Here is a 57,671-nt window from a genome sequence, read left to right as displayed (position 1 = left end):
AAGCTTCGGCAAGTCGGCCAGCGTGGCGACGCCTTCCTGGGTGCGCAGCGTTAGGCAGGCCGCGCGTATAACGTCGTCGGTACGCGGGCCCCAGAACGCCGAGTAGACCCGGCGGAAGACCGATACGAGGTTGTCGACGGCGAGGTCGGTTTCGCCGCCGTCGAGCGGGTTCAGGCAGGGCGGCCGGGTCTTGCTGTCCGCGTCGAAGATCACTACGCGGTCGGCGACCGAGCGGGGCAGGCGGGACAGGACATCGGTGACGAGGTCGCCCTTGGGGTCGATCAGCACGATTCCCCGACCGGCTTCGGCGTCGGCGAGGATCATGTTGCCCAGCAGGGTGGATTTGCCGGAGCCCGTGGCGCCCATGACGTGCACGTGGTGGCGGCCATCCGGGACCCAAAGCGCGACCGCACGTTCGTGGCCCGCGTCCGTGACACCGAGAGGAACAGCGTCCGGGCCTGGCGCGGCTACGCCGGGCGGTGGCGCGACCGCGCGAGCTCCGGCGCGCTGGATGCCGGCGATGCTCGCATCGGTCGGCAAGTGCCCGATCGCGGCAAGCTCCGGCACCGACAACAGGTCTCCCGTGCCGAGGCGATGAGAGTTGATCACGTGTCCAGGCCGCCGGATGCGGCGACGGGTGTAGTGGTTGTGCTCGGTGTAGGAAGCGAATGACGCCGCGAGTGCGTGTGCCCGGCCACGTGCGATGTCACGCGCCTCGCGGAGCTGAGCGTCGCCGGTGTCCGCGGGCAGCAAGGTGGCCACGGCGTACCGGACCACGGTCTCGAACTGTGAACCTCGCTGCTTGGTGACGATGGCGCGGTTCTGGGCGCTGAACTCAAGTGATGTCTGCGGGTTGCTGTGCAGCGCTCCCGCAGCTGTGCGGCCGGTCGTGCGACGTGACTTCGTTGTGGCGCCAGGGGTAATGAAATCCAGCAGCCGACCGACGAGGCGGGTCGAGCCTCCGTCGTGGACTCGGCCAGCGGCACGGCGAGCCCGCTGGACCCGGCGACCGGTGACCGGCCGGGCCAGGATCTGCACGCACGCGTATTCGTACCGCCCGAGCCCGACCGGTGCGCCGAGGAGCGCTCGAAGTGGGTCGGCGTCGAAGGTGTCGCGGATCGGCAGCGCTTCAGGTCTGGCGAGCCGCAGTTCACCACCGACCACCAGTCGGCGCTGGCCGTCGCTGGGAACGGGAAGCGGCGGGGTCGCCGCGGTCACGCGGGTGTGTGCGCCCGGCCACGCCGCCTCGACCGCACGTTCCACGAGGCCGGGCGGGATGACGCCCGGCACCCACAGCCGGATCGCGACACCGGTTTCCGAGAACAAGTACTCGAACGCCAGGTGCGGCTGTCCGCTGAACATCCGGCGCCAGCCCGGACGCAGCAGGCCGACGAGATTCGACCACAGCGCTGTTCCGCCTGCGCGATCAACGACCGGTGGTACGACCACGGTGATTTCGCGCGCGTCGGCGACCAGCAGTTCGTGACGGCGACGAGCCCACCACCTGCGTCCGGCGATGAACGCGACGAGGGCGGTAACGAGCAGCGAGGCCCCGAGCAGCCCCCAGTCCAGCGCGAGGCCGAGCATCCGGTTGAAGATCGCGCGCACCGTGCCGGCGGGATCGACCAGGTAGTCGTTGATCATGACTCGTCACCGAACCCGAGATCGACGAACCCGGTTGAGTCGTCCGCTTCGGCTGTGTCGGCGTAGGCGGCCAGCTCGGCGGGGCTGCTGGTGACGAGGTAGTGCTCGGTCGAGGAGGCGATGCTCTGGAACGCGACTCGTTGCGTACCCGCGGATAGCAGACCTTGGCCGCGATCCGCCGACAGGAGAAACGCGCGTTCACCGGCAGACAGGTTGAAGGCCCGCGTGACTTCGTCGATCGCTTGCGGTGCTTGCCGCAGCAGGATCTGCGTCGCGGCGTTAGCGACCACCGCAAGCCCGAGCTGGGTGCTGAGCAGATCGCCCTCGTCCTGAGTGATGATCTTGAGCCCGGCCCAGTGCCGGCGCGAGGCCTTGGCCATGCGGAGCAGGAACTCCGCGCCGGAACGCTCGCGCATCAGCAGCCATGCCTCATCCACGACAACGAGGCGCTGCCTGCGAATCGCGGGATTGGACACCCGCCGCCACAAGGCGTCGAGCACCAGCAGCGTGCCGATCGCCTTCAGCTCATCAGGAAGGTCCCGGAGGCTGAACACGGTGAGATGGCCTTCAGGTGCGACACTGCTGGGCCCGTCGAACAGCTGCTTGAACGAACCGTCGACGAACGGGTGCAACCTCGCCGCAAGCTCTGCCGCGGCCTTGTCCCCGGTCTCACCGGCTTGCGCGAGCTCGTCGCGCAACGAGACGAGCGTTGGTGACGGCCGGATCCATGTTCGGGTGTCCGCCGTGATGCCCGCGTTCTCGTAGGTCGCCGCGATCGCCTGGTCCAGAGCAGCGCGCTCGGTGGCCTTCAGCTCGGCGCCGAGGAGCACGGCGATGACGGTGTGCAGGAACAGCGATCGGCGGACGAGTGCGTCCTTCGGTGCTGTGCGGCGACCGTCCGCGCGGGTCTGGATGGGGAGGTCGAACGGGTTCAGCCGCACACCGGCGGCACCGAGGTGAACATAGGTTCCGCCGACCGCGGCAGCGAGCCGCGCGTACTCGTCCTCCGGATCGATGACGGCGATCTCGACGCCGCGGTACAGGCTGCGCAGCAACTCGAGCTTGACCAGGTAGGACTTGCCGGCGCCGCTGCGGCCGAGCACGACCGAGTTGTGGTTGTGCATCCCCGCGCCGAACTGGTCCCAGTGCACCAGGCCTTGGGAGCCGATGTTGTAGCCATAGAGCACGCCTGCCGGTGCTGCCGCGCTGGAGGGATCAGGCGCAGGCAGGTCCGGGCTGGTGAACGGGAACGCCGCCGCCAGCGCCGTCGTGTCGAATGTGCGACGCAGGCCGATCAGGTCCAGGCCCATCGGCAGCGTGGAGACCCAGCCCTGCAGGCTTCGGTAGGTCGTGTGCTTCGCGTCCAGCAACAGGCTCGCGCACAACGACCGCACCGCCGCGACCTCGTCGGCCAAGGACTTCTCCGACGCGGCGTGGATCGTCAAGTACAACCCGACCCGGAACAACTTCCCCTCACCACGCGCCACCCGCGAGGACAAGTCGTAAGCGTCTTCCGTCGCGGCCTCGACGTGCGGATCGGACAACCGACCGTGCTCAGCGGTATGCCTGCGTCCGGACTCCAACCGCGCCAGCTGTTTCTTCAACCGGGACGCGGCGGTAGCGGCGTCGATCGGTTCGACGTGCAGCGACACGTCCAGGCGGCCTGGATAGGTGAGCAACGGCGTGAGCCACCCGGCGTGCACCTCGCGCGGGAACCCGACCACGGCGAAGCTGGCGACCCACTCCCCGCCGACCTCGAGATGCCTCGGCGCAACCGACAGTGCGTCCGGGGTGAACGCCGTAGCTGATTGCTGGTGGCGTACCGCGCGGACGCCCATCACGACTGCCCTCGCACGTCGTCATCGAACTCGTCGTCGTAGTCCCAGCCGTTGTCCGCGTTGCTGTCGAACGGGCCGTAGTCGACGTCCGAGTTCGAGGTGGTGATGACTTCGTCTGCTGCGGCGAGCCCTGCGGACGGCGGCAGCAAGCTGTCGGGATTGCAGGCCGAAGCGAGTACTGCGGTGGCCTGGCTGGCGTCCAGTGGTGTCACCGCGATCCCGGCGGGAGCGAGGAGTTCGATCGCTTCGCCGAGGCGACACACCAAGCGTGCTTCGGCTGCTCGTCGCTCCCCCGTTGTCGTTCGTCGCGCTGCCCGTTTGCGGCGCTTGCCCGCGAGCATGCTGAACACACTCGGTCCACCGAGTCCATCCGGCGGTGCGGCGGTCGCGATCGGCTCGCGGACCACGAGCAACACCTGCCGGCGCAGCAGCTCGGTTTGCGTGCCGAGCTGCGCGAGGTAGTCGGCGTGCTCGAGCGCCGCGGCTTCCAGCGCGGGATGAGGAAGACCTCCAGCACGGTCGCGTAGCTCGGCGATTTGGGCGGAGAGGTCGAGGCGGTCGGTGCGCACCAGCACCTGGACCGGCGCGGTCAGCGAGTGCAGGTACCGGCCGAACGACGCGACCAGCGCGTCCTGCTCGTTCGGCGTCCGCAGTGCGAAGTTCACGGTGGAGGCGACCGCCACAACCGCGAGACCGTCAACGCCGAGATCCACCACGCCGGCCTCGGTGACACCTTCCGCGGGCAACTGGAGCGTCGACGGAGACACGGCCTCATCCCCGTCGCCGAGCCAGGCCGGTGCAGGCAGCACGCCGTCAGGCGCGGTGACGCGATGCCGTGGCGCGAGGCGTTGACGGAGCGCGGCGAGCAGCAGCTTGTCCATCGGCACGCCGTCGCGCTTGCCCAAGGCGATGGTCGCTGAGGCTACGGCGAACGGAACCGCGACGGTGAGGAAGAGCGGCGGCGGCAGGAATGGGCTCGTGCCCACCCAGGTCAGGTAGAGCACTGCTGCTGCACCGGCGAGGAGGGCCAGCTGGCGTGCGGTCAGCGGGCCGAGCACACGGTCGTGCATGTCGACATTGGCCGGGATGCGAACGGGTGCGGTCATGGCCGGGTACCTCCCGGTTTCGGGCGGGGCGGTTTCGGCAGGTCCAGCGGTAGCCGGAGCTGCCGCTTGCTGCGCCACGCGAGGCGGTCTTCAGGCACAGGCGCGGGTGACGCGGGCTTGGGCGGCGCGGTCTTGGCGACGCCGTCCAAGGGCAGTGAGTACTGGCCGTCGCGCGATGGCCGGTTGCCCTTGTAGGGATCGAACGGCAGCTCGAGCTGCCGACCGGACCGGCGTGCCGTCCTTGGCGTAGAACGTGCCGTGGCACCGGTCGGGCGCGGTGCTCGGTTGACGTTCAGCGGGAGGCGGTACTGCCCGTCGCGTCCGAGGACGGGCCGGTTCTCCGGCCATCCGTGCTCGAACGGCAACGTCAACTGTCTCTTTGGCCGCACCGCGGTTGTCGGTTCGGCGGCATCGTGTTTGGGTTTCGCCTTCGCCTTGCGCAGCCCGCCCAAGGGCAACATGTACTGGCCGTCACCCGTGACGCGCGTGTTCGCGTACGGGTCGGTGGGACCGCTCTGCCCGCCGCCACGACGGCCGTGTCCGCTGTGGGCGGCGATCGCGGCGGTTGCGGTCGCGCCCTTCAGGAGACCGAAGGTCTTGTACATCAGGAAGCCGCGGATCAGCGAGCCGAGGAACGTCCGCCCGCCACCACCGATCTGAATGTGGTGCATGACCCAGCCCGGAATCTTGACCAGCACCCACAGCAGTGCGCCAGTGACGATCAGGTTGATGAGACCGCTCGGGGTGGGGCCGAAGATCGTGAAGCCGCCTTCGGCGAAGAACACACGCAACGCCGCGATGAGGGCCAGCGACTGTCCGACTTGGATTCCCAGCACCCCGAAGAACGCCCGCCACCACCAGCGCGCAATGCCGTCGATCTGCTCAAGCCCGTGGCAGATGAGGAACAGCGGAGCACCGGCCAACAGGATGACCGTCACTGCCACCCGCATCACGTATGTACCCACCAACGAGATGAGCAGCACGACAAGACCGAGCGAGATCAGCGTCCCGAAAAGACCGGCGCTGGTGATCGAGCTCATCACAGTCTGCGTCAACAGAACGCTGAGGGTCTTCGCCGTGCTGCTGGGATCGAGTCCCATGCCGAGCAGGCCGGTGGACAGCGCGTTGGCGAACTCGATGGCCTTGCCCGCCAGCAACAGCGACAGGTTCGCCGCGAGGAATCCAACCGCGACGCGCGGCGCAACCTGCCGCATCGTCGTACGCGTCTGCAGCGTCTCGTAGGCCATCAGCACGATCCCGGCCACCATGACCAGCAGCGCGTACGACGCAACGGCGATGCCGCGCGAGGACTCCCACAGCTCGCCCACTCGCGGCAGCTGTTCCAGCGTCGGCGTGGCAAGCAGCGTCTCGCCCACCAGCTTCAGCAACGAGTTGAGCGCGCCGACCACCAACGCCCAGATGAAGCTGTTGATGCCGTCGGCCACACACGCGCCGATATCGGTGATGCCGCACTCGCCACCCGATGGACTAGGCGGAGGAGGCGGTGTCGGCGGCTCGGCTGCCGCAACGCCACGACCCATCAGAGTGAGGAACGTGGCCAGCAGAAGTACGACGGTTCGACGCCACGTCGGACCGCGCAAGAGGCTCGTCGTGGACATGGCCTACGCCCCCACGATGCCCTTGAGCACGGCGACGAGCAGCGGCGCGAGCGCGGCCAGGGCGTAGCCCCACCCGGCTGCTTTGAAGGCCTCTTTGGACTTCTCCTGCTCGCTGGGATCGCCGCCACCAAAGACGCGGCGTACTCCGCCGATGGTCGCCGCGACCGTCGCGAGGCCGGCGAGGATGCCCATCAACCAGTTACGGATGTTGTTCAGGACTTGGTCGACGCTCTCGGCGATCGCCATTACTGATGTGCCGGCGTACGCCGTTGCCGCTGAGGCCAACAACGCCACCAAGACCAGCTCGGCGACCAGCAACACCGACCGGCGAACACGCCGGCGGCTAGCGGCAGCGCTCCGATGTGTGAAGTCGTTTTCGGTGAGGCGAGAGCGAACGGGGATTCGTGTCAGGCGCATCGCGACACTCCCGGAGTTGAGTCCGAAGTGCACTGAGGCAGCTCGGACGAGGCGTGCGCGGGAGCTGCTTTCCTCCCGCAGCACTGAACTCCGCGAATCCGCCGCCGCGGGGACACTCCGCTGTGGACTTTCACCGCCGACGCCGACTTCTCGGCGGCGTCGGTGATGACGACCGAGTCGGCGACGTAGTCGGCGATATCCGGATCGCTGCCGTTGTCCGCAACCGTGCTGGCGTCGTCGCGCAGGTAGGCGACGAGTCGTAGCTCGGCTCGTTGGCGCGCCTTCTTCGTGGCCTCGTACGACAAGCCGCGTTCGACTGCGGCATCCGCAAGAGCGACGCCTTCCAGGCGCGTCGAACCGATCAGTCCTGCCTCGACGGCGGTGATCGCGCCCTCGGCGACAGCGCGAGCGAGAACGAAGTCGGGGTGGCCCCACGGGGGCGGCGGAAGGGTCGAGCGGAACCCGTGTCCTGATGGCACCGGCGCGTCGAGTGCTTCGCGTACCGCGGCGTGCCCGGCGCGGTACGCCGCCCAGCGCAGCCGCAGCATGATGCGGGGCTTGCGCAGATCCACCACGGCGAGCTCGGCGACGAACCCGGCCAGCACCGCCGCGTGGATGTCACTGGGGTCGTCGGCGAACTTCGCGGACAACGTCGACGCGGTGGCTATCAACGCCGGCAGCGCCACCCCAACACAACCGACCGTCCACGTCGCGCCGTCGGTGCGGGCGCGCAGAACCAGATGTGCCCACACCTCGTCGCGCAACTTCTGCGAACAGCCGCGGCGCAGCAGTCGCTTGCGCACCTCATCGAGAGGGACCTGTCGCGGCGGAAGGCCAGGGAACATCCGGCCGTCGAGCGATACCGGATGCGGCCCGGTGACCAGCCACTCGAAGGCCGATCGCGCGGCGTCCAAGGGCATGCCATCGCGCCCGAAACCAGAGCGCGCAGTCCTGCGGTACGTAGTCATGAGATTACTCCTGAACGAGCCGAAAGATTGACCCGCTCAGGACGCCACAACAGGTGGCACCAACCTCTTACCGCAAAGGCGCCGCACTACTACCAAGCAATTACCGACGACCTACGAAGGTCAAGAGGCAGGCCAGCTGCCAGCGCAGACGACAGGCAGAAGGAGGCCGCCCACCTGCCCGGTAATAGGTCGGTGGCACCTCGGTAAGAACCCATGCCCCTAACCCAAGAAGACACCAGAAAATCCACGAAGAGGAATCCAGAATCCGCGCTCACGTGTCCCCGAGGTGACATTATTTCGGAGTTCAGGGGTGTCATCAGCGCTTCGCAATCGCGGCGCACCCAGTCTGTGAAGGGGACACCCGTGACCGAGTCCGACACGTCCGGCGACCGCGCTCGCCGCGGTCATGCCGATCGCACCCGCCCTGGCCCAGCAGGACCTCGCGGTCGCCGCAACGAGGATCGTCGACCGTGGCCGACCGCCCCGAATGTCAGCCGCATCAGTCCAGCGAAACCCGCCGCGGGAACCACGCGGACACGGCCTCGAGGCTCCACCTCGACTCCGACGCCGGCAACCGTGTGGACCTCTGGGTCAACCGCGATCGACCTCGATGCCACGTGGCCGCCGGAGATCGTCGAGAAGATCGTGTCGTCATTCAGCTCCGCAGGAGACAAGGTCGCGCTCTTGCCGTGGTCCGCTCTCAGTGGCACCCGCTCGCTGCTCGGTGTTGTCGGTGACGACGGCGTCGTTCGGCACTCACCTGACGCGGATCCAGACCCTGGATTGGACGACGCCCAGCACGTCCTCGAACGTCTCGGCCGCGCGGTGCACGTCGGCTCGCACGACGCGCTGGAGCGCGCTGATCTCGTCATCGCAAGCGTGCATCCGATCCGCATCGGCGACGGCTCCAGCGATCTCGTCGCGCTAACCGCGGCACACGTGCTGCGCTCCGGCGGCATCCTCGTCGTTCTCACGCACTGCGACTGGACAACCGGAGAACTGAACGACCCGACAGGACAGGTCGTGGCCTCCGCGCAGAACGCCGACCTGCTCTACCTACAGCACGTCGTCGCCGTCCACGTGCCAGTGCGCGACGGGCGCTTCCAGCTCAGCGACGAGCACCTCGCAGGCTGTTCGTCCGGTGACGAGGCGGCCCGAGGACGACACCGTGCGCAGGTGCGCGGCCTGCCGCAACCACACCTGCGCATCCATTCCGACGTCCTGGTCTTCGCCCAGCCGCACAACCGCCAACACACCCAGCTGGACACCACCGACACGAGCGGAGACCTCCGATGAGCAAGCCCATGAAGAGCCTCTCTGCCACCAACCCGACTCGTGTGGACAAAGCTGTGGACGGCCCGACGGACGGCACGCCGCCACCCGTCACCGCCACCGACTCCGCGCCCCCGATCGAGGTGTCGGTGTGGACGACCGCGCAGGCCTCACCGGCGTCCCAGCGCAAGAACACCTACGTCCCCGAGTCGACTGCCCATCCCGCGAAGATGCTGCCCGAGGTCGTGCGGCACGCCGTCGCCCACTACACGCAACCGGGCGACCTCGTGCTGGACCCGATGTGCGGCATCGGGTCCACGCTCGTCGAAGCCGTGCGCCTGGGCCGCCGCGCCGTCGGCGTCGAGTACGAACCGCACTGGGTCGACGTCGCTCGAGCGAACCTCAACCTCGCCCGCGAACACGGCCACCACTCCGAAGCCGAGGTCGTCCACGGCGACGCGCGCCAGCTCATCACGCTGCTGCCGGACAAGTACGTAGGACAGGCCGCGCTCGTGGTGACGTCCCCGCCCTACGGACCGTCGACACACGGTCAGGTCGCGGTCGCACCCGGCAAAGGCGTGCAGAAGTACCACCACCTCTACGGCAACACCCTCGACCGCGGAAACCTCGCCAACATCGGCCACCACCGCCTGCTCACCGGCTTCACCCGCATCCTCGCCGCGCTACGCACCTTCCTGCGCCCCGGCGGACACATCGCCATCACCATCCGCCCCTGGCGCGAACACTCCGAACTCATCGACCTGCCCTCGCAGATCCTCACCTGCGCCCGCACCGCCGGCCTCATCCCCGTCGAACGCAACGTCGCACTCCTCGCCCGCGCCGCCGACACCGACCTCGTCGCGCGCGGCAGCTTCTTCCAACGCGACTTCATCCGCAAACAGCGCGAGGCCGGACTCCCGCTACACCTGATCGCCCACGAAGACGTCCTCGTGTTCCGCAGCGCGCTCACCCGCGGAGTCGCCCGCACACACCAGCTCGGCGACGAACTCGGCAACGACGAACAAGCCTGGAACCGGGCGGCATGAGCACCAGCCCCGTGCTCGGATCGCTCTGCACGGGCTACGGCGGACTCGACCTCGGCGTGCTGGCCGCACTCGGCGGCGGCCGCATCGCCTGGTGCGCCGACCCCGACCCGCACGTGCAACAGATCCTCGCCGCGCGCATGCCCGACGTGCCGAACCTCGGCGACTTGCGCGCCATCAACTGGGCCGCAGTAGAGCCCGTCGACGTACTCGTCGCCGGATTCCCGTGCCAGGACATCTCCGCCGCCGGCAGACGCGTCGGCATCGAGAAGGGCGAGCGCAGTGGCTTGTGGACCGACATAGTGGCGGGCCTTCGCGTACTACGACCCGCGCTGTTCATCGTGGAGAACGTCGCCGCGCTTCGCTGGCGCAACGGAGGACTCCACCGTGTACTCGGCGACCTGGCCGAAGCAGGGTATGACGCGCTCTGGCGTAGCGTCCGCGCCTCCGACATCGGCGCCCCGCACCGACGCGAACGCGTGTTCCTGCTCGCCTGGCCATGCACACCGCGTGCCACGGATGTTGCCGACGCCGCAAGCACGCGACGGCGACAACCGTGGCGCCGCCGATCCAACCCGTCGGCGAGCGCTTGGACACCAAGTCAGCTTGCACGATGCGGTGACCGCTGCCGCGAGGCTGCTGCCCACGCCGACCGCGATCAACCCGAACGACGCCGAGGACCCCAGCCACTGGCTCGTCCGACGCGAGAAGCATCGAGCACGCAGGATCAACGGCAACGGGATGGGCATGCCGTTGTCCATCGCGGTGCGGCTGCTACCGACGCCAACAGCGTCGGACGCGAAGGCCTCCACACACTGCACCCACGACGGCGGACCGTCCCTGTCCGACCAGTGCCGCCTGATGGAGACCAACTCGACATTCCTGCCGACACCTCGAGCGACCGATGGAACCAAGGGTTGCCCAGCACAACGCGGTTCCAAAGGCGACCTGATGCTGCCCTCGGCGATCATCCAGTTGCTGTCTCACAACGACGCGAACCGGACCTCGCAGAAGGCCAATCCGGGACCATGAACTGGGGCGACTACGCCCCAGCTGTACGGCACTGGGAACACCTGCTCGGCAGATCCGCACCGCATCCCACCCAACGGGGACACCACGGCAGCCCTGTGCTCGCGCCGACGTTCGTCGAACATCTCATGGGTCTCCCGCTAGGCTGGGTCACCTCTATCCCGCTCCCACGCACGGCACAACTCCGTGCATTGGGCAACGGCGTTGTGCCACAACAAGCCGCCTACGCGGTCTCGCTGCTACTCGACGACCTTTCGGCTCTGCTCTACACCGATCCCATGTGCAAGTCCTCCGGGGAGGTCGCGGCAGTGTGACGGCGCGTCGCGGTTCGATTCGCTTGCACCCGGAGTAGTGTGGATCGCCCCGAATCAGTAATGGTCTTGAGCGATCCTGCCAGCCGCCAAGAAATTGGGGAGGACGGATCCCCGACCGGGAACGATGTTCGTCCAGTTTCAAGGAGGTGTCTGACGACTACGCTCGAGGAGCTACGGCCCGACCTTGTCGCGATCTACCTTAGAACCGCCAGGGCTGTTATACAGCGTCTGGCACGGGCCAGCGCACCGCTCACCTTCGACGTTCGCCGCACAGTGATCGAACGCGCGAGTCCAACTGAGTGGGGAGGAACACTCCTCACCGAGGCTGCGAATGCGCTCTCGTTTTGGCATCCGTCATTGCCCGAACCCCCGTGGCTCAATGATGAAGAGGTCACTGCGATTCGAGACTGCTCAGCGCAGCTCGTCGAGCTTGATCACGCCAAGCTGCCGTTCTGGGCACCCATACCGGCGTCCGAGGGCTACCTCGTTAGGCTCGGCGGCGCGCCCTCGTTCGGGGATGACCCGACAGGCTGGGTCATGCGATCCATCGTTGTGCCTGCATTGCATCACCATCTAGCGATGTTGCCGAGCGTTGCGCACGCCGATGAGACGTCAGCCCTTGTGTTCGCCGACGAGGTGCTACAGGTCGCGACTGCCAACGACTTGCGGTACATCATCAGTGTGCCCCTCAGCGGCGTCTACGTAGACGGCGCTGATGCACTCAGCGTTGGCGAGGTCAAGGTGCGGTCTCTCTCGCCGTATGAGCAGGGCGCAATCTTCGACGAACGTGGTGGTGTCACATCGATGATGACCCACTTCAACGAGATCCCTTACACCGTCTTGGAACTGCACCTCTCGGGACCACGCCACGAACAGGGCGTGTGGCGCCATGATCGGGTGTCGCCTTTGACTACCGCGTTGCAGTTGCTTGGTCATCAAGTCAGAGGTCGCTTCGCCGTTGAGCGCGCCAGCCCGCCTTGGGTTTTCGATGGTCGTCCACACCAGCCACTGATACTGCCGCAGCGATCTCGTGGGGCCAGCGAGGCGACATATCTTACCGCCGAGGATCTCTCGGCCATCGTCACAACAGCCAAGCGGCTAGAGCGTTATCACATCAGCGAGCCCACGTCGGCGCGTGATCTAGCAGTACACCGCTTCGTTACAGGGCTGGCACGCGACAGCTACGCCGATGGAGTGCTCGACTTCACGATCGCATTGGAAGCCCTGCTACTGCCTTACGATGAGAATGCCCGACGAGGCGATCTGGGCTACCGCTTCCGCGTACACGGCGCCCACTATCTGTCCGAACATGCCGACGATCGACACACTCTGGCCAAGCAGTTGAGCAGCATCTACGAGATGCGCAGCCGGCTCGTGCACGGCGCAAAGTACCCCGACAAGACCCAGATTATGGCCGCACACGCGCTGGCCTACGACTTCGCTCGCCGGGGACTCCTGCGTGCAGTCAGGGAAGACTTCCCCACCGCAGCGATGTTCAACGAGATGGTCTTGAGTTGATCTCAGAAGCACGTGCCGCAACGAGCAACTTTCGAGCTTTGACGCAGCACCAGCAGAGCCTTGGCGCGCAGTCTGGAGGGGCCTCGGTATGAGGAATGACTGGGAAGATGCAGGTGTCGCAAGGCTCAAGCGAACCGATGTCGTCGTACGCGGCCTGAAGTGGGAGCCGCCCATCCCGACGCAGAACCCCTCGGCACTGCCTCTATCCAAGCTCAGCCCAGAAGGTTTCGAGTCCCTCGTGGCGGAGATCATCAGCCGGCGGGACAACCTCGGTGTTCAGTTTTACGGTCGTTCTGGGCAGAAGCAGTACGGCTTGGACGTTGTCGAGCGGGAGCGGTCCGGCACGCACTGCCTGTACCAAGTCAAGCGGCACAAAAGGATCACGCCAGCCAAACTCCTCTCGATCGTCGACAAGTACGCGGGCCCACCCAGATCCGGTCACTCGCAAGCCCCGAGACTGTTCGATCCGCGACGGTTTGTCGTGGTGATCTCCGCGTCAACCGAGACCGACACCAAGATCGTCGACGCGGTGGCGGCTGTCCAAACCGCATATGCGGCCGACCTCGAAATCGAGGTGTGGGGCGCAGAAGCCCTCGGTCGGAAGCTTCGAGACGCGCCGCACCTCGTATATGCCGTGTTCGGTGGGCACTGGGCTGAAGCGTGGTGTGGGTTCACGCCGGGCCCAAAAGCGACCTCGGCTCCTGCTTCACTCGGTTTGATCGACGATCCAGTCGAGGTGCTTGGCCTCGACTCGGCAGAGCGCGATGCCGAGCTCGCGGAGCACAGCTCGGACCCGCCCGCCGCGGCCGTCCTCTACGGATCGATCGCGCGAAGCCTTGATGACAACCGCTTTCCCGGCCATGCCGTGGTGATGCGCCGGCGACAAGCACGAGCGCTGCAGGCTGGAGGTGATCGGGACGCGGCCTTCGCAGTCCGCTTCGATCTAGCCGTGCAACAAGCGCTTGGCAGCGAAGCTTCCGTGTATCGCCCGGAGCACTACGAGCTCGCCAGCATGGAGTCTGATCTCACGCCTGAGCAGAGGTCGAAACTGTCTCTGGTCGAGAGCATTGCGGGATGGAGCGATGTCGGGACCAACCTCGCGACGGCTGTTCCAGCGCTTGAGCCACTCGTCCACGAGCGTCATCCCCACGCTGCCGTGCTGTGTTGTCGGGTGATCGAGCAGTCGCTCACAGACGGTCTGTTCGACTTCCTGCCTCCTCGCTCGTCGGTCACAGACGTTGTCGACAGCACCTCGGAACTGCTCGCGCAGCTGCGTGATCTTGCTGCCGAAGTCGAAACCCGGGACGTCGTTCTCCGGGCCCGGCTTCGCTGCGCAATCGCCGACGCACGGATGACTTTGGACGCTAACCAACTCGATCTCGCCGAGGCGTACAACGACCTGATCGATGAAGCGTCGGCCGGCCGATTCCGCCACGCTCAAGGACTCGTGACATCTCGGGCGGCGTACGCGCATGCGGTTCGAGGGTTTGCCTCCAGAGCGATCAACCTCTGGCGACAGTCCATCATGGCGAGTTCCGAACACGGCTACCACGGCGATGTGAGGCTAGCGGCGCGTTCAGCGCGCTACGTCGCGTGGGACTGCGGTGACATCGATCCCCGAAACTGGGACGTGTTGGCAATCGTGCAGGCACTTCCTGACCAGACCCGCTTGCTGGGCGAGCACCTCGATCCTGCTCTTCTCGCTTATGCAACCGCGCACTCCAAAAAGGTCGTTGACGCGTTCGGCTCGGCACGGCACTACCTGTTCGACGCTCGGGTGGGTGGGCATCTGCAGGAGCACCAGCTGGCGCTCAAACTTTTCGGTGATGTGCTCGAGGCAGCGCAAGAACCAGCAGAAGCTGTGTGGTGCTACGTCGCCGCCGGAGAGGCGAAGAAGGCAGTCTCGCTAGCCCGAACACTTCCTTCTGCGACTGACGTCAGCATGTGGTTGCGGTCGCCGCAGCGACACAACCGGACGGCCGCGATCCAGGTGACGACCGCGCAGGTTCGAGTCATCCGCGACGACGACGTCGAACCAACGATTGAAATCTTGTTTGAGAACATCAGGGGACCATGGAAGACCAGGCATGCCAGCCCAACACCGCAAATCAAGGCCGTCGAAGCCGTCGCTGCCTTCGGGGCGAGGATCCCCGAATCGGCTGTCGACAGAATCCTGGACATCGCAGGCCCGATGGTCGCAGGCGATCTCAAACAACCTTTCGAGCTGTGCGATCTGCTCGTTAACACCTACTACGCCGTATCTTCGCGCCGCGACGACCTGTGCGAGGCCATCACGCCCCTACTCCGCAGAGCGGAACCACCACACAACCTGTGGGACCTGGTGACGATGCTTCCGGCTGAAACGTGCGGCCCGTTGCTGCCCGTCATCACCGCCATGGCCGAAGAAGGCAATCAATTCGCACTCCGCGCCCTCGCCGCCTGGTCGCCTGAAGCGTCAGCCGTCCAACTCCTGGCGAGACGCGTATGCGCAGTGTTGCTGCGAAAGCCGCACGGGCGCGAACGCACCACTACCGTCATCGGCACACAAGAAGCCGAAGCAGTCCAACTGCTCGTACATCTCCTCAACCTCCCAGCTCCGATCGAGTTCTCCCCCAACGTTTGCACGGGGCACGAGCCGGTTCTCATCGGACGGACCTACTTCACGCGGTCGACCATCTCGGACGACGCGCCCTCGAGCCAGCCGACGATCCCCCCGTCCGACGTACCCGACGAGGCCGCTTCGATCGCCACTGGCCCGCTACAGGACCTCTCGGTCGCGGTCGCGTGGAAACTCCTCCTGCTGGCCGAAGATCACCACGACGCTGCGAGTTCCCGCGCCAAAGTTGTCACAGCGCTTCGCCGACTGATCCCGCGACTTCCACGGTCGACCGCGGCGGATCTCGCTCCTCGGCTCTTCGCGCTGTACGAAGGTCCGCGACTGTCTGCGTCTGATCTCGTGGAGATCGACTCGGACAATCCGCTGAGCCGCGCGAGATTTCCCATGGGTGCCGACAAGCTGGCTCCGCGTGCGCTGACCGCTGCCGCAGAGGCGTTCGCCAGCGGACGCGTCCCAACGACGGCCGCTAGCGAGGCCGAACGGGAGTTCGCCGACCGAATCTCGGCCGCAGCCGCCCAGCTTCTCCTCGACGATCAACTCGCCCCGCTGGGCGCTCTCACGATCCGTGCAGTCGCTGGAGCGTCGAGTACCTTCGCACATCGCGCCTCCAGCCTTCTGCTCCACGGCAACGACGAAGTCCGTGCGATCGGCGTAGGCAGCGCACAGGTGTCAGCACATGAACTCAAGCCCTTCGTGGCCGACCCATCCCCTACCGTCAGGGCAGCGGTCGCACTGCGTGCCGGAGAACTTCCTGCCTGCCTACGCGCGATGCTGGCGGAAGACAACGATCTCGTCGTACGCAGACGCCTGAAATCAAGCACTTCCCCGTAAAGCGACTGCAAGCAGTGCCCTCACCCGGCTACCGGCCGCCGAACGTTCCACAGATGTTCGGCGGCAAGCAGTCCCAGTGCTTGACGCTCAAGTTCCAGAGCCGAGGCGCGATCCGCTGTGCACGCCCAACTCACATACAGATCAGCCGCGTCGATGGCCGATCGAGCCCAACTCCTTGCGGTGCTCCGCTTGCCCGCTTCGACATCCGCGAGCCGATCACGTATCCAACCAGGGTGACGAACCGCCCGATTGAAGGCAGCCTCACCCAAGCCACTCACTGCAGCCTTACCGCTCGTGTAAACGGCGAGACGTCCTCGTAGTCCCCGACCCCGGCGCTCTCCAGCCATCCCCACGTACACAACCGGACCGGTCCCAGTGCGAGCCAAGTAGACACCGGGACACGTAGGCGCAACAGCAACAGCAACAGCATCAGCGAACGCGAGCCATTCAGACCAGCTAGCAAGTGAGGCGATCTCCACAGCCATCCCCTAACGGTTCCACGCTCCGATCAACAAGACGAACGAGCAATGGTCGGTCTCGAGCCGCTCGGCGCACTGCCGATCGCAGACCGAGCAGCGCGTGAAGCAACGGGAGGACTCAGATGCACAAAGCGTTCTCATAGGCTTCACCTGATCGGGTCGGTGACCGCGCGGGTCCGCCGGCACGGGACGACAGTGCACGTATGTCGGATACAGATCATCGTGACACGTCAGGCGTCGATGCCAAGCCGCAGCGTGCGAGACGACAAGCCGACCGACGCCCCCTGACGTTCATCCCTCCAGCTGAGCTGCCGGAACTCACACCCGCCGTCGCCCGCATCCTTCTCGACATGCTGATCGACGCGACCAAAGACAAGGACTGGCAGAGCCACATACGTTCTGCGGACCGGCGGCCCTCGGCGGAGTGAGTCAGCCTGGCTCCGAGAGATAGTCATCTCGCCGGTCGGCGCCCTATGGCCAAAGTGATGGCGGCCACGAGGCTCGTCATGACTGGAGCTCATGAACGCCATCGCACCGGAGTGAGGAGCACTCGTGCCGTTCGAACCCAACACGATCATCGCGTCGGCTGCAGCAGGCGGGATCGCTGGATTGATCCTCGCGTCGTGGCGAGTCGACAGAGAGGAGAAAGCAAAGCGGCGCGTGCTCGCACAAGACCGAGTCGAGGAGGCCGCTGGCGAAATGCTGGCCGAAGCGGTGGCATACCAAGCAGGACTCGGGCCAGGCCGACCAGATGCTTCCTTGTGGATGAGCGACTACATCTGGGCGTCCAAGGTCCTGGTGGCTGCGCGAGGATTGGGACGGATCCGACGCTGGATGCTCGATCGTCGCCTCAAGACGCTGGTCGGTCCGGTCGCCTTCAATCTCGCGCTGGCCAAACCTGCCAACGAGAACGGCGACAACGTCATGGGCAACGCCCTTACCGCCATGATCAAGGCGCACCGGGCCGATGAGTACGCGGACGGCGTGCCGATGGGCTTCCTCGACGTCGCCCTGCGTCAGCCGGAGGGCTCCAAGGAAGTGAGCAAAGTGATCAGGCTCTTGCGCCGCGTCTCACGCACCACATTGCTCTGGTTCTAGCTAGACATCAACCGCGCAGGTGTACGAGACCGGAGTCCACCGGCCGTGACTCACTCGCGTAACAGTTATCTCGTCGCCGACGATGCTCCGGGCACGCAGAACCCACGATGCGGGTCTTCGTCGGCAGGAGGCGTCGGTGGATCTTCCCAAGTTCGAGGGTTGGCTCGCTCATGGATGGGGTTTGCGGGTCCGCACCGCGCAGGAGCTGTTCGAAGTCATCGGCCGCATCGCCTTGCTCTCCCCGGACAGAACCTACGCATGGAGGGGACAGAACAACGCGTCATGGGACCTCAGCTCGTCGCTGATTCGCGAGATCGAGGCCAGAGGTATGGAGGCCACTGAAGCCCGCGTTCGCGAGCGCGAGCAGGAAATTCTCGTCGAGGCGCGTCGATGGGGACTGGGTCGCGACCTCGGTCCGTCCGCGACCGACCTGCACATGCTGGCGATACTGCAGCACCACGGTGTTCCGACGCGGCTGGTCGACGTGACGGCGAACCCGATGACCGCCATGTGGTTCGCGGCTGAAGAGCAGAGGCCAGACAGCAAGGGCCAGGTCGGTCGATGCGATGGTGTGGTGTTCGCGATCGATGTTACGGAGACGGAGTGGTACGAGAGCTTCCAGTACGTGACAAACACCTACGCTCAGTTGGCGCGGCCCCTTGAGGGCGCCTATGAACTGGCGCTCGACAAGTCCGCGGCAGCCAGCCGCATGTTTCGGGTGTTCTCCGCGCTCCCGGACGAGCGCATGAAGGCGCAGGAAGGATTCTTCATCGGCTCAGCTGTCCCCGAGCATCACGAAGCAGTCGGAATCCGAGGGCTGAACCCCATCGGACCACGGCCGGCGGCGGGACTCCTGGAGATGCTGCGCTCGAGTGAGGCAAGCCCAGAGACGCTTTCCTTTTGCGCGATCGTGATCCCCGCAGACGTCAAGGACGAGCTCAGAGGGCCGCTGAAGCACACATACAACCGACGCCGACGTGTGTTGTTTCCAGACGTCGATGGATTCCGCGAAGGGCTCGTCCGGGGACAGCTTGACTAGGTCGCCTTAGCCGACCGCCGTGATGTCCCCGAGGCACCGAATTTTGAGAGTTCAGAGGCGGGAGGGATCTGCGCTCGCGTGTTCAGACACGTGCGGATACCGCCGAGATGCTCAGTATGGGCGGTCGGCAATGGCCTCATAAACAGAACCGACTGCCTGGCTTGACCAACTTCGACTGAGGAGCCACACCCCAGCTAAGGGCCTGCCGTCGGCCAGTACTTTTCCCGAATCTGGCCGACGTCAGAGTTGCACAATGGAACTGACTGGCTGCACTGAACTGCCACTGGCTGCCGAGCGCGCCCAGGTCGTCGCCGATGAGCTGACGGCGTGGGTGCTCACATAAGCCATGAGTAACCACGGAACCCGTTCGATGGAGTTGGTGGCGGGCACGGCCGATGACCGGCAGGAATCGGGCTGGATTCCTTCATTGCGTGGCCCATCGACTAACCGTATTGGAGCAGTGAAAGGTGAATGCATAACTCGAATGGCCCCATAGAATTGACACATGCAGCCACTCGAACCTTTGTTCGCACCACCGGTTTGTCAGGTACGTGCCTACAGTCGATCGCGAGACGGCTGGCTTGTGCCCGAACGAAGGGATGCCGCGTCCGTGTCAGGCGCACGAGCGGAGTGGTGTCCGTACCCACCTGGAGACAGGAGCGATCGCGTTGACCGACCCGCCAGAGCTGACCTTGGACGATCTCGCCGGCGAGGCCGCGGTGCTGCGGGTCTACCGCCAGGTCTTCGCCGTGCTGGCCCGCGAGGCGGGGGCGATGGTCCTGGATCTCACTACGATCGACGTCGACGATTCGATCTTGGAAGCCTTCGCCGAGGCTGGCAGCGAGGGACTGACGGCGGAGCAGGCTGTCGCCGAGTGCCGGCAGTGGGATGGTCCGGTGGTGAGGCGGCGGTTCGACGTGTTACGCGAGTACGGCGCGATCAGCCGGATCAACGACCGGCCGAACGAACGCTTCCACCGGGCCGCGTTCGCGCCTTACGTGATGCTGTTGTTCTTGCGGCGCATGGCCGAGCAGGGCGGCCAGTCGGAACTGCATCAGCTCCTGACCTTGGAGCAGTTGAACGTTAAGAGCGCCAACGCGACGGCGGCCGACGGCGCGGCCTCCGTGCGACGGTTGACCAAGGTGTTCCGCTTGTTGGGCAATGAACTGGCAATCCTCGCCGCGGGCAGCACCGCTGAGGCACTCGGCGACAACGCCCAGCTCCTCTGGGGCAACGAGTCGCTGATCAGCCAGGCGAAAGACGTCCACGCCGTGGTGCTGAGCAAATGGACCGAGCTCGATCGCGACTGCGCGGCACTCCGGGTCGCACTCGCTGCCTACGCGGACGCGATCGACGCGGCTGCGGGCCGCCTGATCGCGCAAGCCGGCACCACACGAGCGTTGGGCCTTCTCCCGGTGGAGGCGTGGGTCACCTTCGGTCGCGAGTCGAGCCCGGAAGTGCTCGCGGCGGTGCTCGACCGGTTCGTCTTCGACGCCCCCGCGCCGTGGTTCTCACCTCACGCGCTGATCGAGGCTGTGGAATCAGGACGACAGATCAACACGACGAGGCTTCCGCCTCCCCGTTCGGACGACGTCGAGCCGGAACCCGAGGCCGAGGCCGGTGTCGCCGATGACGTCGAGGAACTCAGGGCCATCGCGGAACGGTTGCTCTCGGACTCGGACTCGGTGAGCGTTGTCGACGTGCTCGACGACGCCGGTGACTGGTTGGCAGCACGTCGCGTGCTCGCCGAACTCACCGCCATCCACCACCACCCTGATCTGGACTACGAACTCGTGTGGGAAGACGGCCTCCGTGTCGAGGTCACCGCCAGTCCGTCCTGGACGTCGCACGGACGCTTCCAGCGCGGTCACCGGGCGAACGGAGACGCGGGGTGACCGAGGCCGAAACGGCACTGTGGTGGGCGCGCGTCCGCGCCTCAGGCCCGCAGCGCGTGGCACCAAGCAGTGCCTTCCCCTCAGGAATGCTGCGGTTGGTCGAGCCCGACGTCACGGCGGTGTGGCTGCTGGCCGCGGTTCCCGAGACCGCGAGACCCAGCGTCGCGGAGGAGTTGGGACTGCCGGTGCTCGCCGTGGAACATCCCAACGACACCGCGCGCGTGCTTGCCGCGTGCCTGCGCTGCTGCTGGGCGGACCCGACCGGGCCGATGTGGCCAGGAAGGCCCGCGTCGAAGGACGAGGTGGCAGCCGTGCTCGGGGCGATCATCAACCGGACTGAGGCCGCCTCGAACACAGCCTTGCTCGGGGCGATCCGGCGTCTGGCAGGCGCCGCCTGGCTGCTGTGGGACGAGCCGGGCCAGACGGTACGGCTCGGTCCGCGGGTCGCGGCATGGGGATCAGCGGACCTCAGCGCCCTGCGCGAGCTGTGGCGCATGATGCCCTCTTCCGCCGACATCGGCTGCGGCGACGTGGAAGGGTCGTGATGACCAGCGCGAACGCGGCGCACCCGGTGTTCGAGCCGATCCTCGCCGAGTTGAGCGAACAACACCGCGACGAAGTCCTGGCCGCGTTCGCGGCGGTGGAACACAGCACCCAGCCGGTACCCGAGGTGCAGATGACGGCGTTGCGAGATGCCACGCTGCGCCGGAACCTCCAGCGCTTGTTGCACCAGGTGGGGCGGACGCTGGTCCCGGTGGGCGACGCGCGGTGGACATCGGGTTACCGCGACGACGTGGCGGCCGAACTGACCGCTGCGGGCTGGAACGCCCTCCCCGTAATCGATCGGGCCGTGCTCGTGCTGGTGTTGATCCACTCGATCGCGATTCCCCGTAGCGAGGGAAAGCTGTCCGGCGACTCCTGGATCTCCGCGCGACCGACTCCCGCCAATGAATTGCTCCGCTACGCGCAGCCGGGAATAGGGGACGTTCGTGCCGCTTTGCGGAGGTTGCGTGCGGCTGGACTCGTGCAGCTCGCGCCGACCCGTGGCCGAGCTGCTGCGGACGGGCCCGCCTACCTGCCCGGTTCCCAGCTCCACCGGCTGACACCTGTGGCACGTCGAGTGTTGCAGCAAGAGCTCATTCTGGCCGCCGCGCCGCAGAGTCCGCTGGCGGCCGCGATTCGAGCACGCCGCGCACATCCCCGAGGAGAACTGTGAGCACAGCCCGAACCTGGTCTGCGGGCGGTGATGCCGGCCCGTTCGACGTCGTCGGCAACCGGGTGTTAGTCGGCGTCCAGGTGGTCGACATCTCCCGGCTGTCCACGCACCCGGTGCCGATGATCAGCCAAGGCCTGGTCACGGTCGCGGGTCAGGGCCCGAAGGACTCCAACGGCGCCGGGAAGTCCTCCCTGATCGCCGCGGTGAGCCTGTTGAACGCCGACGAGCAATGGCGGCTGGCCAGCGGCGCGTCCGCAGCGGCGGAGCTGCTGTTCACGGCCGAGCTCGCGGCGCAGGAATCCCGCTGGTCCAGCGTCGACCGCGGGTATGTGATCGGTGTGTTCGCCGATCCTCGGGCCGACACGGTCGCCGAACTGTCAGCCAGCGCCCTGACCGTGTGGCTGCGGATCAACCGCAAGGCATCACACGTGCATCTGCGCTGGCACAACGGGCTCCACGTCCCGTACGGGGCGACCGAGTCCGAACGTGCCGCGGGAGCCGACATCTTGTGGGACGCACTCCCGACCAGCAACGGACGTACCGACTTCCACGCGAACCGGCTCGCTTCCGTCCTGTACGGCGGCCACGTGCGGTGCGTGTCGTTCCTGTCGACCTCGGTGCGTTCCAGTCCGGCGGCCAATCTGCTCGCCCAACCTCTCAACGACCTGGACCCGCGGAAGATCTTCGACGCCATCGCCACTCTGACCGGGCTGGACCGCGAACTCGATCAGGAGCAGGCCCTCCGGTCAACCGAGCACAAACACCGCACCGACGTTCGCGACGCGACGGACGATCTCGACCGCTGGGAACTCGACATGGCGGTGGTCGAGACCGGCATCACCCGGCGCGTCGAAGCTCGCCACCTGCTGGGCGATGCGGCCGAATCGTGGAAAGCCCGGTGCGCGCGACTGTTGCTCGACGGGATCGTCCGCACCGACGAGATCCGGCTCGATCTCAAGAACCTGGACGTCCGCGCCGCAGAACTGCAGGCCGAGTTGTCAACTGTGGAAGACGACCTCGCCAAGTTGAACGATGACGAGGAGCTCGACCGCACCTTTCGCGACGCCGAACGACGCTGGAAGAAACTGAACGAACGCGACAAACAGCTGGACACCGATCATCAGGTCGTCGCCCGGCGTGTAGAGGAACTGGCTGAGGAACATCGGCAGCTTTCGGACAAAGCTCGCGGTGCCGACGGACGCAGCGTCGAGACTGCGCAGACCGAGGAGGCCGATGCTCTCACGGGGGTGGAACAGGCGCTCGGCGCCAAGGGAGTCGCCGAAAAAGCCGAGGAACGAGCGCGCGAGCGGCTCGCCGCCGCGGAATCCGGTGAGGACGTCGCCGCAGAGGAGTTGCAGGCGCTGCGTGAGGAGGACATCCCCGCCGCCCCGTTGCTGGACGTCGTCCAGCTCAACCCCGGCCAGCGACGCGACTGGGAACCCCGCCTCGTGCCCTACCGCGGCGCGATCGTGATTCCACGCGGGCACGCTGGCGAAGCCCAGGCGAAACTCGCGGGGCGGTCAGGGACTGCGACGCTCGTCATCGCCGACCCCCCATCAACGCACGCGCCCACCCACAGCACCAGCCTGCCCGCGAGTGCCGACCCGAGGTTCGACCTCACCACGTTCCTGACCGCGATCCTCGGCCGGGCGGGCGCCCAGCCCGCGGAGATCGACGTGGCCGCTGGGGTGCTCGTCGTGGGCGAGTTCGCAGAGCCGCTCACCGGCCGCGCCGCGCGCATCGCCGCGGCCCGCGCCGACCATCGTGAGAAAGCCGATCTCCTCACCAAGGCCGAGAAGATCCTCGCTACGGCACGGCACGCGCTGTTACGAGCCAAGACTCGTACCGAAGCGGCCGCAGCCGCTGAGAAGGTGGATGCGACCGCGTTGAAGATGTTCGAACTGCGAACGGCCAACCAGGGACGGGAACAACAGCGCACTGCGCTGAAGCCCGTGCTGGACACAGCGCATAAGGCCTACGCCGACGTACTGGGCGCGAGGCAAGCACGCGAGGAGCGAATCGAGAACCTGCGCGGCACCGAAAGTCGCCTGATGCGTGAGCTGACCGATCAGGACGAAACCAAGACGAAGCTCACCGATGAGCGACTGGCGTTGGATCTGCCCGGCCGCGAGGCGGCCTGGGGAGACTCACCCGAGTCCGCCAACCGGTTCCTGCTGGCTCTGGGCACCGAGCTGCACACCCGCACGACCGCTTGGTGGAACGAGGAATCGCAGCACCAGGTCAACGAGGTCGTGCGGAGGTGCTTCCCCGACGGCACACCGCACGACGAAATGCCCGCCGAGATCCGGGAACTGCTCATCGAGCAACGCTGGCAACGCGGCGGTCTGGACGTTCGAATCCCCCTGGTCCCCGACCTCATCCGCGCGCTGCGCACCCATCTGAGGCTCACCGAACGGCATGACCTCTACGAGCAAAGGCAGATCGCCTCTCAACGTGCGCAACGCACCAGCGACCTGGAGGCGGCTCGGAAGGGCTTGGGCGAGGCCGAGCAGACCTCGCAAGCACACCGGGCGTCGCTCGCCCTGGGAATCAAGGCGAGGCTCAAGAAGGTCAGCGATGAGTTCGACCGCCTCGACCAACGCTACGGCGGGTACGGGGCGGGCCTCGACTACCCGGAACCCGAGCCACCCGCGGATTCCGATCGGCCGTGGCAGTGGACCGTCACGCCCAAGTGGCGGCGCGCCGAAGGGCAACGGATGTCTGGCTACAACCTTCGCAGCAACACCGCTCAGATGGACGAGAAGGCCGTCAAACTGGTGTGCGCCGCTGCGCTCGCCGGAGGAGGAAGCCGTCCCTTGCTGCTCGTCCTCGACGAGCTCGGCCGCAACCTCGGCAAGCAGCATCGCCGCGAGGCGGTCGCGCTATTCGAACAGATCGGCAAGGACCGCGACATCACCGTGATCGGCGCGCTGCAGGACGACATGGAGCGCTACGCCATCGAGGCGTCCGGGCTCTACGTCAAACTCCGCCGCCGTTCCGACAGCATGGCCTACAACGAGGCACCTGTCATCGTTGGAGACGAGGCCAACCGCGCCCGCGTCGAGCTGCTTCGTGATTGGTTGACCTCCTACCGCCCTGCGGACGACGGGTCCGATGAGGACACCCCGGAGGAGGGCACAGCGTGATCGAACCATCTCACCCAGCAGGGGAATTCCCGATGCCCGGCCATCCTGGCGTGCCCGAAGGACTCCGTGCCTATGCTCAGCCGACGAACGCCGACGGCACCTTCGGCCGCGACCGCGCCGGCCGCCCCAAAGTCCGGCGGGTGTACCTGCGCGCGCACCCGCCCACTCCCCCACAACGGCCAGACGGTCTCGTCAACGACGCCGACTGGAACTGGGCCACCACAGCGCCGCGCCGATGGAAGACCATCACGACCAAGTTCGGTGATCGGGCTGATCACGTGGCACTCGCCTTGGCCCGAGCCGGGTGCGTCGGTCTGGAGCACGACTACGTGGCGGGCACGATCCGCCATCCACCCCTGGGCTGGGCCCCTCACTCTGAGCTGCACGCTGCCGGGCGAGAACACAAGAGCCGACGCGGCGAACGGCGGTCGACCCAGGACGCGGAGTCGCTCCGTCTGGTCGGCGAGCTCACGCACCATCCCGCCGCCAAGCCGCTGCTGACCATCCTCTGTGGACACCGTGATGGGCCGTACCGGGACCACGTCATCGAGGTGGCCCGCTCGCTGCTCGCCGACGACGTCTCGACCGAGCTGGGCGCGACCGCGCCGTGGGCCGCTGTGCGGTGGCTCGGGCGCGGCGCGAAGTCCGACTACGACAGGGACCAAGAACCTCTCGCCGAAGGTGGTCAGGGTGCGGTCTACAGCGGCGTGCACAAACACACCCGTATCCCCGTTGCACTGAAGCGACTCCGCTACGGCGATGAAGACGCCCTGCACCGCATGCGCCGTGAGATCTCCATCGGACGCCTCTACGGGGAGCATCCGAACGTCATGCCGGTCCTGGACTCAGACCCAGGCGGCCGGTGGTTCGTCATGCCGCTCGCGGAGGGCAGTGCCGTGGGCCACGTGGACCGCCTACGGCGGGAAGCAAGAGCCCTCCGGGACCTCGTCACTGCGGTCTGCGAGGGACTGCGCCGCCCACACGCCGACGACAGGATCCATCGCGACATCAAGCCGGCCAACGTCCTGCTGCTCAACGGCAGGTGGGTCGTGGCGGACTGGGGGCTGGGGCGGCAGCCCCGGGGCGAAACCAGCGCACCGGGCCGCACCAGGACCGGTACCGGCTTCGGCTCCGAGGGATTCGCCGCGCCGGAGTTGGCTTCCGGAAACCCCCACCACGTGACGGCCGCCGCCGACATCTACAGCATCGGCCGACTCATCGCGGCCATCCTGACCGGAGAACGACCGGAGCAGAACCTCCCACTGCTGCCCACCAGTGGGCCGTGGACAGGCGTGGTGGCGGAGGCGACCCAGCACAGGCCGGCCGACCGGCCACAGGACGTGGACGAGTTCCTCCGTCTGATCGGGGACGTCCCGTGACCTTTTCGTTCCGACACCACCACACCCAGAAGTTCTGGTCCGCATCAGCCGAAAGGATCATGTCGTCGATGACGCGTATCGCGCTCGAACCGTATTTCCTGCACCAGGACCAGGTTCAGTCACTTCTCGGCGAGCAGCGGACGGAGTCAGCACGGGCGCGGGCTGCCCGCAGGAGCGATCCCGAAGCGGCATTCCCCTACGTGCTCGCCGCAGAACTTGGCGAGGCGCTCGCCCCGCTAGGAGTCGGCGAACTGGCGAGGTGCGTCCTCGAACAGGACCTGCGCGAGGGACAGGTCGTGGGCGCTGAACTGGAGTTCACGTTCCAGCGAGACCGCGACCGCGACGCTCCCGGCTTCAAGCCGGCCAGCTTCACCGCGGTGCTCGAGCCGGGCGAGCCGGTGCACGTCACCGGGACGTTCAACGCGGCGAGAGTCGCCAGTGCGTCCGCGCCCGGCGGCCTCGCCGGCCGCCGGCGGGTCTATCTGATCGGGACGGTCACCGGTCTCGGCGCGCAGAGGGTCGAGCTCAGGCCGGTCTTCATCGGAGTCAGGTCGTTCGTCGAAGACGACCCCGCCGCGGGAGGACGGGCACCGGGAGCTCGGATCTACCCCAGCGACATCGGCCAGTTCAGTGGAGTCGACTTCGCGTCCCCCTTCGCCGCGGCCGAAAGTGAAGCGGTGCTGCGGGTGTCGGAGGACACAGTGAAACACGCCTTCGCGAGGGTGATCGGCGAGTCATACGTTCCGAAGGACTGGGGTGGCGAGCGCTCCGACCTCTACACGTCACGGGTGTTCGCCCATGGGCGCCAGATGTCGGCCGCGTGGCTGTTCAAGGGTCCGGGCCACCCTCGTGCCATGGACGTCAAGGCCCTGGGCAAGAACGGAGACCAGATCGACCGGCTGTTCACCGAGCCCGCAGAACTGCTCGTCCTTCAGCACTGCCATCAGATCAAGCCCAGCGTGGTCGGCATGATGGACGCCTACGCCCACGACGTCCGGCGCCCCCGTTCCTACATGATCATTGACGGAGCCGACACCGGACGCATCCTGAGATCGCTGGGGTTGCTCCCGGCAGATCCGCACCTCCAGGGTGACTGAACCGGAGCCCAACAGCACTGACATCGGTCACGGTTGCTTCGGCCGGAGACTGTCGTGGTCGGCCAGAACCTCACCACCTGTGGCCGACCACGGCGTCGCGATGTCAAGGGCTCGGCGCACGACGAGCCCGGCGGCTCAGGACCTCAGTCCCGAAGCCAGGTCATCCGCCATCAGTTCGTCGCGTTCTTCCGGCGACAACCACCTAGCGCTGCTGCCCCTGGGCGACTTCTCGACCATGAGGATGTTCTCGAAGTCGTCCGCCACGTCTCGCATGTGGCTGATCACCGCCACCAAGCGGCCATCGCCCGCGTTGCGATGCAACTCTCCCAGCGCCTGATGGAGCGCGTTCGTGTCGAGAGTCCCGAACCCCTCGTCCAAGAACAGCGCTTCGACGCGACCTGCGCCTCGCGACGTGACCTCCACAAGTGCCAACGCGAGCGCCAGGCTGGCCAGAAAAGTCTCGCCGCCGGACAGCGTCTTGACGTCGCGGACCTGCCCGGTGGTCGTGTCGACGATCTTGAACTTCGGAGCGAAGCCGAACCGGCCGTCCGTCATGGACTCGAAGATCTGGCTTGCCGTGCCGAGCAAGGTTCCTTGCCGGCGCTGCACGACGCTGTCGACGAACTTCCCGTCCGCGAGCAGCTTCACGAGCTCGTGGAGCCCCTCCACCAACGGACGTGCCGCAGCGAGCCGGGCGTCGAGCTCCTGGCAGACGGGAAGAGCCCGTTCCGCCTCCCTGCGCTCGCGTCTGGCGGTCTCGACCTCGACGTTCGTACTGCGGACGAGCACCTCGAGGTGATCCTCATCAGAGGCCTCGACGCCCGCGTACGCGAACGCGATCTGATGCCGCAGCTCCGTGACCTCGGCCTGGCAGGCGTCCGCCTGCTTGAGGCACGCTTCGAGAGCGGACGCGACCGCCACCACCGTGTCAGCGGCCCACGCCGCGTCGTCCGCGAGAGCGGGCTCCGAGCCGCGTCCGGGAATCCCCTCGCGGTCCAACGCAGTCAGCACCACCGAGGCGCGCTCCACTAGCACGCTCAACTCCTCGACCAAGGCCGCTCTCTGTTTCTCGATCTGCTCGTCACGCCGCTGGCGGAGTTTCTCCGCGTTCTTGCGCGATGCCCCGGCGGCGGTCTCCGCTCGCTCCTGCCGGTCTCGGAGGTGGCCGAGTGCGATCTCCTGAGTCTGGGCTCTCTCGACAGCCGCCTGGATGGCCGCCGGGGTGATCTCCGCCTCGCGGTAGAACGGAAGCTTCCGGAGGTTGTCCTCGATCGCCTTCCACCTCGAATCCAGACTGCGGACGGCGCTCCTCTCGTTCTGTGCCCGTTGACTGATCAAGGGCTTGGCCGTGTCGATGCTGGCGCGGAGATCATCGTGTTCCTTGCGCACCTCGCTCAACGCGGTCGCCGTGGCCTCAGCGAGCGTGCAGGCGGCACCCGCTGCAGTGATGACGGCGGCGAGCAGGACGTCGTCGGCGACCTCCAGGTCAACCGCCCCCATGCGGGCCCTTGCTTCGCCGAGAGCGTCCTCACGCGCGACAGTGGCGAGTCGAGCCGCCTCGACCTCCCGCTCGAGCTCACCCTCCGCCTTGTGTAACAACTCTTGTGCTTTCTGCACCGCCTTGTCCGTGATGACGCGCGCCTTCTTCGCGTCGTCCACGGACTTCTCAGCGGCGGAGATGTCGGCACCGAGCGGCGGCTGGTAGGTCTCGGGCAGGCTGCGGGCGCACACCGGGCAGTCGTCACCGGCGCTCACCCCAGCAGCCGCGTGAGCGACCGCGTCGGCCTGGTAGGCCGCACGCAGGTGGTCCTGGGCGGCTTCCAGAGCCTCCGTCGCTCCCTGATGTGCTTCGCCAAGCACGAGTGCGCGGTCTGCCAGCTGCTTGACCTTCTCGCGCCTGGTGTTCACACCTCCGTCCGCCGTGTCGGCGAGCTTGGCGGAGGTTCGCGCCTTGTCGAGCAGCAACCGGCACTCGGTGACTTCGGCCGTCGCGGTGCTCGACTCGCCAGCCGCGAGCTCGGCTGCCTTCCGCGCCGTCTCCGTCTTCTCCGCGAGCACCGGGAGTCGTCGCTCACTCGACTCCAGCTCGGCGAGCGACTCCGCGATGGCGGCGCTTTCGGCTGCGAGGCGGCCCCGTTCTTCGTGCCAAGCCGGAACCTGCTCTGCCGTTGCGGCGAGAACGGTCAAGGCGGAAGCCGTCGAGGCCACACCGATCCCGTGTTCCTCCGCGGCCTCCAGCTCGTCCTTCAGCTGTTGTACCTCGGCCTCGTGCTGGTCGAGCTCCTGCCGCAGCGCGACCTCGTCCTCGGCGAAGCGCGTGTCCGCGATGACCAGGCCAGCGAACTCGTCCTGCAGACCGGCGCGGGACTTGTCCCCCAACCGCTTTCCGATGCGACGAAGCTCCTTCTCCCGGCGCCCCGCTTCCTCTGCCTGCACTCGTGCTTCGCCGACACGGTTCTGAACGGCTTCCAGACGTTCGAGCACCTTGGAGGACTGGGTGAAGCGACGTGATGCGTCAGCCATGCCGGCTGCGGGGTCGGCGGGAAGCTCTCGACGCCGGAGCTCGGTCTCGTGCAGAGGCCGTGTGAGCCGTTCGATCATCGCCTTGGCACGCTTGCGCATCTCCGAGAGCGAGTCGAGGTCCAGCACGCTCTTCAGCAGTGCGTTGCGCTCTGAATCGCTGCTCTGCAGGAGTTCCTGGAACTTTCCCTGCGGCAGCATCACCGCCCGGAGGAAGGTCTTGGAGTCGAGCCCGATCAGAGCGGTGATCCGCTCAGTGACCTTCCTCGACCCGTCGACCTCCTCCCCTGTGTCGAGGCACTCGAGGTGGTGGGGCGGCGTCACACCGCGGGAAGCAGCTGCGCGAGTGACCTTCCACGTCTCGTTCTTGACGCGAAACGTGAACTCGACGCGCATCAGGCCGTCACCGCTGGACGCGATCAGAGGGCCACCACCGCCGCCCTGGACGGGCCACGTGCACACGCCGTAGAGAGCGAAGCAGATGGCTTCCAGCAACGAGGACTTGCCTGCGCCAGTGTCCCCGATGATCGCCATCAGATCGACGCCGGTGAAGTCGATCACCTGCTCCCCGCGGTACGAGCGCAGGCCGAACACCTTCAGCTCGACGGGCCTCACGCGACGTCCTCCTCGTCCACCTCTGTGGTCAGCGGCTTGGCGAGCAACTCCTCGACCTGAGCCACCGCGGGAATCGTCATGTCGTCCGTCTCCCCGAGGTCCAGGAGCGAGGCGAACAACGGCGGCATGTTCTCTGCGGCGGTCCCGGACGTTCCGTTCTCCTCTAGGTACTCGACGAAGAGGTCCTGAAGGGATGGTTCGGCGCCGGGTTCCCGTTCCCTTTCCACCACCTGCAACCGGCGGTCGTCCGGGTTCTCGGCGATGTCCAGGATCGTGGCGTTCGGGAGGAGCGCGTACACCTGCTCGGACAACGTCGGGTCCGGCTTCGGTGTCGTCACCTCCAGGCGGCACAACTGGTCCGTGATCGTCGGTGCGACTGCCCGAAGCTCGTCCATCGTGCCCGTGAAGCGCCACAGACGGCGTCCGGCGGTCAACGGAACGAGCCGGATCTCCGCGTCTGCCCCAGGCACCAAGTCGACGATCACGACGCTCTTCTGTTCGCCCAGCTCACCGAAGTCCAGCTCGAGCGGGGATCCCGCGTACCGGCCGACCACTCCGGCACCGGGAAGCCTCTGGGGTTTGTGGATGTCCCCGAACGCCGCGTACCCGACCTTCGGGATGTCGCCTGCCTCGGTCGCGTAGCGGTCACGCACGTGCGGAGACGCCGAGTGGCGGGCGAGATCCGCCCCGCTGAGGTACTGGTGGCCCGCGAACGCGGTGACGTGGCGTTGCGGATCCAGGTCGCGGAACAACTCTTCCGCAAGCACCAGCTGCATCGCGCTGACCCGTTCCGCGTACCGCTTGCGGAGGTCGTTCGCGTCCTCGTAGGCGTGCATGATCCTGTTGGGGTGCACGTACGGCAGCACCGCGAGCCTCAACTCGACCCCGTCTGCGCCGGCGAAGTTCAGGATGCCGCCGTCGGCCGCCGGGGCCGGCCGGTCAACGAACCGGATGCGACTATCCGGGCCGAGCCAGCTCGCGATGAAGCGGAACAGGTCGGGCGAGTCGTGGTTGCCGCAGATCACCACCACGGGGGCGATCTGCGCGAGCTCGCGCAGCACCTCGCTCGCCTTCACCATGTCCTTGTAGGACGGTCGTGGATGGTCGAACAGGTCGCCGGAGTGGATGATCACGTCCGGTGCTTCGTTCTTCGCGATGGCAACGATCTCGGCGAGAACCGCGACGTGGTCGGCGAACCGCGGCTCCTTGTCGGTGATCCGGCCGAGGTGCCAGTCGGAGGTGTGGAGGATTCTCATCGTCTCTCTCAGGCCGCCGGATTCCGGTGGCGTCGCAGGTGTTCGAGCATGGAGTGGTTGGCGGCCCAGCCGTCGGGGAACTTCGCCGGCACGTCGATGTGCATGGGCTCGCTCGTGGGGTGTGCGTCGAGGAGCTCCTGAATCCCGGCCCTGGCGACGACGATGCAGGCGTGGCGGTGCCGGGAGGTCAACACGCAGAGCCGGCCGGACTCGAGGTGGAACGCCGTGGCGTCCCTCCGCCCGGACAGCGGGTGCAGCACGATGACGACGTCGAACTCGGCGCCCTGCAAGCGGTTCGCCGTGTCGACCGTGATGTCGGCGCCGCCGCGGGCGGTGAGCTCGCGCTCGATCGCGGCGACCTGGTCTCGGTGTGCGGCGCCGATCGCGATGCGGTTCGCCGTCACCGGCTGCTCGACCTGATCGGGCGCCGAGGTCACGACGGTGCCGCGTTCGAGCAGCCTCAGCGCGATGGTCACGATCGCCTCGACGGCGTCCGCGTCGGTGCGCATCGTGTGCTGGCGTGGAAGTTCGTGCAATGCCCAGCCGGTCGTCGCGGCCATCTCGAGCGTGTCGTCGACCGCACCGCGACGGAGCGGGCGGGTGGTGAAACCCATCTGACGTTGTCCGGGTCCTGTTCCGGCGTCGAACGGCGTGAACGGGTAGAACGCCGTCGACACGACCGGCGCCGCCTCCGCCGACAACCTCCAGGACACCGGGAGCTGGTGGACGGGCAACTCCGGGTTGCTGCGCTGCATCGCCGCCACCGCGCTCTGCATCGGATCCCACGGCAGGCCTGCCCAGCGGTCGAGCTCCATGGTGGAGAAGGGGTCCAGCTGCCCGGGATCGCCGACGAAGAGAGCCTCGTCGAACAGCCTCGCGACCTGGAGAAGGGCGTCCGACCTCATCTGGTAGGCCTCGTCGATGATCGCCCTCTGCCAACTGACATCTTTGACGTAGGACCACTTCTTCGCCGTGGCGATGGTGATCTGCGGCCGTCCCAGCTCGTCGAGCTTGCGGCTGTGGGCAACGTTGGGATGTGCGATCCGGCGGTCCGGCACGTAGTCGGTGCCGTCCAACCGGCCGATCGTCACGCCGGGCGCGTGTCGGGCCATCCGGTCGATCAGGTCGTCGACCTGCGCGTTGGTCTGAGCGACCACCATCACGGTCTCACCGTCGGCCGCCATTTCGGTACTCGCGCGGACGACCAGGGTCGACTTTCCCGCGCCGGGAGGTGAGTCGACCACGACTCCGCGGTGGTCGGTCTCGCGGAAATCGTGCAATGCGGCGGCCACGACTCGGTCCGCCGCGGCGGAAGGGTCCACTGTGGTCACGACCAGTCCTCCTGCACGTCCTCGTTCGTCACCCGCACCGGCACCGGCGGCCCGCCATGGGTCCACGGCGTCTCCTCGAGGCTCGGGAAGTCCCCATCTCGCTTGAACTCGTCGCTCAACGCGCTGTAACAGACTTCCTCGCCCTCCGCCGGCAGACTCCGGGGAGGAGGTGGCTCCTTCGTCTTGTTCCCCATCCCACCCGCGAGCTCCAAGGAGATGATCAGGGCGCCGGCGTCCTGCTCCACCTCCAGGATCTCGGCCTTCTGACGTTCCCGGCGTGGGTCGAGGAGCGTTCCGGAGACGAGCGACACGGGGTCGTCGGTCCGCACCTTGATCAGCGGTCGCCGCGCCTTCCCCGCGAAGCGGTCCACCTCGACCTCGACGACGGTGCCGACGAAGGCGTTGCCGGCGAGGCGGTGCTCGGCCATGACCAGTGGGTCATCGAACGCCCGCTGTGCCTCGTAGTTGGCCTGCGTCCGTTCCAGCCGACTCAGCCTCCTGGCCGCAGCCACCGCGCCGTCACGCTTCGGCTGAGGAGGACTGCCGTCGTTGAGACGGGCGTAGAAGGTCTGGTTCGACCGGACGTCACGCACCCATCTCCTGACCACCCGCTCGCCCGGCGGCAGCTGCCTCATCAGGTCGATCGCCTGCCACACGAGGTCCCACGTCGGTGCGAGCTGCCCTCGCAACGCGGACTCGAGCCGTTCCCTGGCGGTGCGGAGCGCGACCGGAGTGCTCGCGGCGTCGTAGGCCGCCATCGCCGGTGCCAGCACCTCCCGGTCGAAGGTCGGGTCGGTCGCGGGCCCCGCGGGCGGATGGGTCACCGGGTCCTCGGCCGCGAGCGCGGCCGCCCGGCCGTTCATACCGTCCGGCGGCCGCAGCCACGCCATCAAGGCGGGGAGGTGCGCGTCCTCCACCGCGCTCTGCCCGGTGGCCCAGTGCTGAGCCAGCACAGTCGTCGCCTCCAGCAGCATCGACTGGCCCGGGTACTCCGCCTCGTGGACGAACTGCGTGAGCCACCGGCCGAGCCGCGGCACCGTTTCCTCGACGGGGTACGGGCCGTCCACCGAGCGGTACCGGGTCGAACGGCCGAACAGCTTCAGGAACGCGGTCGACCTCGGGTTGGGCACCCACAGCTGTGGTCCGTCCACCGGCCTGGTGGACTCGTGCACCCGTTCCTGGACGACCGATGGGAACCTCGCGATGTAGCCCTGGAACAGCTGCCCCAGGCGGTGTGCGAACCCGAACCGCTGGTCGCGGTCACGCGGCTGGTGGACGACGAGCAGGCGAGGGCGCTCACGCTCGTCTCCGACCAGCGCGGCCAGTGGTGCGTTCGCCTCACCGGCGAGCGCCAACTGCACGCACACGAACGGCCGGTCGGCGACGTGGACGTGCCGCACTGTGGTGATGGGCTGTGCACAACCGGATTCCACCGCGTGCGCCCGCGCCAAGGCGGTCAACGTGGTCATGCGGTCTCTCCCAGGCATCGGGTGCGGAGGCGGTGAGCGGTGCGGAGCACGCGCGCGGCCTCTTCCTCGTGGACGGACGGCGGCCGCGTGCCCGCGGCCAGGGACAGCGCTTCGGAGACGAACTCGATCCCTCCGAGCTGTTCCTGGACGGACCGGCCCAGCGCCTCGGTCCGCCCCTGGGACTCCTCACGGCACCGCAACGACATCTCGCACGCCGAGAGGCACTCGGGTGCGTAACGGGGTTCGAGGTGCTTCAGCGCCTCGTCCAACTCGCCGACCGGACGCGTCGGTGCGCCCGTGCTGTCCGGCCGCAGTTCCAGCGTCAGTCCGGGCGGGAGCACCCCCAGGATCGAGTCGAGGTCCTCGAGACGGTCGAGCTGGCGCCGAAGCGTGGTGAGCTGCTTGCGCACGTCGATCAGGGCTGCGGTCGGCGTGTTTGAGAAGTCCTTCGGGCACACCAGGACCACGTCGTGCGAGACGATCTCCGGGTCGTGACCGAGGCCGGCGACGAAGTCGCGCATCGCCATGACGTAGACCGCCGACTGGATCGCGGCGGCTGCCACCTTCCCGGGTTCCGCGCACCGGTCGATCACCGGGAACGACTTGATCTCCACGATGTGGAAGCGGCCTGCGATCTGAAACGCGATCAGGTCGGGCTCGAGGTACACGGCCCGTCCACCAATGTCCAAGCGCAGCAAGGGATGGGCGAACAACGTGCCGGAGTCCTCAGCGGACCGCGCGGCGTCGCGCAGCAGCTGGACCGAACGGCGGTGACGGGTGTCGAGCGACTCACGCCCGGCGACGTTGTCCAGGGCGTGGTAAGCGACCTCGGGCAACGACAGGCCGAGCATCTCCCGCAGCAGCCGGATCAGTTCTGCGGCGCCGTTGGCCTTGACGATGGACTCGAACACGTTGCCGCGAGCGAGTGCGAACGGGGAATCGCCGAAGGGCGCGGGGTCACCCAGGAACTCGGCAAGGGCTTTCTTGTCGACGCCGGCGGCATCGAGGACTCGCCTGCGCGCACAGCCGGGGTTGCTGGTCAGCGCTGCGATCGTCCTGGCGTTGTGCTTCGTCGGCTCGGCCGGCCCCCGAATGCCGTCCAAGCGCGAATTCGGTTCAGTCACCGTGCTTCTTTCTCGGGGTGCTCCGTGAGGAGGGTGGTTCAGGAGTCGGTCGCGGTACGACGTACGACCTTCAAGCTGGAGCCGAACAGCTGATGGGTCTCATCGAGCTGGGTCCGGGCTCGCTCGGCCGCGTCCTCGCGATGCGCGAGATCGGCGTCCTCGTGCACGCTCAGCTCTGCGGCTGCGGCGGCGGCGACCACCGCTGGCTGCATCGCGTCGAACGTGGGTGCGGCGTCCGGGATGTTCGCCGCGTACTGCCAGAGCAGTCGCAGCACCGGTGCAGTCGGGGCGCTCATGCGCTCGACCTGGTGCGCGAGCGCGATGCCCACGCGGAGGAAGTCGACCCGCGCGCTCAACGGCCCGACCACCCGCCGTGCCAACGGCCAAGTGGACACGGCCACGAGACCACGGGCGGGAACGAGTCTGTCGTAGGTCAGCGCGTTGCAGAGGTAGTACGGCCGGGCGTGGGGTGACGACCGGAACGACCGCTCCTCGTCCCGCTTCAGGCTGGTGAGCTTGACGCTCGTGAGGTCACCGCCGAACACGGCAGTGTGCACGGAGACGACCAGCTTGGGCGCTGACGGGACCGTCAGGAGCACGAGCGCCTGATGGACCTGTTCCCGCGCGGGGAGGATGGACCCGGTCTGCGCCGGTTCGCCCACTTCCGCGACAGGAGCGGTCAGCGCGGCGAGGGCGTTCTCCCACGCCTGTTCCATCCTGCGCAGATCAGCGCGCAACTCACGTGCCCGAACCGGATCACCCGAGGTCGCCGCGCGGCGCACCTGGGCGCGCAACTCGTCGATCTGCCGCTCGAGGTTCTCCAGTGCCTCCGTCATGAACAGAACCGTATCACCTATCCCAGTATCTCCCAGTATATGCCCAGCATTGCATTTGCAACCAAGGGCTGCAACCCTTCCCTACCTGCGCCGACTGGATCAGCTCATGTCGTTGAACCACTCGATCGAGTGCCGGACCTTTCGTTGGAGTGTTGGTCGAGCAGACCGCTGAACGCGTTACAACGGAACCGTCAAGGCTCCCCGCGTCAACTAACGGACGGCCCCCGCAATGTGACGGTCGCGGTCGGCGGCCTGCTTGCACTTGAGCGCGCAGCAGCGGCCCGCCCGACAGTCGGAACTCCTGCGGGCCGCGCGGCTCGTTAACATGGCGAAATGGACGCTCGGCTGCCGGTCCACATCGGCCATCTCTCCCCGGCCGCGCGCGATGAGATCACGGCGAAACGCCCGGCGCAGCGACGCCCTCTCGGCAATGGTCCAGCCCGGCAGTCCACCCTCAGGTCCGTTGAAATCGACTGGGCCGTTCACGGCCTCGAACCTCGCTGGATCGGCTCGGAGACCTCCGACTGCGTTGCAACTCTCGAGCCGAAGCTCTTCGAGGCCGCAGGTGACACCGCGGTCAGGCGTTTTCTGTCCGGTGCGCTCCAACGGGCGGAAACGGCCTTGGTGATCACGGTCGTTGGGCCCGTGAAGAGGCCGGCGAATCAGTTCTCCGTCTTCGATCAGACAGGGTCGACGGCGGTCAGCTTGTCCGATGCCGACACCTACGTCCGCGGTGAACGACTTCCGACCGGTGTCAAACCGAACTTGGCCGCCGACCTCGGTCAACCGGATCGCGACCTCGCCCTACGCTTGCGCAACAGCGCTCCGGACAACGCCCCATGGTGGGGTCTGAGTCTGCAGGCAAACCACACGTACTCGCCGAGCGGCGCACTCCGTCACCAAGCCGAGCCGGACGGCGACCTCTGTCCCCTCCTGCTCGACCAGCTCGGCGCTCCAGTGGCAGCGGTGTGGGTTCCGTCGGACGGTTCCCAGCGCTGCTACATCCTCCCGGACGGGTTCGACTGGAACACGGTGCTCGACTGGCTGTCCCACCAGGCGATCCCCTACTACAACCCGGAAGCGGCACGGCGCCACCGCACCTCCTCCGCAGTCGACCCGAGCCTCGAGACGCAGGCGGAAGCGGCAACACGGCAGGCACTGTCCGAGATGATGGTCCGCCACGCGGAAGAGCGCGCCACTCTCGAACAGCAGGCAGCCGACGCCAAAGCCGCCGCCGACGACGTGCGCGACGGGTTGTTCCACGGCACCGGCGCTGTACTTGCCAAGGCAGTCGGCCAAGTACTCGTCGACGCCGGGTTCGACGTCATCGACCTTGATGAGGAACTGGGCGCCACCCGCTCCGCCGACCTGCTGGCCACCTTCGACGCCGTCAACGTGCTCGTCGAAGTGAAGTCCGAAAGCGGTCGCGCCAAGGAAGGCCTCGTCTCCGACCTTCAACGCCACCTGGACACGTGGCCCCAGATCAGGCCCGATACGCCCGTGGCGGACGGGGCACTGATCGTCAACCACGAACGCAGGCTGCCGCCGGACCAGCGCGTGCCGGAGGTCTACCAGCGCCGCGAGTTCATCCAGTCTCTCAAAGTCCCGGTCATCTCCACGCGGCAGTTGTTCGACTGGTGGAGGTCCGGGGACTGGCAGACCATCCGAACGACTCTGATCAAAACGCCACCTCCCTCGACCGCGCCCGTTGTTTCCCAAGACGATCGACAACGCCGCCGGTGGTGGCAACGCTAGGGCGTCGCCGCAGCGGTCCAGAGCACAACGCAGGACGACGAAGCAGTCCGAACACAAGGACGAAGTGGGAAACGACTTGCGTGGCGCCAACGGAGCAGGCTTCTTCGCGCGTGTGATCGCTGCGTTGAGCCCGACGCTCGCTTCTCGAGCAATCTCCGCCCTGCGGCCGGCGCGGCAGGGGCGTACCTGGACTTAGGGCAGGGCAACCACGACCTGTTCATCATCCGAACGTTTGTGACGACGGACTTGACACGATCCCGGTTCGCCCAGCCGGACGACGACCGGACGGTCGCTGCCCGGTTGTCCACACTACGACCTTGACCGGCGCGGGCACGGACTGCATCCGCTCTATGCCGCTGATCGTGTGCCGCACTCATGCCGATGAGCGGACGCCGTACGGGTACGTGCCGGGGCTTCAGACAGCGGCGGTTGCAGGGTCCCAGACGAGAATCGGGGCGGTGACGGGCATGATGGGTGAGCCGGAATGGGTTCCGGTGACACGGATTTCGTAGCCGCCGAGTGGGAGTGCGGGTGCGCTGGTGTGGAGGAGTCCGCCGCTGTTGGGTGGGCGGCGCGCGAACCGCTTGGAGCCTTGGTGATGCACCCGTCCACCGCGATATTCTCCAGCAACAGGCCCACCATGCGGTCGTACGCCTCCAGCGCGATCTGCTTGAACTGGGTGAACAATCCGGCTTTGATCCATTCGTCGCGTCGGTTGCGGATCGTGAACGCCGAGCACGTGGTGTCGGCTATCGCCTCGTACGAACAGCGAACCGCAACACCTGGACGAGCTTCTCGAACACGATCCGATCCTAGATCCGGCGCCGGCAGCAGCCCAGCGGATGGGTGGGATCGATCACTGGTCGAAGTGGGATCAGCGCGCCAAACTGGTCCCACGGTGTGGCAGTCAGCCATGATGGCAACGCGCAGGCACACCTATGGTGATCACGAATCGTATTCAGCTTCGTGATCACCATAGGTGTGCCTGCTCCTCATAGCGGGTGAGGCCGCCCCACCCAATCTGCGCGACCTCTTACCTATCTCGAGGAGACGGTCCATGGGGCGAATCACCCCGATCAAGACTCGCTACGCGGGCTACCGGTTCAGGTCCCGCCGAGAGGCCAGGTGGGCGGTCTTCTTCGACACCCTCGCTATCCCATGGCGTTACGAGCCCGAGGGCTTCAGCCTCGGTGATGCCGGAGCGTATCTACCCGACTTCCAGCTCTACCCGAACACCGAGCTGGCGATGTGGTTCGAGGTGAAGGGCGAGTTCCCGACCGACGTCGAAGTCCGCAAGGCGCAGGCGCTAAGCACTGGAACGGGTCTCCGGACCTGCATCTACTTCGGCGAGATGGACTTGCCTGCCCCAGCCAGCTTGACCAACATGAGCCTCAACGAGTTCGTGGACCATGTGCCGGAGTACCGCTGGGTCGACGACATCGGATGGGCACCTTTCCCCACCGGGCCTGCCAAATGGGAGCTTGGCTTCGGACCCACTGCCTACATGATCACCCCTCAAGAAGGTGCAGAGCCCGGCACCTCGCCCTGGTGGTGGACGGATTGCAGCCTCTGCGGCCAGATCATCTTGAAGGTCCACGGCCAGATCGGGTGGTGCCCATACCGCGGCGACGACCTACCCGAGGACCACCTGCTGTACCCAAGCTTCGGCCACGCAACACCGCGCCTTCAGGCCGCCTACACAGCTGGGAAGTCGGCCCAGTTCGAGTTCGGCGAGACCGGGCATTCAAGCTGACGATGCCGCCTTGCCCTGCCTTGGCTTGCCTTGCCGCTCCGACGCCACAACCGTCCAGACCAGCACGCCTAGTAGTGCTTTGTTAGGTCTTGTTGACCTGGGTCGTTGCGGATGTGAGTGTCTGGGTCTGGACGGGTTGCCGGCAGGTGTGGCAGACGCCTGTCCACACCGCGAGTAGGGCCTGGAGTTCGCGCAGGACCGCGTAGAAGCTCAGGCCTCCGCAGGGGCTTTTGGGGTGCGGCGGAGCTAGGTGCAGATGGCCTGGGCGACGGCGGCGAGGGTGGCGTGGTGGTGCCAGCCGAGCCAGGCGCGGCCTTCGGAGTGGTCCAGGCCGAGTCCTTCTTTGAGTTCGCGGTAGTCGTGCTCGCACGCCGACCTCAGACGGACAGAGCCGATGAGCCTTGGGAGCACGGAGTGGGAGCAGATTGGGAGCAACTCCGTGCGTTCAACGTGCCCGAACTGTCCTCAATGGACCTGAACGGAACCGCGCCGACCTGCAGGAGTGTCGTTTCCGCAGGTCAGCGCGGTATCGGTGCCTTAGTTCACACCGAAGAGGTCACTGGTTCGATCCCAGTATCGCCCACAGTGTGTTTTACCTGGTCAAACGGGGTATCGATGATCTTCATCGATACCCCGTTTGCGTTGCATGGGAGCAGATTGGGAGCAGAAGTCCTCCCTCAACTCGCCAGATCTACGCGAAGTCTTGTCATCGAGATTCGCAATCCGCAGGTCAGCGAATTGAGGCTCGCAGGACTGCTCGTGACCTCTTCGCCGCCACCTAAGTGGTCACCAGGCGTCAGAGTCATCCGCCTCGGCAGCTTCCTCCTAGGGCTGATCAAGTCGCCCGCGAACCGTCTCGGTAAACGCCTGCCCTAGCTTGGCAGACCCCATAACCCCCAGATACGGGTTTACGCGCCGCTGACCTGCAAAAGCAGGATGTCCAACGCAACTAAACGCAGTTGACGAATTGTGAAGAGTGTTGCTGTCAGTCCACACAGTCAACAAAGATCCACTCCTCCAGGCTTAGCGAGCAGTGAGTGCTGACGCTGGGCAGTGACACCGGTGTGTTCTCCTGCTTATAGCGCCATGCTCGTTGACCGCCGTCAGCGTGACGCTGACACGAGTGCGCGGGAGGCTCAGATCGTGTCGATCCATGAGACCGCTGTTCGCGCCGCGGCAAGCCACGAATGAACCCGACGATGCTGATCACGCCGGCCGGGATCGAGGAAGTCGTCCTTGAAGGCTCCCCCTGTGCATCAGCCAGTTCCGTTGCCCATACATCTCCTGGACCAGATCGAAACTCTCGGCGTCCTCCGTCCGCAGCGACCTCGCCGCCACAGCGCTGGGAAGATCGTCATAATACCGTTGCGCGAAGGGCACGTTGCGCCTGGACAGAACTGGGGCAATCGTTCCGTCTCGCTCGCCTCCATTCCTGGCGATGAGAAGATGCGCGGCGATCTCACAAGCGCTGGCCATGGACAGGACGGCTTCCCGCAGCACTGTGCCGTGAAGGTGTTCCTCGGCGTCGATGATGAGTGAGCGGTGCAACGGGGGCGGCAACGCCGTGCCCAGGCTGGTCTCGAGAGCGGCCAGATCCGCTACGCCGGTTTCAGGCGATCTGATGCTGTTGGACTTCGCGACACCATTGACCCCTGGACCAAAAACGCCCAGACTCGATCTGTCGTCTCCGTTGAACCACGTGCAGCTGTAAGGAACGTTGATGACGAATCGGTCGTCCTGAGTCCTCCACGAACGGTCGATTCGTTTCACGAACGGGGAGTTCGCCACGAAACGGAGGTGGTCTAGGTAGTAGTCGGCCATGATCGTGACTCGGTCCAATGACCGTTGAAATTCTTCGTCCACGTCGAAGGCGTCGGGATCCACCTCCCATTCCAGGACGACCTGCACCCGGTCGAGGCAGGTCGATTCCACCGCAAAATCCAGCTTTCCCTCGGATCCGTCCGCACGGGCGGTCGATATCTGCATGCTCGAAAGCGTGACATCAATGTCTTCGGGAAACAGCGGGTCGCCCAACGCCTTCGGACGAACCCACGCTCTGAAGTCACCCGCGTCGATCCCGATCTGCCCGGCCTCCTCCCCCTCGTTCAGTCGAGGAAGCACGTACCCGAGGTACAGCTGGTAAATGCCGACGATCTTCATGCGCCCGTCCCATCCGGTGCTGGTGATCTGATTCGTTCCAGCCCGTCCGCGACCAGCCGCGTGATGGCCGGGTCCACAGCGCGCAGTGCGACCGAGGCAGAACTCCATCTGTCGTGTTTCAGCAGTGTGCCCACAAGGCCGAGGTACTCGGACTCCATGCCCAGCTGGAACGCGAGAAGCGCCGCCTCCGCCGACGCTGCCAAGCTGTCCCCGTCGATCCCATCGCTGAGCAACTCGACGCGAAGATCGTCGACCGTGTCCTCGTCGCCGGACTAACCGAGGTCACCGAGCATTCGTGGACGGAATGTCCAACCCTGCCAACGGAGTCCAAGACAGGCTGTGCGCCACCGTGTACGCCTCGACAGCACGACGAACCCGCCACCGGCATCGCCCGAGGCGCCGGCGATGCTTCTCTTGCCCGCACGAGCCTTGACGCTCACCGGATGAGCCTACTTTCTCCGGCGCACCCGCTTTGGCGAGTCCCCGGTGCGCTTCAGGCCGGGGACGCTCGGAGATCAACTCGTCTGGCATGCCAGTAAGGTTCTTGGAGATGCGCCAAGCAAGTTGGCGGCTTCCAAGAGGGGAAGGACGTCTGGGTGCGGTACGACTTGACCCGGTTGGGAGCCCAGGAGTTCGAGGAGATGTCGCAGTCGCTGACCATCGCGGTACTGGGTGGTGCGGTGTCCGTGTTCGGAGCGGGACCCGACGGCGGTCGCGAAGCCACCTTCGAAGGGCGGATGCGCTATCCGCAGCCTGAGCCTGCGTCCGGACCGTGGAACGGCTACGGGATCTTGCAAGCCAAGTTCCGCCGCACCGCAGGCCAGACCGGACCGGACACCGACTGGTTCCTCGGCGAGGTCCGCAAGGAGCTGGAGAACTGGGTCAAGGTCGGTGCCAGGCGCACCACCAAAGGACGGCTTCCCCAGTACCTGGTCTTCAGCACCAACGTCGTGCTGTCACCTGATCCTGGCCGAGGCGGCATCGACAAGGTCGATCAACTCATTCGCCATTACGTGACCACCAAAGGCCTTGAGCTCAAGGACTGGGCGGTGTGGCACCACGACCAGATCTGCCGCTTCCTCGACGTCCACGACGGAGTACGACGCACCTACTCCGGCTTCACCCTGACGGGTGACGTGTTGTCCGAGGCCTACCGGGCGCTGACATCGCTGAAGCCCGATCAAGTTCCTCCTACTGATTTCTCCACGCTGCTGACCGGCCAGGCGGCCAAGGAACTGATGGCACAGCAGTGGGTCCGGCTGGGCCAGGCCGGAGCGCCGAACAATCGCAAGCTGCAACTGAGCAACGTCGCGATCGACCTACCCGCCCAACTCGAACCCGGTCCTGACGGGGAGAGCCACACCGAAGCCGTCGAGGGCGTCGTCGCCCACATCGTCCAGCACGGCAACCGAATCCGGCGAGGGAAACCCGCATCCGCGGATCTACCGCACCTCACGGTCGTCGGCGGTCCGGGGCAGGGCAAGACCACCCTGGGACAACTGTTGTGCCAGGTGTACCGAGTGGCCTTGCTGTCCGAGCGCCCGTCCCACACGCTGGGGCCGGACGTGCCGGAGATGCTCCGGCGTTATCAGGACCACCTGAGCACGCTGAACATCCCGACGCCCCGATGCAACCGATGGCCGGTGCGGGTCGCGTTGAGCCAGTTCGCAGACGCGCTGGCGGTACGTCCCTCGATCAGCCTGCTTGACTACATCGCCGACCTTGCGCGCGCGACCGGTCCGATCAACGCGCTGATGACCCGCGCGTGGTTGCGGGAGTGGCCCTGGTTGGTGGTGCTCGACGGCCTGGACGAAGTCGCTGACCCCGAGACCCGCGAGGCGACGCTCTCCGCCGTCCGCGACTTCCTCGTTGACGCGGCGCAGGCGGAAGCCGACCTGCTGGTGGTCGCCACCACCCGGCCACAGGGATACCGAGGCGAGCTGAGCCCGGCGTACTACCGCCAGCTCACCTTGCAGCCCATGCGCGCCGACAATTCGCTGGAGTACGCCGAGCACCTCGCGCGCCTGCAGTACACGGACGACCCGGAAATGCACGACCTGCTCGTACAGCGACTGCGCACCGCAGCGGCCGAGCCGCTCACCGCACGGCTCATGCACACGCCGTTGCAGGTCACGATCATGACGCTTCTGCTGGAACGACGAGCCCGGGCACCACAGGACCGGCACGGCCTGTTCGAGGCCTACTACAAGACCCTGTACGAGCGTGAGGTCGGCAAGGACACGCCCGATTCCCGACTGCTGGAGCAACAGCGCAACAACATCGACCGCGTGCACGAGCGCGCCGGACTGCTCCTGCAGATCCGCGCCGAGCACGCGGGCGAGGCAGAAGCGCACCTGCCCGAACGCGATCTGCGAAGCATGATCCACGACCGGCTCGTCGAGGAGGGGTACGACGAGGAGAAGGCCACGTGGATGGCGGGGCGGTTGCTGGTGCTGGCCACCGATCGCCTGGTGCTGCTGGTGGGCATGCCCAGGGCCACCATCGGATTCGAAGTGCGCAGCCTGCAGGAGCTCATGGCCGGCAGGGCGCTGTTCACCGCAGGAGATGCCAAGCTGTTGGAGGTGCTGAAGCACCTCGCGGTGTCCGCCCACTGGCGCAACACCTGGCTGTTCGCGGCGAGCAGGGTCTTCGTCGAACACGAACCCCTGCGCAGTGACATGATCCTCATGCTTCAGGAGCTCGACACTACCGATTCGCTGGCCGGTTGGTTGATGCCCGGTGCTCGGCTCGCACTCGACATGCTCGACGAGGACATCGCCGCTCAGCAGCCTCGATACACGCAGCTCCTGCTCACCCGCGCCTTGCGGCTGCTCGACACGTACCCAGGCGACACCGTCAACCGCCTGATGTCAGTGGTGCATCGCATCACCAGCCGGGATCTCGATCTGATCCGCCTGGTGCTGGACGCCATCGACACCCGCATCAGCAGTCACGGGAAAGCGACGGTTACGGCACTGGACGCTCTCGCCGCCTGGGCGCAACACCCTGGCGACGCCTCGATCAGTGCCCGCAGCCGGGTGGACAAGATCCGCAACAACCCGCCACCAGCGTTGGAGGAGGCCGTCCACGAGTTGCGGATGTACAGCAGCAACGAGATCTGGCAACGCCAGGGCCTCGACCGTCCCAGAGGCGAACGCGAAACGCTCGACTCCGTCCTGCTGCGCTCGGTCGCCGAGGCGCATCCGCCATCAGATCAACGCTCACGGCTCGAACGCGCAGCTGAACTGCTGACGCAGTCCACCACGCTGACCGCGGACTTCCGTGATCCGGAGCTACAGCGGTCGATCATCGAGCTGGTCAACGGACTCGATCCCCGTCTCTGGCGGCACGCCACAGAGGTACATCAACTGCTGCAGCACTGGCATACCCGCCAACCGGTCGACGTCGACGTCATCGTGGGACTGACGAAACCGCCGGCTCAGGAACTTTGAAGCGCGCTAGCAGCGACTAAAGCCAAGGTTCTCGCGCATGAGATCACGCAGCTTCACTAACGCCTGCTCGAAGTCTTGGCCTGCTTCGTTGACCACCGGGCGGCCGCGGTGAGGATTCCTGGCAGCGTGGCGGTTCTGGAACGCCGGCTGGTGGCGGTGCTCGGCCGCATCGGCGAGAACACCGGGGCTGGCCGCAGGTCCGCATCAAGTTCGAGGACCCGGATCGCGGGCCTGGCGGACGATACCCGCTGAGCCTCAACGACCGTGTTGACGTCGAACTCGAGCGGACACCGCTCAACAGGACGTGGACGGCCTACCGCCTGACGCGATGAAGCACGGTGCCTATGGCGCGGACGGACCAGAGGGCGGGACGGCAGCGCGCTCGGCCGCTGACGGGATCGCTCCTGGGAGCGACACGATGATCACGTCGGTGATCCCCGGCAGGTTGATCAGCGCTCGTCGGGTTTCGTCGTGGTGCTCGGTGGAACACGAGTCGTCGTAGATGAAGACGATGATCTCGCGGTAGCGCTCGCTGTCCTTGAGGTAACCGATCGAGTCGATGATCACCTCCTGTTCCACTTCCTTGAAGTGGTGCTTGGTGCGTACGTACTTGACCTCGACGAGCAACCCGAGGCTGGGCAGCGCGAAGTCCGCGCGGTATGCGCTGTGCCCGAGCTTCGGCAGGTTCTCCTCGTCGACCACGTCGTCGAACGTGGCCCGGAGCATGACCCACAGGATGGCCTGCACCTCCCGTTCCGCGTCGACGCGCCACCGCTTGGGGTCCCTGTGGTGGCTGGGGTCCCACACCCACCGCTTCATCGCTGGCGGGAACCGCCGCAGCACCTGACTCACCTGGAGCACGCTGACGACCAACTGGTCGGCGCTGGTCGCTGCGACCGCTTCCGCAAAGTGGAGCCACAACGCGGCGTGCCGAACCTCCAGATGGGCGGGATCAGCGCGCAGGAACGCGAGCATCGCCCGCCGCTTCGCGACGTGCAGCTCCTCCAGGGTTTCCCGCGTGACGCCGGTGCCGGACGCGAGCAGGTAGAACGCGGCGACAAGCGCGTTGTCCGTCATCGCCGCCAGATCGGAGACCTTTGCGGGCTCGCCGGTCAGCTCGGCGAGAACGTGGCTCTGCATGAGGTCGATCCACAGGTCGTTGGGTTCCCGCAGGCGATGGTCGAACGACTTCCTCAACCAGTCCAGGAAACCCGGTACACGTTCACGTACCGTTCGCGCCGCGAGGTGGAGACCGAGGACGATGCCGGCCGAGTACATCGGCGTGATCCGATCCCCCGGATACGGGTCACGCCCGACCAGCCGTTCAAGTCCGCTCACCAGCACGTTGCTGACCTCGGGAAGCCATTCCGGTCGGAGGTCGACGAGATATCCCAACACCGCCAGCGCAGAATGCGACTCCAGCCGACCGGCGTTGGTCTTGAGCCACTCGTCAAGTTGGGGTTCGACGTGCCACCGGATCGATGTGCCTTCGCCGAGCACGTGGCGCGCGAACAAGCCGTCGAGGCTGCCCAGCACGTTCTCGCTCTCGACCCGGTCCGCAAACGCCAGGAGCTGCCCGCCGAAGTACGTGCGTTCCGCTGGGACGTCGTCGGGCTCGGTCACAGGAACCACCTGCTATAGCGCAACTTTCCGAAGACCACGTCCGAGTTCCAGTTCGTCACGTGGCGCAGCTTGCCCAGCAAGCCGGCGATGAGGTCTGAGTACAGGATGGTCACCGGCTTCGAGGTCGGATACGGCCTCCGCCAAGACATGGCGGTGAACCTGAAGAGCTGACCGGCGAGGTAGTCGATGTCGGTGAAGGTGGACTCGCGGTGCAGTTTGAGCAGCAACGGTCGAGGTGCCCCCTGCCGTTCGGTCTTCAACTCCCGCGGTCCCGTCACCGTCACCAGCATCTCGCTCTTGCTGATCGGCACGGCAAATCCGCGGTTCGCGACGCACTTCCCCTTGTAGCCCCGTCCAGCCTTGATGCCCTCCGCCCTCTCGTCGAGAATCATCCACGGCGACTCGGCGACGACGTTGACGAACGCGAACTCGACACCCGCGAAGTCCGTGGTGAGCCCGGCCACCAGCTCCTTCACCGCGGTGGCCTCCTCGTCCTTCAAAGGCTTGAAGACGTGGAAGATCAACCGGACGAAGTCCTTCGGCTGCCACCCCTCCCGGTCCCTGACCTCGGTGAGACACGTGCGCAACGTGTCCAGCAACGCCTTCTGGTACTGCTCGTAAGGCGCCTCCCTGGAGACGTTCGACACGAGATAGGTGCCGTCGGTGTTGAACACCGTCGTGATCCCGACGTAGCGCTCACCCTTGACCATGCGGTCCTGAACGACCTGCGCGCTGCCGATACCGAAGATCAGCTCTCGCGCCATGGGCTGGCCGCTGTCCTTGATCGCGAACGGGGTCCCGCCCAGCTTGGCGTACACGGCGAGCGCCATCGTGGTCAGCGGGTAGGCGATGCTGGGCTGGTCCGTGATGTTCTCGACCTGGAACTCCTGCACCGCGACCCCTTGACTCATGAAAGTCGACTTCGACACGAGGTAGGGGCTGTCGTTGCCCGTCAGGTGTTCCTGGGCAGCGCTGGTGAAGACGAACGCGAGGTTGATCTTCTCCTTTGCCTCCAAGGCGTTCAGGCAAGCTCGCTTGTACGCAGCAGCGTCCTGAACGTCGCCGTCGAAGGCCGTGAGAACGAACGTGCAGTCCGTCAGCCTGAACTTGCGCACGAAGCCCGCTGGGAACGCCGAGGAACCTCGCACACCGTCGCGGAACCTGTTGAGGAAGGTCTCCACCCTGCCCTGGAACTGTCGGGGCACCACGACGGCGATGGTCGGCGCTTTCGGCGTGAACGACTCCGCGTCCAAGGGACCGAACTTGGTCAGGCCGGAGTCCGGGTACCGGTCCGTCTTGTCGCCGGAGTGGTCGAACACAAAAGTCGGCTCGGTCAACGTCCGCAGATACGAAGGCTGATCCTGCTTCAAGCGCAGCGGCATGGCGAGGTGCGCCTTCATGCCTGCGGCGACGTCGAGGGGTCCGAGGCCGAGTACTACCTTCGCGATCTTGTCCGTGTCCGCGATGCGCCGCTGCGCATCGTTGAACGCGGCGATCTTGCCCTCCAACGCGACCAGGTCGCGGTCGAAAGAACGGCCGCACACCTTTCGGAGCACCGAGTGGAAGTTGGCCTTGTTCGGCTCGATCCACGCCTGTGCGGCGTAGATCTTCACCTCGCCCTCCCGTCCTTGCACGACCAGCTCGTCGCCTTCGACCGCCACCACGCGGCCGACGAGTGCGCGCTTCGCCTGCGGATCCTGACCTGGCCAGCTCCGCGCAAGCTCCGACTCGGCCATCACGTAGGTCCCCACCACGGCGACCCCGCGCTTCAGCAGGATGTCAGCGGGGATGTCGATCTCGTAGCGGGCCTTCATCCCGATCACCACACCGGGAAACCCACGAGGTCCACTGCGGCGGACCTCGATCGAGTGCTCCGGATGCACGTGGAGCCCACCGATGGCGCGCCCCAACGCCTGTGCCAGCAGGTCCCCGCCGGTCCGCCGCGAACACGAACCGCATCGGATACTCACGCCGCAGTTCGTACTTCCACTCGGTGATCAGCACGCGCCGCAAACGGTCCTCGAGCAGTCTGGTCTGCAACAGCAGGTCTTCAGGGCCGGACGTGACCACGCGCTGCGTGCCGACCTGTGCAGCGCCCTCGGCCACCGGAACGCAGATGATGTTGCCGCGTTCACGGACGACCACGTGCGACTCCCGCAGGCGCTCCCGGAGATCCTTCAACTGATCCGCGGACTCAAAGGGCACCACGCCGGCCATGGCTTGCCCGGAGAACCGGACGGGCATGAAGTTCGTGAACAGCGACGACTCCCTGCTGCAGGTTGGTGTTCGAAGGTCTCCTAAGTTCCCCATCAGCTGAGGTTACGACGCGACCCCGACAATTTTGGGTGCCCTCCTGCAGCGACGCCTACTCGGGCTGTGACCCATGTGGACTGTCGCATCCACACATCAATGATCATCCGTGTGTGCCTCACTCACCTCGAATGTCCTTGATTTGTCCCATAACTGTCCAAACGCAAGTCTGGCGGGCAAACTGGCCATCGCCCCGCAGCGGACGGCGCGGCGCCGAACCCCACGGACTGTCAAACCCGCACTTCCTGCCAGGGCAACGAATCAGCACTCAGTCATGACGACTCGCTTGGCGTGTCCCGGTGAGGAACCGGTTAGCGGCGGAGTTAGCATCAGAGTCTCGGGCGCGCCGTCAGCCGCCCTGGAGTTCACATGAGCAAGACCGCGGGCAGGTTCGGGGAGCGCAGCGGCCTTGCAGAACGGAGCATTCCCGAAACATGGACCTGACTCACTTCTCCGTGAGCGGATTCCGTTCGCTCATGCGGGTCGAAGGCATTCCGGTCAGTTCGCCGACACTCGTCGCCGGGCACAACGACGGGGGCAAGACCGCGCTGCTCGACGGACTCAGCTTCCTGTTGGGCGAGCACACCGTGGAAGAGGCCGACCTCACCTACGCCACCGGCGGCCCGGGAGAGCACCGCGCGACGATCGCGGTCGAAGGGCAGTTCGCCCTCGACGAGTGGGAACAGCAGACCTTCCAGCGGCCGTCGCTGATCCGCATCCGCAGGATCAGCGACGGCACCAGCGCCTCGTGGGAACTCAGGGCCGCCGTTCCCACGGACCCGCGGCTGCGGGACCTGTCCCAGTACAAGGCCCCCGAGCTCGCGGCCTTGATGAAGGACCTCGGACTGCCTCCCGTCTCGCTCAAGGAGCAGCGTCTCGCCGCTCTGCGCGCGTACGGCCAGGACAACTCCAGCGGAGAAGACTGGATCCCTCTCCCGAAGGACTTGAAGAACCGGCTCCCCCGGCTGTTGTCGTTCGACGGCACCAAGGCGAGCGCCGAGAACGCGATCAAGGTGGCGTTGAGTTCCAGCTTCTCCGCGCACATCAAGGACCCGAGCCTCCAGGGCAAGCTCACCGAACTGGAGGAAGAGGTCCGGATGCGGTTGAGCACCGAGTCGAAGACGCTCTGCGACCACATCATGCAGCGGTGCCCCGACATCACCGACGTCGTGGTCGAGCCGGACGTCTCGTTCAGCCAGGCGTTGCGCGGCACCCGCATCCGCATCTCCCGCAAGGCCGGCGGCCCCGTCGACCTCACCCGGTCCGGGCTGGGCAGTCAGCGGCGCATTTCGCTGGCCATCTGGGAGTGGACGAGCGAACTTCTCGCGGACCAGGCCCAGGAGCAGGTCACCGACGGGGAAAAGCAGGCCACGCCTCTCCAGACGATCGTCGTCTACGACGAACCAGACACCCATCTGGACTACACCCACCAGCGGAAGGTCATGGACCTCATCCGCGAGCAGAGCGCCATCCCGCACGTCAACGTCGTGGTCGCGACGCACTCGATGAACCTGATCGACGGCGTGGACATCGCCGACGTGGTGCACCTGAAGATCGAGGACGGGCACACCGTCGTCGAGCGCCTCGGCACCGAGACGCACGACAACATCGACAACTTCCTCGGCAAGATTGCCGCGAGCGTCGGTCTGCGCAACTCGGTGCTGCTGCACGAACGCTACTTCCTCGCCGTCGAGGGAGACACCGAGCAGCAAGCGGTGCCGCACCTCTTCCGGCTCAGCCAGGGACTCTCGCTCCAAGCCGCCGGAGTCGCGCTCTGGTCCTGCGACAACAACGCGGGCGCCCTGCACCTCGGGAAGTATCTCGTCCAACACGGCCGGAACGTGCTCGTGATGATCGACGCGGACAGCCAACGCGAGTCGCTGTTCAAGGAGGCGTCCCTCCGGCGGATCTTCGAAGATCGGTTCGACGACGTGGTCGTCTTCGTGGGACAGCCGGACAACGTCCGGGAGTTGGAGGAACTGTTCCCCGACGAACTCTGGGCTCGGGTGGCGAACGAACGCTGGCCGAGGCCGGAGCCGTGGACTCCAGCCGACTTCACCCGGCACCGGGCAGGCAAGAAGTTCAGCGGGGACGTCCAGGAAATGCTCCAGACGGAGAGCGAACTGGGACCTGCGGGCAAGCCGGCCATGATGGTCGGCTTGGCCCTGTCCCTGCGCAGCGCCGACGAGGTGCCACGCCAACTGCGGGAGATCTTTCAGGAACTCACCGAACTAGCCGCACAGTAGCCACGCCTCAGCCTCGTCCTGGGGCTCTGCGCCGCCACGTCGGCGCGCGAGCATCCGGTGTTTGCGTTGTTCGTCGGTCGGAGGCTCCCACTGGTGCCAGCCAGTTGGGGGCGTCCACCTTCGCGCGTGCTCGCGCTGGACCACACCACACCACCGGCAGCCGTTCGGAGTGGTCAGATCCCAGTCGTCATGACGCCCACTGCCTGCCATCAGCCCTCCCCGAGTCCGCTACCGATGTTGTACCGCGCACCACCGACATTTTTACTCAAGAGGGCCAAATCCGCAGGTCAAGGACCTCGTTGACAGATCGGAGAGACATGCATCACCAGCAGGTCACCTCATCCAACATCCGCTCCATCGGTTACGACGCGTCGTCAACCCTCCTAGAGGTGACGTTCACAGACGGCAGCACCTACAGGTATCAGGCGGTGCCTGTCGAGGTGCACGCTCAGTTCATCAAGGCCACGAGTCATGGCAAGTACTTCCACGCCCACATCCGTGACCACTACGCAACGCTGCGAGTCAGCTGACAGGTGACGAGTCGGTCGACGCCGCCCGCAGGAGACCCGTATAGGTCATGTCCCGCCATCGTCGTTCTCCCGTGTCCTGCCGCCATCACTGACGCCAGGACACGTCACGTCGTCATGGTCAGAAACTCGGGGGCGTGTTACAGAAACCTGCCTCATCTCCTGTCGCTGCGCCGTTGAAACGCCTTAGGTGTCGTGTGCCGGGCGGGGGGCCGCCGTCGAGCAGAACCGGTGCCTGTTCGGGACAACGGTCGTTGCGGGCGGTCCGGCAGTCCTCCATCGGACTCGTGCGAGCCGGGGCGATCGTTCACGGCCGGCCTGTGCCGATGAGGTTCACCAGAATGCGGTGGCAGGTGTCGTTGATCGTGACCTGCTTCGCGGTCATCCACTTCTTCAGGGCACGGGCCTGGTCGTCGTCGATCGTCAGCACCCTGGACAGGACGACCAGCCTGGTCTGCTGTTCCTCCGTGAACGACGTGGTGCTGAGCATTCCCAGCACCACCCCTCCCCTGTCCGGTCCCTGCTCGCCCAACAGCCATTGCCGGAACGTTGCTCTCCCCAAACTGGTGAGTTCGTACCGCCTGATCGCACGGCCTCTGCTGGTGGGTTGGATCAGGCCACTCTTGTTCAAACGCCCCAGTGAATCGCATACGCCCGCGTGAGTGACATCCGGCAATTGGAATCGTCGGTGCACCGCAGGCACAAGAATCCTGCTAGTTTGCGGTCCTTCGTGCATCAGCCCGAGCATGGCACCCATGAGCGGCGTGACATCGGCCGTTTCCCTGGCAGGTGGGGGAATCGACGCCGACCACACCTCCGCGAAGTTGCTGTGCCAGCGCACGGCGAACTGCTCGATGGCTATGACCAGGTCGTCGAGCATGTCGTGCGGCCGGACCAGACGCGTGTCTGGATGGCCCTTCTCAACACGCGTCCAAAGCTCGTGCGGAGTTTTCCGTGCGGCGTCACGTTGTTCATCGCCCTGCTCCGTCGCCGCCCTTTCCAAAGCAGGGCAAGTCGCGGCCGGTGGAAGCGAGACCATCGGAAGCCCACGCCGCTCGCACCAGCTCACCCAGTCCGTGAGCGCGGCCCGCGGGCGTCGGCAGGTCAAGTCGTCGATTACACCGCTGCACGGCAATGCGCTGTGCTGCAATAGAAGCAGCACACCGAGGGGCATGCCCTCGCTGCGGAAGGTCAGGTCGAGCACCGACCTGGCGATGTCCCGCCGCACGTGCTCGAACACGTTCGCCTCAGCGAGCCAGGCGACCATCGCGATGGCCGTGCCCCTGCTCTCCCTCTCCGGGGCCAGGAAGGAGATCGGAAACGGCGCACTCTTCCAGAACTTCAAACGAACGTGCATGTTGTGAAGCTGGTCCCGCTTGCCCGGCGCAGCCGCCCAGCACACGAGGCTGAGCAGGAAGTCGTCGACATCGCCCTCGGGTTCAGCCGAACCGTCTTCGCCGTGCTTGCGATCGAGACGGCTTTGCACCTGCTCGACGACATCGGCTCCGGCCAACTCCTGGATTGCGCGCGCATTAGAGGCCCCCAGGCTGGACTGCTCGAGCAACCGGTCGAACTCATCCTCGAACGCGGTCGCCATCTCATCGGCGGTGGGCGGGAAGCACAGGTCGATCTCGTTGCTGGTGTTGAAGGTCATCACGACCTCCCCTCGTCCTCGTTTGTGCTGGTGGAATTCGGCGGCCGGAGCTTCCGGCGCTGCGTGTGGAGCCTGCGCTCGACGGCCTTGGCGGTCAGCCCAACCTCGTCGGCGGCCGCGGCCTGAGTCATCCCCGTCATGCGCAACGCCAGCACCTGGCGCACCTTCTCGTCGGTGATCGCCGACATGGCGTTCGCCGCCTCGACGCGCAGCAGCGCCCGCTCGCCGGGGTCCATCCCCGGATCCACCAGGTGCTCCGCGAGGTCGATGGTCCCGTCGCCATCGACCTGCTCGTTGCGGGAGCCGGAGCGGATGAACGCCTCCTGCAGCTGGTCCTGCTTCCACCGGTCGTTGCAGACCTTGATGAAGCAGCACACGCACGACCCGATGAAGTAGGTCGCCAGGGTGGCTCCCCGACGGTGGTCCCACTTCCCCTTGCGGAGCCCGTAGTCGAGAAAGAAGTCGACGCCGCGAAGGAGGGTGTCCATCACCGCTTCTTCACGCTCGGCGTCAGACCACGCCCTCGCCGCCGCGGCTGCGGCCGGGTTGATGTGGCCGCGGTACCGCAGACACTCGCGGAAGATCTGCCCTTCGCGAACCCACAGCCGGATGATCGGGTAGGCGTACCCGATCATCCGGCCGCTCAGCCTGGGAAACACCCCGTCGAACCGCGGACCGGTGAACCCGGTCGACGCGAGCAGCTCGACCATTCGGCGGTCGGCCTCGATCCGCTCGAACCGCTCCGCGTCGGAACTCGCGGCCGCGTCCGCACCGAGCAGCGCAGCCTCGGCACGGACGACGTCCTCACTGGTCACCGCCTCGGCAACGACCTCGGCGAGTTCCTCGTCGGACAGCATCGCCCAGGCCTGGGCGTGATCATCGTCCTCGGGGTGTCCCGATTGTCGTCGCGCTTCCGTCATGCCGTCTCCCGTAGCAGGTGGCGTCGGGGGTTCCACCCGCCTGATCTGGTTCTAGGCGCCGGGTCCGCGCGTCCCCCCACTCGTTCCACAAGATTTTTGTCCTACTCGCCGGACCGCCGGCGGTTGGGGCAGAGGTCCACAAGGATTCGATCTAGTCGAATTGACGGTCGATACGGCGAAAAACGTGTCCGATGATCCCTACACACGCGAACAGGCCCGACGTTGAACCGATGAAGGTCATCCACCGGGGCCCAAGGGGTTGAAGTCGGGCGTTGCCGTTCCAGGGCATCAAGACCGATTGTCGGGTCAGCTTGCGTTCATGAAGCTTGGGCGCACAACTGAGGCCTCTGCTCCAGTACACCCGAGAGGCCATCATGGCCTGGACAGAGCAGATCCGCGTGCAGTCCTGGCGCGTCCACTACCGCACCCGCGACGGACACCGCCTCGATCTCAGGCTCGCGGAACCTGGCGCCGAGGCTCAGTTCGGACAAGCTCGAACGGTGGTTCAGCATCAAGTCAAGCAACCTGTCAGCACAGACTGGTCAGCATGCGTTCGAAGGTGTCCAGGCTGGGGGCAACCGCCTCGTCCACCCTCGGTGGGGTGCGCACGCGATCACCCCAAACCAGAAATGTTCAACAGCGGTCAAACATCCACTTCTGTCGCCGAGCGTGCACGCCGACCACAGACGAGACAGAGTCATTAGCCTTGGGAGCACGGAGTGGGAGCAGATTGGGAGCAGCTCCGCGCGCTCAACATGCCGGAACGGTCATCAATGGACCTGAATGAACCCGCACCGACCTGCAGGAGTCTTGTTTCCGCAGGTCAGCGCGGTATTGGTGCCATAGTTCACACTGAAGGAGTCCTCGAAGCGACCTCAACTGCACCAAAGCGCAGGTCAACGGCATTGAACGGCTCCGTGACGAGGAGCCTGAAGTAGTGAGCGCTTCGTAGTTCTGTGTGCACCAGCCTCGAGCACAGCCTGTCGCCGCGGCCAAGCGGCCACTTCGACGTAATGTAGGTGCATGCGAGCGTCCAGATATGGGATTGCCTTCGGCAGGTGACCTCGAGTTCGCAGATGTCGTGCCCCAGTTCGCAAGGCGCGTCCGCTCAACGCTAAGTTCGCGCCGGCGAGTTCGTCTTCGGATGTCGGCCGCTAAGCAGCCGCTCGCAGTCGGCGAGCGCAGCCTCGTACAGCGGGATGACCCGACACAGATCACCCACCGATTCGTTGGCACCTGCAAGATTGTTGTGGGAGGTCAGCATGTCCAGGTGGTCGAGACCGAGCACCGCTCGCGGTCAGCAAGGCCAGCTATTCGTAATTCTGGCACCGCAGCAGCTCAAGATGTAATTGATACTGACGATCGGTTCTGTCTCAACCAGGGCATCCGGCATTCCTCGACTCGGGCCGGTCATTCCAACCGTCGGCAACGTGCCCGAGTCGACCTGGAGTCGCTCGTGGTGTATGTCGACTACCAGCCGGTGGGTCCATGCCCACGCCCACAACTACTGGCAAGCAACCTGTTCGTAACGATCATCCAGGCCGAGATCCGGGAGCCGGAGAAGATCCTCGACCACCCTGCGATTCGGCGGCTGCTCGACATGTCCGAGCCGGTCACGCTGCTGATGATCGATGTGCTGCTGTTCATCTCGGACGACAACCAGCCCGGCGAGCTGGTCACGACCTACCGGCGACGGTTGGGCACGGCTGCGTCGCCCAGGTGCAATAGACAAATCGGCGGCACACCACACCAGCTTCGTTCAACGGCGTCGATCCCATAGGTCGACACATGCAGAGGTGCAGTCCCAGGTTCTTCTCTGCAGGAACAATCGGTCTGCCCAGTCTGTCATGCAGATACTGCAACGACCAACCCTCCGATATACAGCGCTCCAAACGCAATTGGAATCATCGATTCGACTCTTGCGAGCGATGGGTAGCCCTTACCGGATGCTTGACGTTTAAGCTCCTGATACTCAGCCCACCAAGGCGACGCCGGAAGCTGACGTTCCAGGGCCCCAACTACGGCAAACTTGACGCTATTCAACTTTCTGTATCGCTGAAGGAGAGTCCACCACCAAATGCAGACAAGTGTTTGTATTACACAAGGAAGAATCAGTAGCCACGGACTAACGTCAACTGGTCGATCCTTCCACAGAACAGCCAGGACAGCGACTGCCGCTGAGTGGATTGCCAGGAAGAATGAATTGGCGGTGCTTCGACGCTCGCTAACCTTGTCAGCGAGAGACACATAAGTCTTGTATTGTTCAATGAGCATCGCCGTGTCAATCGATTGATCCGGATCGACCACGGGTGGATTCCAGAGGCCCGCGTCAAGTGGTTCTTCCATAGGATTAACCTCCTTAAAGGTGCCTATCCAGAAATAACGCCGAATATTCGCAGTTCGCCGCTCCTCCCGTTGTCGTCCACCGAGTTTGGCACCAGAGACTCGACCAGGACGTCTCCGCGCTCAGTTCGGCGCCTCAGTCGTGAGATATCGTCAGGGATTCCGAGACACAAGAAATCCACTCTCCGACTTTGCGGGGCCCACCAAGGCAG

The 57,671-nt window shown here is 66.0% G+C and carries 39 protein-coding genes and 2 pseudogenes (1 of these 41 running past the window's edge); 20 read left to right on the top strand and 21 right to left on the bottom strand.

The genetic code is table 11. From position 1 onward, the window contains the following. From ACIQF0_RS26535 to ACIQF0_RS26510, 6 genes are all read right to left on the bottom strand, one after another. A protein-coding gene (locus ACIQF0_RS26535) for a type IV secretory system conjugative DNA transfer family protein (protein ID WP_401033451.1) crosses the window boundary here: on the bottom strand, nt 1-1,644 show its 5' portion. The gene continues 858 nt to the left of window position 1, outside the view; the window shows 1,644 of its 2,502 coding nt (coding positions 1-1,644); the start codon lies at nt 1,642-1,644; the stop codon falls past the left edge of the window. Further along, nucleotides 1,641-3,482, bottom strand: a complete 1,842-nt coding sequence (locus tag ACIQF0_RS26530; RefSeq protein WP_401033449.1) for a VirB4 family type IV secretion system protein — start codon at nt 3,480-3,482, stop codon at nt 1,641-1,643. Before ACIQF0_RS26530 ends, ACIQF0_RS26535 begins: the two co-directional genes overlap by 4 nt. Next, nucleotides 3,482-4,588 (bottom strand): PrgI family protein, encoded by a 1,107-nt coding sequence (locus ACIQF0_RS26525; protein WP_401033447.1) that lies wholly within the window; start codon nt 4,586-4,588, stop codon nt 3,482-3,484. Before ACIQF0_RS26525 ends, ACIQF0_RS26530 begins: the two co-directional genes overlap by 1 nt. Continuing rightward, nucleotides 4,585-6,033 carry a hypothetical protein gene (locus ACIQF0_RS26520; RefSeq protein ID WP_401033445.1) on the bottom strand — a complete coding sequence of 483 codons (1,449 nt, stop codon included), beginning with the start codon at nt 6,031-6,033 and terminating at the stop codon, nt 4,585-4,587. The genes ACIQF0_RS26525 and ACIQF0_RS26520 overlap by 4 nt, the downstream gene beginning before the upstream one ends. Before the next feature lie 177 nt (nt 6,034-6,210). Further along, complete coding sequence (locus tag ACIQF0_RS26515; protein WP_401033443.1) at nt 6,211-6,528, bottom strand: hypothetical protein; 318 nt, start codon at nt 6,526-6,528, stop codon at nt 6,211-6,213. Nucleotides 6,529-6,614: 86 nt separating this feature from the next. Then, nucleotides 6,615-7,427: a hypothetical protein gene (locus tag ACIQF0_RS26510; protein ID WP_401033441.1), complete on the bottom strand. Its 813-nt coding sequence runs from the start codon at nt 7,425-7,427 to the stop codon at nt 6,615-6,617. 741 nt (nt 7,428-8,168) lie between these two features. Between ACIQF0_RS26510 and ACIQF0_RS26505 the strand changes: the two genes are divergently transcribed. From ACIQF0_RS26505 to ACIQF0_RS26455, 11 genes and pseudogenes are all read left to right on the top strand, one after another. Next, the gene (locus tag ACIQF0_RS26505) at nt 8,169-8,888 is read left to right on the top strand and encodes a hypothetical protein (protein ID WP_401033439.1); all 720 of its coding nucleotides are present in this window, start codon (nt 8,169-8,171) and stop codon (nt 8,886-8,888) included. Next, nucleotides 8,885-9,910 (top strand): TRM11 family SAM-dependent methyltransferase, encoded by a 1,026-nt coding sequence (locus ACIQF0_RS26500; protein WP_401033437.1) that lies wholly within the window; start codon nt 8,885-8,887, stop codon nt 9,908-9,910. Before ACIQF0_RS26505 ends, ACIQF0_RS26500 begins: the two co-directional genes overlap by 4 nt. Then, a pseudogene (locus tag ACIQF0_RS26495) lies at nt 9,907-10,341 on the top strand (DNA cytosine methyltransferase); the annotation flags it as partial. The gene ACIQF0_RS26500 and the pseudogene ACIQF0_RS26495, both read left to right, overlap by 4 nt. A gap of 85 nt (nt 10,342-10,426) precedes the next feature. Then, entirely contained in the window at nt 10,427-10,939 is a 513-nt protein-coding gene (locus ACIQF0_RS26490; RefSeq protein ID WP_401033924.1) for a hypothetical protein, read from the top strand. Between the two features lie 584 nt (nt 10,940-11,523). Further along, nucleotides 11,524-12,768, top strand: a complete 1,245-nt coding sequence (locus ACIQF0_RS26485) for a hypothetical protein (RefSeq protein WP_401033435.1) — start codon at nt 11,524-11,526, stop codon at nt 12,766-12,768. A gap of 88 nt (nt 12,769-12,856) precedes the next feature. After that, nucleotides 12,857-16,216: a hypothetical protein gene (locus ACIQF0_RS26480; protein WP_401033434.1), complete on the top strand. Its 3,360-nt coding sequence runs from the start codon at nt 12,857-12,859 to the stop codon at nt 16,214-16,216. 1,031 nt (nt 16,217-17,247) lie between these two features. Continuing rightward, nucleotides 17,248-17,793 carry a hypothetical protein gene (locus ACIQF0_RS26475; protein ID WP_401033432.1) on the top strand — a complete coding sequence of 182 codons (546 nt, stop codon included), beginning with the start codon at nt 17,248-17,250 and terminating at the stop codon, nt 17,791-17,793. A 136-nt stretch (nt 17,794-17,929) separates the two neighbouring features. Continuing rightward, nucleotides 17,930-18,832, top strand: coding sequence for an FRG domain-containing protein (locus tag ACIQF0_RS26470; protein ID WP_401033430.1), 903 nt, complete (start codon nt 17,930-17,932; stop codon nt 18,830-18,832). A gap of 668 nt (nt 18,833-19,500) precedes the next feature. Then, nucleotides 19,501-20,727 (top strand): hypothetical protein, encoded by a 1,227-nt coding sequence (locus ACIQF0_RS26465; protein ID WP_401033428.1) that lies wholly within the window; start codon nt 19,501-19,503, stop codon nt 20,725-20,727. Continuing rightward, nucleotides 20,724-21,272, top strand: a complete 549-nt coding sequence (locus ACIQF0_RS26460) for a hypothetical protein (protein ID WP_401033426.1) — start codon at nt 20,724-20,726, stop codon at nt 21,270-21,272. The genes ACIQF0_RS26465 and ACIQF0_RS26460 overlap by 4 nt, the downstream gene beginning before the upstream one ends. Then, on the top strand, nt 21,272-21,943 hold the full coding sequence (locus tag ACIQF0_RS26455) for a hypothetical protein (protein WP_401033424.1): 672 nt from the start codon (nt 21,272-21,274) through the stop codon (nt 21,941-21,943). The genes ACIQF0_RS26460 and ACIQF0_RS26455 overlap by 1 nt, the downstream gene beginning before the upstream one ends. A 151-nt stretch (nt 21,944-22,094) precedes the next feature. Here ACIQF0_RS26455 and ACIQF0_RS26450 read toward each other — a convergent pair whose 3' ends face one another. Continuing rightward, on the bottom strand, nt 22,095-22,220 hold the full coding sequence (locus ACIQF0_RS26450; RefSeq protein WP_401033422.1) for a hypothetical protein: 126 nt from the start codon (nt 22,218-22,220) through the stop codon (nt 22,095-22,097). Nucleotides 22,221-22,539: 319 nt separating this feature from the next. Between ACIQF0_RS26450 and ACIQF0_RS26445 the strand changes: the two genes are divergently transcribed. From ACIQF0_RS26445 to ACIQF0_RS26435, 3 genes are all read left to right on the top strand, one after another. After that, the gene (locus ACIQF0_RS26445; RefSeq protein WP_401033420.1) at nt 22,540-25,089 is read left to right on the top strand and encodes a chromosome segregation ATPase; all 2,550 of its coding nucleotides are present in this window, start codon (nt 22,540-22,542) and stop codon (nt 25,087-25,089) included. Between the two features lie 32 nt (nt 25,090-25,121). Continuing rightward, nucleotides 25,122-26,468 (top strand): serine/threonine-protein kinase, encoded by a 1,347-nt coding sequence (locus tag ACIQF0_RS26440; RefSeq protein ID WP_401033418.1) that lies wholly within the window; start codon nt 25,122-25,124, stop codon nt 26,466-26,468. 68 nt (nt 26,469-26,536) lie between these two features. Then, complete coding sequence (locus tag ACIQF0_RS26435; RefSeq protein ID WP_401033416.1) at nt 26,537-27,565, top strand: hypothetical protein; 1,029 nt, start codon at nt 26,537-26,539, stop codon at nt 27,563-27,565. 135 nt (nt 27,566-27,700) lie between these two features. Here ACIQF0_RS26435 and ACIQF0_RS26430 read toward each other — a convergent pair whose 3' ends face one another. The 6 genes from ACIQF0_RS26430 to ACIQF0_RS26405 are packed head-to-tail and all read right to left on the bottom strand — an operon-like array spanning nt 27,701 to nt 36,716. Next, entirely contained in the window at nt 27,701-30,700 is a 3,000-nt protein-coding gene (locus ACIQF0_RS26430; protein ID WP_401033414.1) for an AAA family ATPase, read from the bottom strand. Then, complete coding sequence (locus ACIQF0_RS26425) at nt 30,697-31,956, bottom strand: exonuclease SbcCD subunit D (protein ID WP_401033412.1); 1,260 nt, start codon at nt 31,954-31,956, stop codon at nt 30,697-30,699. Before ACIQF0_RS26425 ends, ACIQF0_RS26430 begins: the two co-directional genes overlap by 4 nt. An 8-nt stretch (nt 31,957-31,964) precedes the next feature. Beyond that, nucleotides 31,965-33,287 carry an AAA domain-containing protein gene (locus ACIQF0_RS26420; protein WP_401033410.1) on the bottom strand — a complete coding sequence of 441 codons (1,323 nt, stop codon included), beginning with the start codon at nt 33,285-33,287 and terminating at the stop codon, nt 31,965-31,967. After that, nucleotides 33,284-34,756: a hypothetical protein gene (locus ACIQF0_RS26415; protein ID WP_401033409.1), complete on the bottom strand. Its 1,473-nt coding sequence runs from the start codon at nt 34,754-34,756 to the stop codon at nt 33,284-33,286. Before ACIQF0_RS26415 ends, ACIQF0_RS26420 begins: the two co-directional genes overlap by 4 nt. After that, nucleotides 34,753-35,880, bottom strand: a complete 1,128-nt coding sequence (locus tag ACIQF0_RS26410) for a hypothetical protein (RefSeq protein ID WP_401033407.1) — start codon at nt 35,878-35,880, stop codon at nt 34,753-34,755. Before ACIQF0_RS26410 ends, ACIQF0_RS26415 begins: the two co-directional genes overlap by 4 nt. A gap of 38 nt (nt 35,881-35,918) precedes the next feature. After that, the gene (locus tag ACIQF0_RS26405) at nt 35,919-36,716 is read right to left on the bottom strand and encodes a hypothetical protein (protein ID WP_401033405.1); all 798 of its coding nucleotides are present in this window, start codon (nt 36,714-36,716) and stop codon (nt 35,919-35,921) included. Between the two features lie 333 nt (nt 36,717-37,049). Here ACIQF0_RS26405 and ACIQF0_RS26400 point away from each other — a divergent pair, with 333 nt between their 5' ends. Next, nucleotides 37,050-38,471 (top strand): hypothetical protein, encoded by a 1,422-nt coding sequence (locus ACIQF0_RS26400; RefSeq protein ID WP_401033403.1) that lies wholly within the window; start codon nt 37,050-37,052, stop codon nt 38,469-38,471. Between the two features lie 549 nt (nt 38,472-39,020). Here ACIQF0_RS26400 and ACIQF0_RS26395 read toward each other — a convergent pair. Continuing rightward, nucleotides 39,021-39,448, bottom strand: a pseudogene (locus ACIQF0_RS26395) (hypothetical protein); the annotation flags it as partial. A gap of 80 nt (nt 39,449-39,528) precedes the next feature. Between ACIQF0_RS26395 and ACIQF0_RS26390 the strand changes: the two are divergent. After that, nucleotides 39,529-40,224, top strand: coding sequence for a hypothetical protein (locus tag ACIQF0_RS26390; RefSeq protein WP_401033401.1), 696 nt, complete (start codon nt 39,529-39,531; stop codon nt 40,222-40,224). Nucleotides 40,225-40,470: 246 nt separating this feature from the next. On the opposite strand, the gene ACIQF0_RS26385 is transcribed toward ACIQF0_RS26390, so the two are convergent. Both ACIQF0_RS26385 and ACIQF0_RS26380 read right to left on the bottom strand, forming a co-directional pair. Next, a complete protein-coding gene (locus ACIQF0_RS26385) occupies nt 40,471-40,635 on the bottom strand; it encodes a hypothetical protein (RefSeq protein ID WP_359844478.1) in 165 nt (54 codons plus the stop codon). 795 nt (nt 40,636-41,430) lie between these two features. Next, the gene (locus ACIQF0_RS26380; RefSeq protein ID WP_401033399.1) at nt 41,431-42,384 is read right to left on the bottom strand and encodes a hypothetical protein; all 954 of its coding nucleotides are present in this window, start codon (nt 42,382-42,384) and stop codon (nt 41,431-41,433) included. Nucleotides 42,385-42,980: 596 nt separating this feature from the next. Between ACIQF0_RS26380 and ACIQF0_RS26375 the strand changes: the two genes are divergently transcribed. Then, nucleotides 42,981-45,836 (top strand): NACHT domain-containing protein, encoded by a 2,856-nt coding sequence (locus tag ACIQF0_RS26375; protein WP_401033397.1) that lies wholly within the window; start codon nt 42,981-42,983, stop codon nt 45,834-45,836. A gap of 342 nt (nt 45,837-46,178) precedes the next feature. Here the strand turns inward: ACIQF0_RS26375 and ACIQF0_RS26370 are convergent, their stop codons facing one another. Together ACIQF0_RS26370 and ACIQF0_RS26365 are read right to left on the bottom strand one after the other, a co-directional pair. Beyond that, nucleotides 46,179-47,459, bottom strand: a complete 1,281-nt coding sequence (locus tag ACIQF0_RS26370; protein WP_401033395.1) for a hypothetical protein — start codon at nt 47,457-47,459, stop codon at nt 46,179-46,181. Then, nucleotides 47,456-49,429 (bottom strand): Piwi domain-containing protein, encoded by a 1,974-nt coding sequence (locus ACIQF0_RS26365; RefSeq protein WP_401033393.1) that lies wholly within the window; start codon nt 49,427-49,429, stop codon nt 47,456-47,458. The genes ACIQF0_RS26370 and ACIQF0_RS26365 overlap by 4 nt, the downstream gene beginning before the upstream one ends. Before the next feature lie 816 nt (nt 49,430-50,245). Here ACIQF0_RS26365 and ACIQF0_RS26360 point away from each other — a divergent pair. Further along, on the top strand, nt 50,246-52,015 hold the full coding sequence (locus tag ACIQF0_RS26360; RefSeq protein ID WP_401033391.1) for an ATP-dependent nuclease: 1,770 nt from the start codon (nt 50,246-50,248) through the stop codon (nt 52,013-52,015). Between the two features lie 317 nt (nt 52,016-52,332). Next, entirely contained in the window at nt 52,333-52,545 is a 213-nt protein-coding gene (locus ACIQF0_RS26355; protein ID WP_401033389.1) for a KTSC domain-containing protein, read from the top strand. A 304-nt stretch (nt 52,546-52,849) separates the two neighbouring features. Here the strand turns inward: ACIQF0_RS26355 and ACIQF0_RS26350 are convergent, their stop codons facing one another. Beyond that, a complete protein-coding gene (locus ACIQF0_RS26350) occupies nt 52,850-54,196 on the bottom strand; it encodes a hypothetical protein (RefSeq protein WP_401033387.1) in 1,347 nt (448 codons plus the stop codon). Further along, the gene (locus ACIQF0_RS26345) at nt 54,196-55,116 is read right to left on the bottom strand and encodes a hypothetical protein (protein ID WP_401033385.1); all 921 of its coding nucleotides are present in this window, start codon (nt 55,114-55,116) and stop codon (nt 54,196-54,198) included. Before ACIQF0_RS26345 ends, ACIQF0_RS26350 begins: the two co-directional genes overlap by 1 nt. Before the next feature lie 1,270 nt (nt 55,117-56,386). On the opposite strand from ACIQF0_RS26345, the gene ACIQF0_RS26340 reads away from it, so the two are divergent. Then, nucleotides 56,387-56,896, top strand: coding sequence for an SAM-dependent methyltransferase (locus ACIQF0_RS26340; protein ID WP_401033383.1), 510 nt, complete (start codon nt 56,387-56,389; stop codon nt 56,894-56,896). A gap of 65 nt (nt 56,897-56,961) precedes the next feature. Here ACIQF0_RS26340 and ACIQF0_RS26335 read toward each other — a convergent pair whose 3' ends face one another. Beyond that, nucleotides 56,962-57,462: a hypothetical protein gene (locus ACIQF0_RS26335; RefSeq protein ID WP_401033381.1), complete on the bottom strand. Its 501-nt coding sequence runs from the start codon at nt 57,460-57,462 to the stop codon at nt 56,962-56,964. Between the last annotated feature and the right edge of the window lie 209 nt (nt 57,463-57,671).

Origin of the sequence: Lentzea sp. NPDC092896, from assembly GCF_044754905.1 — a bacterium.
Taxonomy (GTDB): domain Bacteria; phylum Actinomycetota; class Actinomycetes; order Mycobacteriales; family Pseudonocardiaceae; genus Lentzea.
This window is presented reverse-complemented; position numbering and strand designations above follow the sequence as displayed.

Coding starts and splice junctions, on each gene's coding strand:
- ACIQF0_RS26530 (WP_401033449.1), bottom strand. CDS start 3,482: ATGGGCGTCCGCGCGGTACGCCACCAGCAATCAGCTACGGCGTTCACC.
- ACIQF0_RS26525 (WP_401033447.1), bottom strand. CDS start 4,588: ATGACCGCACCCGTTCGCATCCCGGCCAATGTCGACATGCACGACCGT.
- ACIQF0_RS26500 (WP_401033437.1), top strand. CDS start 8,885: ATGAGCAAGCCCATGAAGAGCCTCTCTGCCACCAACCCGACTCGTGTG.
- ACIQF0_RS26490 (WP_401033924.1), top strand. CDS start 10,427: ATGTTGCCGACGCCGCAAGCACGCGACGGCGACAACCGTGGCGCCGCC.
- ACIQF0_RS26480 (WP_401033434.1), top strand. CDS start 12,857: ATGAGGAATGACTGGGAAGATGCAGGTGTCGCAAGGCTCAAGCGAACC.
- ACIQF0_RS26455 (WP_401033424.1), top strand. CDS start 21,272: ATGACCAGCGCGAACGCGGCGCACCCGGTGTTCGAGCCGATCCTCGCC.
- ACIQF0_RS26440 (WP_401033418.1), top strand. CDS start 25,122: ATGCCCGGCCATCCTGGCGTGCCCGAAGGACTCCGTGCCTATGCTCAG.
- ACIQF0_RS26435 (WP_401033416.1), top strand. CDS start 26,537: ATGACGCGTATCGCGCTCGAACCGTATTTCCTGCACCAGGACCAGGTT.
- ACIQF0_RS26425 (WP_401033412.1), bottom strand. CDS start 31,956: ATGAGAATCCTCCACACCTCCGACTGGCACCTCGGCCGGATCACCGAC.
- ACIQF0_RS26415 (WP_401033409.1), bottom strand. CDS start 34,756: ATGACCACGTTGACCGCCTTGGCGCGGGCGCACGCGGTGGAATCCGGT.
- ACIQF0_RS26405 (WP_401033405.1), bottom strand. CDS start 36,716: ATGACGGAGGCACTGGAGAACCTCGAGCGGCAGATCGACGAGTTGCGC.
- ACIQF0_RS26400 (WP_401033403.1), top strand. CDS start 37,050: ATGGACGCTCGGCTGCCGGTCCACATCGGCCATCTCTCCCCGGCCGCG.
- ACIQF0_RS26390 (WP_401033401.1), top strand. CDS start 39,529: ATGGGGCGAATCACCCCGATCAAGACTCGCTACGCGGGCTACCGGTTC.
- ACIQF0_RS26380 (WP_401033399.1), bottom strand. CDS start 42,384: ATGAAGATCGTCGGCATTTACCAGCTGTACCTCGGGTACGTGCTTCCT.
- ACIQF0_RS26360 (WP_401033391.1), top strand. CDS start 50,246: ATGCGGGTCGAAGGCATTCCGGTCAGTTCGCCGACACTCGTCGCCGGG.
- ACIQF0_RS26355 (WP_401033389.1), top strand. CDS start 52,333: ATGCATCACCAGCAGGTCACCTCATCCAACATCCGCTCCATCGGTTAC.
- ACIQF0_RS26350 (WP_401033387.1), bottom strand. CDS start 54,196: ATGACCTTCAACACCAGCAACGAGATCGACCTGTGCTTCCCGCCCACC.
- ACIQF0_RS26345 (WP_401033385.1), bottom strand. CDS start 55,116: ATGACGGAAGCGCGACGACAATCGGGACACCCCGAGGACGATGATCAC.
- ACIQF0_RS26335 (WP_401033381.1), bottom strand. CDS start 57,462: ATGGAAGAACCACTTGACGCGGGCCTCTGGAATCCACCCGTGGTCGAT.